We start from the raw sequence: 57,010 nt of genomic DNA on the forward strand, positions 1-57,010 counted from the left end.
AAGTAGCAGAAGAAGCTGTTGTAGGTTCATGCCTTTTTACCTCTGTTGATTTTTGTAGTGATTTTCTGGACGTGTTTTTGTCCCGCGATGATTTTCATTCCACACTGACAGTTGTACTCAACCCCAAGCCCTAACTTCTCAGCTTGTTTGATGGTCATGCGTTTTCCGTAATGTAGAGCGTGTGTGGCGCGTTCTTCCTCAGCTGAGGATGGTTGCCACTCGATGATGATTTCGTCGGCATTTGGTGAGCTAGCAAGGGTTTGAAGAATCTCGCTGCTTAATGTGCCAGTCATGGTGTTTTTGATGTTTTTAGCGAAGTCGATATTGGCTTTGTTTTTCGACCTTTCTAACCGCTTGATCGTCATGTAAGCATTAGTCTTTGCTTGCATGAGAACGGAGTATTTGTTTATGAGCTTCAATTGCTCACGCTGCATCCCTCCTCGTTCGTTGTAAATCCTCTCAAAATCTACCCCTAACCAATCAATGAGCTTTGTAGCCATTGAATAAGGAAACAGGTACATGCCGCCTCCTTACCCTTTTCTATTGATTCCGAAGTCAGCAATTGGCAAAACGGATTCCACCATTTTTCTCTTTTCGGTTTCGTCAAATAGAGAGCTCATTTCGATAGAATTTAGGAAGTTAGAGATTTCTGTTAATTGACCTATATCGGGTTTGATAATGAAGTCAGCGCCAAACACCGATTCAAAGATGCCCCTTAATACCTCGTTAAAGTCCCGAATTGACGCAAGCCTATTTTGCTTCTGGTCGCCTTCTCCGGTTGAGTTGAGGCTTCCGACCATCTGACCATTGATGAACGACATTGGACGCCCTGTGGCGTTGCAGATTAACGAATAAGCGTACTCAAGTTGTTCCTTGGGCGGTTTCATATCAACTTTGGGCATTTCCACTTCGGATTGAGAATCCAAGTAAGCCACACCGCTTTTGTTCAATGCCGTGTTTATCTGATTGATTTGTGTTTCTACTGCTAGCAGTACTTCACGATCTGAAATCAACTCACCTAAATTGTGAATCTTGAGAACTAACGCCCCGCCAACACGAATCAACTTAGCTGCACCCATAATGGCATCGAACACCATGCCGAAATACGCTTCTAAAAGTTCCGTTCTGTAGAACTCTTCAAAATCCAAAATGACCAAATCAAGTTTGTTCTCTTTGCTTTTGAAAACAGAGTCATTACGTTCTTCAAAGTAAAAAGCGTTTTCTCTACCCGTTACCGGTCTTTTCCGCAGAGTTATCGCGTTTTCCTCAGCCATTGCCTCAATGATGTAGTGCATTAGCCCACGAGTTAACTTTGGCGAATGTGAATCGAAAATCGTTTTGGAGAAATCCGAATTCCCTATTTCATCTGGTACATCGACAATATCTAACGTCACAAACATGATGCGCGAATACAGTTCCCTAATCGCTATTTCTACATATCGTGCTTTCGCTATTGAAAACGGGTCTAGCTCAGTAAGTACGGGGAGTAATCGCGGGTCTTTTGATCTTATGAACTTATAGTAAGCCTCGAAATTATCCTTCTTGTTCGGAGGTGATTCGGAAGCGCCTTTCTCGGGTTCGTCATACAAGCCCATATTAGTGTCTACCTCTTATTTTGATTTTGTCTGAAACAATCCCACCTCTAACGGCAGCGTTAGTTAGTGAATCGGGCGCATCATCATATTCAGCATCCTTGTTGAATTTGACGCAGTGAGTTAGCCATGTTTGATTCGACCAGTTTTCAATGAATCTAAGCCGCATCATTGCTAGAAATGCTCCGACCCTAAAGATCCGATCATGCTTGTCACCTAGCGTTGTTCTTGGTGTTGCATCAATGCCACGAACAGCGAAATAGTCTTGAGGTGCTGTACCTACCCCGTTGTCCTCGTAATAAAACTCAATAACCGGAAATTGGTTTATCCGTTCTGCGAGTTGGTCAATAGCGGCATTCCATGATTGATGGAAACAGAAACCCCATGCGAACACATAACCACGCAATTGGGCGATGAACGTTAAAGCAGTAAAATCCCCGCCTTTGAAAGACGGGTCTAAGAACGCGATACAAGGTGGTGGTTCATCACTACTTTCTGCAGTAATTACAGGAGTATCCATAAACGGATAACCAGAGATTTTTGGTGATGGTTTACCTAGCCAAACATGCTCGTAGTAAACCTCACCGGATTCAGCTTCGGCTTGAGTTAATAGCTGCGGGTCTTGGTAACGTTTAGGCAAATCGAAAATATTGATGTGTTTGATTCTAGCCGCATCGCCAAAAGTGCGAACTTTAGTGATCACCGGATCTTCCGCAAAATTGGGGTTCATTGCGAAGAAGAACCTAGCCTCAGTTACATCAACTTCTTCCTCACCAAATGCTAGCCGTAATAAACGCTCATACTCAGGTGTAAAGGTAACCTGCCCTGAACGGTTAACCGTTGGGAACAACACATTCAATGAATCTTCTGAGGCATCCTGCGCCTCATCCATGAAGACCATTCTTACTTTGTGTTTACCTTTGATTTTGTTTACTTGGCTAAATGCAGTTTTACCGCCTGTAGAGCGTAACCCCGTAAACGCGAACTCAACGTTGGTTAGTTTGTTAGTGATCTTGTTGTGCGTGATTTTGAAATAGTGCTCAAGTCCCGCCTGTTTGATTAGGTCACTAACTACCGAGTGAACCGAATCTTCAATGGAAGTTTGTATCTCACGTAAAATTAGGAAAAGTGAATCTCGATACTTTTCTTCAAAAGACTGCTCAAGCATGTAACAGATAATCGCAAAGGTTTTGCCAGAACCGCGACCACCTTTTAAAACGATATACTTTGCAGATTCATCGCCAAATAACTTCCGGTAAATTGGCGGGATACTGAATTTGTCCTTAGTGGCTAAAAGCATTTTTTTGGAAAACGCCTTAATCATTTTCCTTAGGTGTAATGCTTCTCTCTTGTTGTCTCTCCGTTCTAACTTTTCGATAAGTCCGTCAACGTCTACCCGCGCCAACATCTCTACAACTTCATTCGGAGTTATCTTCAGCTGGCTCATGGCTAATCTCTACATTCAAGAACGCTTTCAACATGCCTCCCAAGTCTTGGGTAATGTCTTCAAGTTCTAAATCGTCAAAATCATCGGGAAGATCATCTTCCTTGTAATTCTCTCGATAGTTTTTGGGGTCTAGCCTACGTAGGCGAAATTGGAGTAATGAATCGGAGTAACGGCGAATAGGCACTATCTTGCTAATCGTCTTTCCGTCTTGTGTGACTTTTAGCGATTTGTAATCGACTACGCCCTCAATAGCCCTTCGATCAGCTTCCCGTTCTAGTTTTTCAACTAAGTCCATTCGGGCATCGTCTAGCTGTTGTGAGAAAGTAGGGTCTTCGGCTGAATAGTCGTAAATAGAGCGACGAGAATATCCGGCAATTTTTGCTGCTTCACCAATAGTCGCTCCCTTTTCTAGTGATTCGAAAAATCGCTTATCTCGTGCCCTTGTTCTTTTGCTCTTTCTGGACACTTGGAATATCTCCAAAATCAAAAATGTTCGTTTTCATCAAAAGCCTGTTTTCTGCTCTCTCTTGTTTGAAATGCGCGAAATGAAAATAAAAAAAACCGCAGCCAACCCCATCTACAGGGGAATGGCTAAACGGTTTCGATGTATTTAACTAGGTTGGTTTTGGTAACTTTTAAACGCTATTGTTCATAGTCGGTATGGCTACCAATTTAAAAACGCACAGAAAGAAACTGATAGGTACTACTTTCAAAAGTGTTTTTGATTATTCTTCCTGTTCGGTGTCTTCTGGATCTTCTAAATGAACCTCAATATCACCACAAGCTAAAGCAGCTTTTTTAGGGTCGCCCTTAACAAATACCAAAACGTTTTGGTGTGTTTTGCCTAGCTTCCTACTTTGTGAAAATTGCTTACCAACGCGAATCGGTAGTGAGCCAACAACGTTTACCAAAATTGCTTCGTTGTAATATGAAAAGCCCGCATCAATGAAAGCCGTTATCGTGTCTCCTACAAAGTTCAGGTATACCCCGTTCTTGTCCCTAACCTCACCAACTACCCAAGCAGCGAACCGGTCATTCTTCAAAAGGTTGAAACTAGCCTGTATTACTTTTCGGTAGCCCGCTAAGAAATCCTCATAACTCATGTTTGATAAGTCTTTCGGGTTATCGCTGTATTTCTCTAAATCGGCATAAGGAGGACAGGAGAAAATCATATCCGCTTTTTCATGGATTAAGGTTTCAAGCTCAACACTATCGCCAATTGTCCAATGAGGTTTAGGCTCAACACAAATCGAATCTGCTTGTTCTCGGTTAGCCAGTACTTGTTCTTCCCGTAAATCGTTACCCGTATATTTACGATTTGTTCTTGAGGCCACTACGCCCCGTACAGAACCTCCCGCGAATGGGTCTACGATATGCCCGTTGTTAGGACAAAACCATTCATAGCAAAGCTCAGTAAGTACCGGATCGAAAATACTAGTCGTAGACATCTTAGTGAGAGAACAATACTTCTCTTTGTATTCCTCGGTAGATAGCTTCCGTCCTAGCTTTTTCTCGATTTCGTTTTTCTCAGTATATTGGCTAGTGCTTAACGCGCTTATCGTTAAACCTTCATCACGACCTACTTCACTTTGAATGCCGAGTTCTAGCCAAGCTCGCTTACGTTCTTGCCACCATCCCGTTCTGGAATTGAATATTGAAAACGGTGGAAGTATGAACTTGTCAGCTAATGACCCGACTTTGCCGCTTGAACCTTGACTCTCTTGTTCTTCGTTTTCAGATAACAAATCTAAGAAGTCATCATCAAAAGCGATTAGGTCAATATCGAAATCGCCTTCCTGCAGAAACTCTAATTCCAGTTTCAAGAGTTCTTCATCCCAACCCGCATTCAGTGCCAATTGGTTATCCGCTAGTATGTAAGCCTTTTTCTGATATTCAGTCAGCCCATTTAGAACAAAAACAGGTACGTTCTGTAGTTTCAACAAGTTTGCAGCTAACAGTCGTCCATGACCCGCGATTAGCCCGTTGTGTTCATCAATTAAAATGGGGTTTGTAAAACCGAACTCCGTAATTGATGCAGCGATTTGCTTTACCTGTTCAGGGCTGTGAGTCCTAGCGTTGTTTGCATAAGGGATTAATTCTGAAACCTGTCGCTCACCAAATTGGTATCCAGTATTCACGTCTTCACCATAATTAAAAAATCACCTTCAAAGCGGATAGCTCTGATAGGCAAATAAAACAAAACCCGCTATTTAGCAGGCTTGGGTTCTACTTTGATTGAGCACTCTCGTTTTAATACGAGATTTCCCGTTGTTCCTTTTTCTGAACATGACGTCATTCCATTGCGGCTGTTTTGTTCAACGTGGTAGTTAGTGCAACCACCAAGAACTAAAAGGACTAACAAAAATTGTTTTTTCATTCTTCTGAGCTGCCCCCTGAACACATGCTTACTGCCTGTAATCCGGTGTCATCAATTCGGACAGTGTTTTTGCACTGCGAACCGTTAACCGCCCCGTTTTCTACATACGCAACGGAAGTACATCCGCTGAGTAGTACCAGAATGAATGTTGCCGCTATTGCTTTCATGTCATGCTTAACTCCAGTAGTAGGTTGATTCGATTTTGTCCCACGTGTTTTTGCCAACAACGCCATCGGGAGAAAGACTATGTTGTTTTTGAAACTCGATAATTTTTGACTGAGTGACATTTCCGAAAATGCCATCGGGTTTTAGGCTGAGGTTTAATTGCAGTTCGATAACATCAACTCCTCGAGAACCTACTTTCAAAGTAGAACGGTTAATAGGAGCACCTAAAGCTAGCTTCAAAGCTCGCTCAAAGTCATGCGCATAACCCGCGATGGTTTCGGCTCTATCAGTACCGTTAATAATTCGTCTAGCGCTTATATAGTCGGGTTGTTCTTGATCGAGGTAATCTGCTAATCGCTTTCCGGTAAACAGGCCAGTCCCCATTCCTAGAATCGTTGCTTGGGCTGAATACATCGGACGGAGTAACCATTCGGGCTTTTTCACCAAATCCACCCCGCGCTTCAAAGTAACTGGGTTAATGACCATTTCACTTAGCTTTTGATAATTTGCTTTCCAAGTAACCTGGACATCACCTCGCCCGTAGTAAGCTTTTCCTGTTTCAGAGTCAGGAATACCATATTGATAGCCGACACCTTTCCCGTACTCTTCAACAGGCTGCATTGCAAAAGCGGTTTCGTGATAGACAGTAGCTAACACATAAGCAACGTAGGATAAGGGTATTCGGTGACCACAACTTCTTAGTAGTAACCAAGCAACTAAGTAGCGAGCACACCCGTTCACCTGTAAATTAGTTATGTTTCCGCAATAAAAAACGGCATTCACTCGATGAGCAAATGCCGCGTTAGAAATTGTAAAGTGCATTTTATTTCTTCCTCCACACACTTTTTGTGGTCTTTGTGGAATGGACTCCATTTTTTAGTATTTATGCCAAACCCATTTTGAGACGATGTTAATATTATGCGAATTTATGAATAAACATGTGAAAATTAAGGATTTCAATGACTAAATCTGAAGGGAAAGTAACTAAAATAGAACAAATAAAAACAGCTTTAATTCAGATTGAAGGCTCTAATTTAGACTATTGCGTAAAAACATTGGCTATCAATGCGATCATTGATACTCAACCTGCATCGATTTCAAATCAAATCTTGCTTGAACATCAGTTCAACCTTGAATCGTAGGTATAAAAAAGCCACTCCGGTAAGGGAATGGCTAGTTTGGTGATTATAAGCTAAAAAGTGTTACCCGCAAGACCTACGAACTAGCACCTACATTTTTTGCGAAAAGTCAGACATTTCCTAACCAAGTCGATGTCCATTAGAGCGGATCTGCTCTTCCCACATAGAAACAATCCTTCTAATCATTTCACATGACGACTCAATAGATTCTCTATGTGCATAATAGGTTTTTCGTGCGATACCCATAGCAATTGATTTTGCCGCTACAGTACATCCCTTTCTCGTTGTTTCGTCAGGCGCATACATTAAACACTCTCGCAATGTGATTTTGACTAAACCTACAATTGACCGTGTGGGAATCTTTGGGTTACTACGCAAAACGATTTTCGAAAGCCTTGAGGCTAAGTAATTAAGCGACTTTTCATCCTCAGTATTTGAGTATGCAAACATAGCCCAAGCAGTAGCTTCCTTACTCAATCCAGCTAACCCAAAACCCGTTGCTTCTATTGCCTGTACTGACGGAGCACCGCCACCTGAACCAGTATCAAACTTCACTGTTTTTAGTCCAGAACGACCTATTCTTTCTAGCCAGTTGTTATGCTGATTCATAGAAGTACTCCATGTTCGTGCTCATAACATCAGCTTTGGCTTTGTAAGCTTTCTCAATATCGTGCAGATCGTAGATAGACCAGTTCTTCGGAGGATGATAAGACTCAAGTGACTCAACGCGAGAAAGTCCAATTTTATGAATCAACCCTTCTCGATACTCCTTAATATTTCCTGATTTATTACCGTTACACTCATAACATTGACCATGCACATTATCTTCACTGAACCGAAGTTCAGGCGCAGCCCCTACTGAACGATAATGACCCGCACATAAAGGCAAGTAACGAGCGCAGCTAGTACAGGGTTTGCCGGTATCACGTAGAACGATGAATCGGTTAAATTGCTCTTGGGCTTTTTGCGCTCGATACCCGTACTTTTTGACCTTCATTTATAAAAACTCCATGTGCTGATAAATCGCGTTTTGCATAGCTTGTTCATCGTTGAAAACTTGGGATAGGGATTTGTTCCAAATCACTTTTGAGCAGCCGTTATAGATTTTTTCGAAATCCTCTTGGCTCATGTTGTCGAACGCAATTGACCAAGGTCTCTTTACCGTTCCTCCATTTGGTAAAATCTCTAAATCGAAAAATCCCGCTTCAATCATCACTTGATAACGGTAGTTATCGGGACATTTATAGGCTTCAGGATCACAGTGGCTTTGCCTTTGTTGCTTAATTCTGGCTAACACCATCTCAGCGATTTCAATACCGTGTGACTGATACATATCCACGCGCCCTGCCAACTCACAAAACTGCTTTGCTGTTTCATGCGCTATGTAATGTTCAGGTTCACTAATCAAACTTACATCTGGCGACCAGTAACTAAAACCGAGGTTAAGTAGGGCGAAAAACTTTCTGTGGTACACGAGAACGCGTGTTTTCGCTTTTGATAGAGGCTTTATTGCAACAACCCGCCCACGCATCGCAGCGGCTTTCTCACGCATTTCTGGCGTTGCATATTGGATGTATCCACCCGTACCGATTGCTCCGACGATCTCTTCCTTGTCTTTTTTCTTCTTGGTTGTTGAGCTACTGCGCACCTTCACACCCCTTAACCGATTTTTTGAAAACTTGGATTTTTCCCAGAATGCGTAAACGCTGTGCTTCCCGTTCTTCTTGAGATAACTCAGGCTCTTTCGGTTTTGGTAGGCGCTCAATGACAAACTCATCAATCGCTTCACCGTTATTGAGTTTCGAACAAATAAACTTGTAGTTACGTTTGAAGGGACGATAAATCTCCGTAACCGTACCGTTCTTGATGGTCTGCGGATTTATCATGTCGAACATTGCTCGCACCTCTTTAGGAATTGCTGAAAATGCTCTCCGTATATACTTATCAAGCATTTCAAAAGCTGAATCTATATCGGGAACTTGCGGGTTAGTACCGCACCATGAAATGAACTTGCCGACTGACGGGAAGAAGTCTGATTCAGATTTCCTTGCCATTCTTAGCCCTTGAGCTATTTGGTTTTTATTAGTGACCTTCGATTCAACTAACGCCCGCATCCAAGTGATCTTGGCGGCAGCTAAACAGTCATTGTTTGGAAACGCTTGTCTCCATGCAGGGAAAGCAGCTTGAAGCTCTATAAATATCTGATTTACGAACTGGCGCGTATCTTCGCTTACAGCTTGGCGGCTAGCACAATCTTTACTTTGTGGGCTTGGCATTACCATTTGGTGGACAGGCTTCATAGAGCACCACCTAAATCAAAATTGTCAGCCCATCTTGTATCGTGCCAATCAACATCATTCGAAGCGGGTTTGATCGTGTTTTTCTGAGCTTTAAGCTTGTCCCACTGACGACGCAACGTTTTAGGACATTGAACATTCTCAGCCCAGAAATGATGCTTATTTGCAAACTCAAACATTTCGCAAATTTCGCGGTGCGTTACTTTAAATGCACCTCTCATTAATCGAATGTCGTTAGACCAAACAACTAGGTTTGGTTTTGGAGCTGTTGAATTGATCTGAACAACTTTTTGATAAATCCAAGTTGCTGCGGTTACGTCCTCACGAGTACCCCATAGTTTTCCCTCTGGAGATTGAATCGCTGCATCGTTTCGGACTTTAATTTTGTCGTGAGAAGAATTCTCCGACGAAGAATATGTAATCTCTGTTGTAGTCTCTGTTGTAGTCTCTGTAGAGAACTGATCAATCTGATCACTTGTTAAGAACTGATCAGATTGATCAGTTGCATGTGATCGATTTGATAACTTGGAACTGCTCAAATTGATAACTTCGATATCATCATTCTGATCAGATGCATTTTCAGATTTCGTTACTTCGATTTGCTCATTTTGATCACATGGCATCTTATCTAGGTTTAAAGCATACCAAAGCGTTTGATTCGAGCTTTGTTTAAAGAAATGACCATGTAATTTTTGAGTTAGGATGAGTCCTTTTTCTTCAAGAGATTTAAGCACTCTTCGAATGGTGGGTTTTGACCAAAATGGGAATTCTTCTTCCCAATCTTCGGTTGTTTTGAATACCCATGTTGAGGCGTCTTTTTTGAACTCTGAGCGTTCAGTCCAGTACTTAATCTGCTGTAAAACTATCGCTTCATTTAGTCCGATTTTTACAGCTAATCTTGGATTGACAACTAACGGGCGTTCAACAAAGAGCATTTGAAAGATGTTACTCATTACGTTTGACTTCCCGCGCAGCATTGCGCAATATTCGTACGTCCACGGCAATGGACGTAAAGCTTACAAGCCCCTTACCAATCGTGAGGGGTTTCCTTTTTCTGGCGTTCAAACTCGCGCTGCTTTTCTAAAAGAACATTCGCAAATCCCCGAAATGCAGGGACACTCTGGTTAGCTATACGAAGCTCAATAACATCAAACTCACCTTTCCTAATTACCAACTGAACAGGAACTGTGATGTTTACTATTTCTGATACCGGGACTTTTTCCGGATTAATTTCACCTCGTTTCATTCTTTGGCTAAGTCCTTAACTAATTCATTCAACGTGATACCCAAGATTTCAGCTAGCTTTGGGGCTTTCCTTAAACTTGGTTTGTGTCTACCACTAAGCCAACAGCTAACAACTGCTTGAGAAACACCGACTTGTGATGCAACGAACCCTTGCGTTTTAAGGTTTGTGAGTTCTTTGAGTTTAAGTTTCCACATGTTTCAAAGTTTTCTTCTGTTATCGTCTTTTCGATTAAATATAGGAATTGCGATTTATACCAAAACCTATAGGCGATGTAAACTAATGAAAATTTGAGGGCAGTTTTATGTTGAATGAGAAAGAAATGTCTGTTGGAGAACGATTAAAGCAGGCTAGAGTTACCCACAAGCCAGCTTTAACTCAGAAGGATGTATCCGACCGTTCTGGTATTAGTCAGTCAGTTATCAGTGACTTAGAACGAGGCAAAATACAAGGCACAACAAAGATGATAGAGCTTGCGGCATCAGTGAATGTCAATGCTTTATGGCTTTCTAGCGGTCATGGCGAAATGAGAAGTCCAGAGACTGAAAGACTTACTGAGATTCAAAGGTTATCTCACGCTATTCAAAAACTAGATTTAACGAAAGAACAAGTTGAAAGGCTTGTTAACATGGCTATTGCCGAAGCCTCAAAAATGGCATTCGAACAACAAAGATAAGCTTTTGCAGCTAATTTGATTATATTTTATACGCTTAACGCCCCTCCGATATTGCAATTGACATGTAAATTGTCATTAGAAACTTAACGTTCTTAGTGTAGAACGTTATTTTTTGCATTTAAATATAGGTATTCCTATTTACTCAATATCGTAATACCTATATATTCCATTCCAACGCTAAGACGTATGCTCTTTAACAAGTTGGAATTTACGCAATAATTTATGCGCCTCACTACCGTGGCGCTTACCTCTCTAGCAGTAGGCTTTGGGGGTAATAACGGCAGTAAATCTACAGTTGCCCGAATGGTGTGGTAACGAGCTCTTTCCCCGAAGTGCTTTAGTAGTTAAGGGGCGGCTTTCTTAGGAGAGCCATTTTGAAACCTCTTTATCTGTAGGAACAGCCGAGCTAGTGATAACCTACTTAGCCTAGCAAAGCTGAGATAGAGAGGTTTCAAAATAGAACTGGGTTCGCTATCGAACCTCTCTTCCTTCTATCTGTATTGCACAGCCAAATCTGGCAACACGTGCACTCCGCAATAAATCCCTATTTTGCAGTATGACCATGTTTTCAATAACCCTTTGAAAAATTTCAAACAGCCGTGGTCATTCTGCACCCCTTTTCCAATTGGAGTTCGTTATGAAAACTTTGACTCAAGAGAGCTTTGAGCAACTGCGAAAGCATCTCGAATCTTTACCTAAAGAACGCATTACCGACTACTGCCGTGAGCATGGCTTCCATAACGTTTCTCCCGCACTACTTACTGAATTTGAAATATCTTCATCTATCAAAGCCCAAGGCAGTTTAGCTGTATAAGGATCAGAAAATGGCAATTAAATTCTTTATCGCAACTTGCGAGAAAAAGGTATCAAAACACCCTGTTAAAGATGGCAAGACTTACACGATTCCCATTAAGGCGGAAACCCAAGCCGACGCTAAGGAGGCAGCTAAAGCTAAGATTGAGCAAATTGACGCAGCCTTTGAGGGTGAATCTGAAACCTATAGCGATTGGTATAAGAACCCTAACCTTGAGAAAGTCAGCGAAGAAGATTACAACGCTGCCGAACTAGCTTTGATAGCTGAATCTGTGAAGGATTCAGATATTGATGATCAACTTGTTCTTGAAGATCAGCACCCAAACGAGGATTTTCCGGAAATCCAATCTGACGGTTTTTACAACTCAAATGACCCTAAAGCTGAAACCTCCTCTTTCATTTTCCAAAACGATGGCGAAATGATGCAAGCCGCGAAAGTATTCATACTGAAGGTAGCTCCAAATCAATGGTCATTTGGCTTTAAATACCGAAGTGGAAGCTTTGAAAAACATGACCAAATGAACTTAGACCGCGTTGGTCTTAGCCGAGAAGAAGCGATCGATTCCGGTATACTACGCTTAGAGAACTTCCTTGATTACCAAGACGAGTTTGGTAATGACGAAAGTCAATCAGGCTTTATCTCAGCCGCTATGAATTACAATTTTTATGACGGCTTTAAAACCAACATTGAGCAGATTATTGATGCTCTAAAATCCCACCCTGACATTGAAAACGCAGAGAATGAAAACGAAGATTTCATTCACGTAGTTCAGGCTCACTTTGAAGGATTCTGGTCTAACGCCGAATCACCCGCGCCCGCAATTGAACACATTCATATGATGCGAACAATTGGCGTTCTGTATAACGAAGAGGCTTGCCTTGAAAGCTTCAAACAATACCTTCCTATTCAAGTTTCACCAAAAACACAACAAACGATGAGCCGCATTGAAGATGCGCTAAACAAGCCCGCAGTAAATGATCCTGACATCTCAAATAGAATCTGGAAGGCTGCAATTCCAATCAACGAGAATATTCATGTAGTCATTGCAATCATGGATTGTACCGATCAAGGTTGGCGATTCGCCTATGAGGGCAACTCGCAACAAGAATGCATTTTCGGTGATGCTGAAATCTTTAGTGCAGAGTTCACTATTGACCGTAAGGAATCTATCAAAAAAGCGGCACAGCACATCACCGACGCACTTTATCAATACGACACTTCACTAGCTCTTGCGAAAGTATTCATGAAATCGCCTTACATTCAGGTTTTCGAAGAGAATTGTATAGAAGTATCGAACGATGCTGATCCCGACAATATACATGATGATCGTATTCGCCTTGCTATTCAAAAACGCTTTGACGCTAGACCTAACGCGACAACCAAAGAAGGCGAAATCAGCATAGCTTACGAAGCAATTTCAAGCTTAATCACAGATGAAACTGACATTGATTTGCTTGTTGTTGAAATCGAGAACACCGAGCATTGTAACCACATTTTCATGTCTCCCTACGTAGATGATCTAGTAAAGAAATGCACACCTGATCCGGTGAAGCTACATCCTCAGATTTTCAGTGCCATTCAGGCAAGATTGAAAAAAGCTGATTTAACCGAATCGGACATGATGAAAGCGCATGACCTGATCATCCCAAACGTGACCGAAAAGACAGACATAAACCTACTTTGTAACCAGATCGCAAATATCAAGAACCACAATAATCTCTTAGTTGGAACAAATGCTTGCCAATTAGTTATACAGTGCGAAAAACAAGATACCGAACGCCAAAATTCAGAGCACAACCAAAGCAATAAATACGAAGTTTTTGTTTCAGAGTGCCTAGCGTGCATCGATGATTCCCACTTAGATTACTCAAGTGAACAGTACAAGGTCATGGGCTGTAACTTAGAACGTACGATTAATGATTACGTTGGATATGAAAATGGTCAGCTCGATGTTGAATCTACATTAAAAAATATCCGTGAAGTTGATTGGGATAGCGGCAACGAATGTGCAAAACACTTCTTAAATGGGCGACTTCTACGTGCTTTAGTTAGCGAGAACATGGAGGTAACCACACCAAGCGAAACCAACCATAAGCCTCAAGAAGTACAAAGTTCAAAGGAAGTAATCGATGCCGAACCTGAACAAGAAGATCTACGAGAAGAACAAAATTCACAAGAAAATCGACCTGCTTCTGATGAGTCTATTACCCCTGTTACTCGTCCTGCTGTATCGCTTACCGTTGTAGATAATGAACCCGCAGAGCCAATCGAAGTTGTAACTATCGCTGACCTACCAGATAGCTATAACACTAACCCCAATATGTCGTTATGGATGAAAGGCTTCAAGACTGATTTACAGCATGTTAAGCCCGACCAGAACGGACGGTTATCTATTAAGACACAATACCGTTTGATGAAAGCAACTGAAATTTGGGGAGCGGTCGGTGTTGGTTGGGGTTACAAGGTTCTTCGTGAATGGGTAGATAACGGAGCTCCAATCATTATGAACGGAGCTATCACAGAGTACTTTGAGCAAATTCATAAGGTAGAAATCGAATTCTGGTACATGCACGAAGGAACGAAGGTTTCATTTACCCAGTATGGCGACACCAGAAAGCTTTATATGGCTCGTGGCGGTTACTTTGTACATGACGATGAAGTTGAGAAGAAGTCGCTATCTGACGCATTAGGTAAAGCAATGTCGATGGTTGGTATCTGTGCCGATGTTTACCTTGGTACGTATGATGGTGACGCTTTACTTAACAAAACCGAGCAGATGCATTTAGCAAACCGCCAACTTAAACAGCTTGAGTTTGATGGACAAGCTTCCGATGCTGCAATTGCGAAAGCTAAGAGCTATACAGACAAATTCAAATCAGCGCCTAGCCTAGCTGAAATTAAGCGCCTAGAAAAACTAGCCATAACCGCATTAGAAGCTTATCCAACACCGGATGAAGATAGCCAACGTAAGAAACAAAAAGCCGTATCCGCTATCTCTGCACAAGCTACCGCTGCAATCGAGGATTTCAACAAAGATCTTCAATCCGTAGACAAACCGCAGAAGGAACAAGCTAATGGCTAAACAGACCGAAAGTATGAACGACATTAACCAACAGGTTTTTGATCTGTTGGAGCTTGCTAAAAAGGAAGATTGGGACGAGCAAACCATTGCCGATAATCTAGCGGGTATCGAATGCAGCATAGACGACAAGCTTATGGCTTATCGTCGCTACATGGATAAGCTTGAAACAGAAGCTAAGATTGCTGACGCTGAGAAGAAAGTTTACTCAGACCAAGCCAAGCCTTACGGTGACCGCGCGAAAAGCCTCAAAGATGAGCGTAGCCGCTTAACTTACCCACTGCTCAATCTATTCAACATACTAAAAGTTGAGAAAATGAAAGGTGCGTACGGCACGTTCTTCATCAAGAACAATCCATCAAAACTGCGCTACAAAGAAGGTGAACTTCCAGAGCGTTTTCTACAACGTGAAGTCCGATTCGTACCCGATGAAGATGCTATCAAAGCTGCTCTCGACTCAGGCGAAGAATTAGATTTCGCTTGGTACGAATCGCAGCCGCAACAAGTAGTTCTGAGAAAATAACCTTATGAAAGTTAGCGAACTCAAAATTGAGGCTCATTTAATTGAGCCTTTTCTTGGCTATCTCAGGTCTAACAATTATGTGGTGGTGAAATCTATCAACGCAAATCAGCGCTATTGGATAAACCATGCAAACACACCCGATACGAGCCACATATCTGAAACAGATTATTGGGGAAGTTTAATCGTCCCTTTAGAACTCCATCCCTCTGCTTTGGGGTTCTTATGCTCTGGCAATACAAACTAAGTCTACTCACTTGTTTTGTTGCTTGGCTATGGCTCGTTATTAATCAGAAAAATTGATAGCAATTTGGGCGTTGCCGGTCGCTGCAGCAATAACGTTTTGATACCAAAACTCGCAAATAATCACGACCAGGAAGCGCCTATTTGATACCACCGGAATACTCATGACCCAAACCTACGAACAAGACATACATAACCGTTTAATGGAAATAGTCGTAAACACTTGCAACAAGATCGGCTGTGATAAGTGCTCACTAAAATGGGACGGCGGCTGTAGTGCTACCGAATTAGAAAGCAAAATCTACGAAATTGAACGTCAAAAAGAACATGCTTGAGGTTAGTAATGGCTTTTACTGTTAGACCTACCGAAGAAGATGAGAAAGCAATTGAAGTGGCAAAACGCCACGTTAAAGCGAATAAAAAGGGCGAGATACTACTAGAGTGCGCCCGCCTAGTCCCCGAACTCAAACATCAAATCTCTGAACTAAAGAGCGAAATTTACCGCTTAGAAAAAATCGAACGTGGCGCTCAAAGCTTCAAACAATCCATTCGACAATTCATTAAATCATAGGGAGGTGAATTATGAACACAGGTAACCAGATGATCACAAACACAGGCACTACAATTGAACCCTTAACTATAACAACCAGAGAAGTCCTAGAAACAACTGGGTTCAGTCGCTCAACACTTACTCGCCAAGAAGCCAATAACGGCTTCCCTAAAGCTACTGTGGCGCGTGGTATGTATTCGAGGAAAGCTGTTTATGATTGGCTTAGAGAGAATGGGTTAATGTAATTGAACAATAACCACAGAAGGTAGTGTACTAAGTATTGAGATTAACCTCTTAGTACACTTCATCTATTTTTTTGCCAAACTACGTTTGTTGTAAATTACACGCGTCCTAAATCAGTATTAAACTGTTTGTTATGTAAATTAAACCCCTGAAACCTGTTTTATGAAACTAGCTACAACTTCTTGCAGTTTTTTCTGGGCAGCCCATTGCTCATCATATGCTACAAATGTTGATAGCTCATTCTCTTCCCAAGCTTCTTCAATTTTCTTTTGAGTCGTTTGATAATCTTCAATAGCCGAAATCAACTCTGGACTTAAAAGTGGCTTGTAAACATACAAAGAGTCGGACAGTACTTCTTTGAAGTGAGCATGAATTTCACCAGAACCATCAGTATTCACATAGTTGGGGATACCCTGCTCTTGATTGAAATGACTATCAGCAAGTTTGCCCGTCATTTCAACTGAATCGGAAATGGCTTTTGATAGTTTAAGCAAACTATCTTTATTAATTTCCCAAAGTCGATCTTTTCGTTGCTTTCTTACTGAGTCAAAGTGAATAGCGGTAGCCATTAGAGTTGCTGCTGCAATGACCACGTTAACACTAAACCCATGGTCAAAATCAAACGAGAAATCAAACACTAAATACCAAATCGTTGCCATAAACCCGCAAAGCAAGCCTAAAACAAAATTAACCATTAACACTCCAAACTTCAATTATTGCACATGACTCCGGTTTAAGTGGTTAGCAACGCCACCACAAAATTCAACTATTACACCGTAAACACACAAGTCAAATCAGTCCAAAACAGCCAAGCGATGCGAATCCGTCTTAAAGCGTTTGTTAGGCTAATTATTCACCGCATTTTCTTTCTGTAATTCTAAAACCTTACTCCTTCCCTTGCTACTCAACTTAACAAGTGTTTCATGAAAGCTATTGATTTTCAGTAAACCTTTCTCTTCCAATGCACGGCATACCTCTAAGATTTCCAACTTAGTAAATGGTGCTGAACTGTAGTCTATGTTACGAATATCAGCCCATTCATCAGCAACTTCACCTAACTTATAGATTAGGCACAACTCTAACTCTGAAAGGTTTTTGCTGCGTACCTTTTGAGCTTTATCAGAAACAAAGCTTAATATTGCGTTTTTGAAGTAGCTCAAACCCCAAAATATTTGTAAGCAACCGCAAAACACAGTCACGCCAAGAACAACAGTTGCCCATACCTTTGGTAACGGCTCTAAAATATTCGGAAATATCGTTGGGAGCATTAGTAGAGCTAAACCAGTTATACAGCACGCCCCTGTAAGTGTTTTAGAAACCGTCACATTCTTGAATATTTCAGAAATCCAGTTCACTCGATACCTCTTATTTGCACCATTAGTCTAATGCCAAGCGTTGGGAATCACTCTTAAATGCTTTGTTAGCATCACATTTGTGCACAATAGCTATTGAAAGTTAACCCATTATTTCTTCTATTCTGCGGATAGTCGTAACCTAGATCACTAATACCGTCATGGTCTCGAGCTGTTGGTATGATGTTTTCGTATACCAATCTTAAGTAGGTTGGGTCTTTGTGCAGCCAAAAGTATTGTCCAGAAAAAACTCGGTTTTCATAAATTTTAAGAGCGTCGAGGTATAGAGGGAACAATACTTCCATTGGTTTTCTCGCAATAAAATTAACCACCTCATCACCATAACCACTATTTACAGTTTGGTTGCACCAATATTGGTAGCTATACCTATTTTTTTTCTCTTCATCAGAAAACTTCGAGTTATCAAAATTTTCATGGAATAGTAGAACTCTGCAAACTTCTAAAAATGTAGCGAAATCATCTTGATTTTCAACTTCAGATCCAATGTCATAGTGGAATACGTCAGCATATAACCGAGCGAATCTCTTCAGATTTTTTAGCCCCAGTTTATGGTTGTATATCTCATCAAGTAATGAAGGGAATACTGAGTAAGCTTTTGTCAACACCTTAGCAACAGGAACCTGTGACTTAAGACCATTTTGATGTGGTAAAAATTCGATTGTTTTTGTTGAATCATTTCGGTCAATCTTTGAAATAACATCCCAAAACAAAGGTTTTGAAATATAGATATTTTCAGTTTTCAGATCAACTGCGTACGCAACAACATGACTCTTAAAACTAAGTTGCGCCCAATAGTTTAGTGTACTTTGTTTAATGCCAGATATTGTTGGCGCTGAGTCGCGCTTACGGATTAGAAGTTTTTCAGAAGCTTTAACTTGTGCCTTGATATAATTCCCGACTACTTTTCCATCCTCTACAAATTCGATTTCAAAGTCGATACCGTAATCATTTTCAGTAACATTACGGAAAATGCCAATATCTCGAAGATTATAAAGAAGAATAGCATATGAATCTGATTCAGCTTTATGTTGCTTTATTTGATTTGGTAAATCCATAGTATCCTCATATAGTGCTAACGCTGCATTAAGGTGTGAGCAACGCAATACCGACTCCTCCACATGCCATCTTAATCACTTAAACCAACGCACAGTAAAAAACGTCAGGTATTGCGAATCCGTCTTATCGTGTTTGTTAGGCATTTGGTACCAAAATGTAAGATTTGGGACTTTGTGTCATGTTAACTAGAGCAATACCATGTTTTAAAAACATATCTTTGTCTTCTTGCGTAAGCTCGCAACGTACCCCACTATAAGCCCTTATCAATTTTAGCTCGTTCGAAAAAGGCATAAAGAGCAAGTCATTGTCTTTTTCTATTTTATTAGACCGAAGATCTAGAGACACTCGATATTCACGCTCATAACGCCAACTTTTGTATTTACACAATGTTACATTAGGAATCTGTTCTTTCCACCGAGCACTATTCCGAGAAATATAGATTGGTGAATCAACATATTTTACTTTTTGTAAGTACTTTCTCGGAATTTCGAACTCAAAGCAAAGACCACTATGATTTTCAGCGTAATGTGCCCACTGAACTGGGTCTCCTAACTTTTTACTGAAGCACAAGAAGCCGAGAATGCCGTGAAAATGACGTCGAAATGCTTCAATATCACTGTTAGAAGTGTCGGCTACATTTGGGAAAAATTCATATGGGTCATTAAGATTCTCCAATGTCGCTATTTTGAGCCTCGATTTTTGCAAGTTTTCTAATGCATATCGCTTTGCCATAAAATGATACACTTTCATGCTATCTCCATTTGAAGCATAACGCTAAATTAGGTGGCTACAACCGCTCCCTAAAACTCAAACTAACCACCATAAACACATAGAACTGAAGCCGCCACACATTTGCAGGCCGTCTTAAGCGCCTTATTATCTTAATGATTTTCGACCAAACCTTTCATAATCATGAACTATAGCTTCAAACAACTTTGACTTAACCACTTTATCTTGATTATCAATAACATATTTATCTATTTTAGCTAATTGTTCCTCTGGTATTTTCTCATATACATCTAAAACTTTATTGGCTGCATCCAAGATATAACCATCAAAGCCATCAGGAAATACATATTGTCTTGGATATATAGTTCCACCACTAATAGCCACTCGACTAGATCTCATCTCTTTAGATTGCTTAGACTTTATTACACCGATGACGATGAAAGAAGGTAGTTTTGTGTATATATACGTGCCTTGAGAATTACCTACAATATCCATAGCTATGGTGCGTAGAAAATAGCGGTTTATGTTGGTTGGAAGATTTTCAAACGATGTAGACTCAATAACATCAAGAGGATAAATATGCTGCTCAAACTCATTAAGATTAGATACTTTACCTAGTAGAAAATCAGCAAGCCCTCTCTCCACTTTAACTAAAGAATCCAAATACTCTTTAGAGTGCGCCACGTCATTATTCTTGCTACAAATATATGTCAAAGTTCGCCATGATAACGATGCTGTAAACTTAGACAGCCAACTTCCATAAGAAGAGACTAAGCTAGTATCTTTGATGTAGGGGTAAAATATTTTAAGGGAGAATAAGCGCTCCCATGTCGAAAACAAATCTTCGCAAGAGCCACATAACCAGTATTCTTTAGCTATATCTTGCTGTCGTTTACTTACCTGATTTCCTTCTCTGAAATACCCTGTAATAGATGTTTTCTTTGCCCATTTCCCTATAAATTTAGGAATAAAGTGACTCAACTCGAGCTGTGTTTCTTTTTGGCACAATTTACAAACACCATGCATGCTCTTCCTCCATTAAATAACACCATATTAAGGCGTGAGCAACGCAATACCAAAACCTCGGCATACCACCTTAAACAATAAAACAAACGCATAGAGAAAATTCCACGCGTTACGAATCAATCTTAAACAGTTTGCTATGTTAATTTTTTAAGTATGTCTAGATGTTTAGACTCTATATCACATTCGTCGTATAACTCGTCAAACATTCCAGAAAATCTACAATTTAAGTCTAAATACTTATCCGTTAGTAAAAAGCGATCTTTTATACGATAGAAGTACTCCTCGAGGTAGGTTCGAGATAAAATCTTTCTATACATTTTTTCCTTAAACTCTAGAAAACTATAAGCAGTACCTATGCAAGTATAAAAATGCTCTCGATAATTATTTATTGCCCTTCTATTTAAATCGTCTTCGTCTGAAGAAGAAATTAGGTATTTCTTAAAGCCGCTATAGAACACATCGCCTGCATCTAATACTGTCATTTTGGTGTTCGTCATCGGGAGAAGTAGATTTACTTCTTCCTCAATTTGTTTAGGGCTACATCCTAAAGTGGCAAAATCAATTATCTTTTTATTGCACTCAATTAGTTTTCTTTCTGTAATTTTGTTATCAAAGCCTAGCATTAGATAGTACGGACATTTCTTTAGGAGAGTTGTTTGCTTATAAAAATTAACCCCAAAGCAACAAGAAAACACAACGACTAATCCCATACAGGTCTTATCGTTTAACCTACTTAAATATTCGTTAATTTCTTCCCATGAAACTAGCTCCCCTGCCAAGTCAATGCCTTCACGACTTCCATGAGTTTCGAAGAATAAAATGACACCCTCATTTGGCGACGACTGTTCAATAACAAGCTCTAATCTGGAAAAAAGCTCATTCTTATCACTAGTCGGGAAATATCCAACACTTACTGATGACTCTATTGACTCAATATGTTGCTTCAATTCTTTACCTGTCAGGAGGTCGTCCTGACGAAGGTTTTCAATAATATAAATACTATTTATAACCAACTCATCAATTTTCATAGCCTACCTATTAACATAACGCCCTGTTAATGTGTGAGCAACGCAATACCGATGCCGCCACATACCATCTTAAACACTGAACGTAACGCATAGCATAAATACCACACGTTGCGAACCACTCTTAAACAGATTGTTAGAATTTTTTATTCGTAATGCTAAAGAGTTGCTTAAAGTAATCACCAAACGCTTCCATAAAACGCTTAAGCTCAGTCGGCGAGAGAGTCACTTTTTGACCAACAGATAAACTTTGGTCAACTTCGTTCACGTATTTTTGGTCAATCACGCCATTACGATGAATCAAAATGTGTCTTAACGATTCTATTTTTTTTAACTCAGATAACAGCAGTGACGATGGAGAAAAATCGTACAACGCAGAAAACAACTCTGTATATTGTTCTACGGAATATCCCTTATTCAAGATATGCTCGTCATAAAGCTCAGCCTCTGACAATTCATTGCCAAGCTCACTACTATCGGCATCGATACGGTTTTTTAACTTAATGGGAGGGGTTTTACCAATTTTAAGAGAACTAGATTCAAGATAATTTAGACCGGAATATAAATCCTCAAGCAAAATACTTTTAAGGATAAACTTAGAATATTTTTCAAGACACCCATAAGCATTCATAACAATTGAATTATTAAGTTTTTCAATCTGATCCGCTAGGATCTCAGCTTTATGGAGGTTCTCGAATGTTGGAACAACAGCGCTAACTACCGTTGTATATAGATGCTTTTCAAGCAGAAACATTGCCACTTCATGGCTTTTAGCGCATCCATCTTCTTTTGCTTTCAATAGTAAGCTTTCCAATAGCTTTGAATGGCTTACTCCAGCACCAAAAAAAGCAACAAAAAATGGCAAACTGCTAACTTCAAAGATGGTTCTCGCTTCCATTAAAAACTCAGAGACTAATTGTTCTCTTTCTCCACTCACAGATATCATCTCAATTTGAGAGAAAACATCGCTATCTGTTTTTGTATAGAAAAAAAACTTCTCTTTAAAATCTTCAAACGTCCAATTATCTAACACTCTACCTCCAAAATTCTAACAATTGTTATAAGGAATTACTCTGCAATTACTTTCTACATGATTCTTCCAGAACAAACCCAGACATATATAACCTTATGATTTAGCTAAAAAACACATAGTTACATGCAAAATTTAGACAGTATTCGTGTAAGTTGCCAAAAGTTTCCTATCAATACTAGGTAACAAAATGGTGTACGGCAACTTTAATTCACGATACTTCAATCCAGCTCATTTTCACAAAACCAAACGCGATCTCTCTTGACGGAATACTATATTACCACCAGAATAACTGTATAAACATACAGTTATTCTGGTATATGAAAGTTATCCCTATCCATGCAAGCGCTGGTATTACTGGCTTTGAGTCCCCTGCGGCTGAGTACGCACAGCTTGGGATGAATCTAGACGAGCTCCTGATTGAACACCCTAGTGCCACGTTTATCGGACAGGCTATTGGTGAGTCAATGCAGGGGATTGGCATCTTTGACGGTGATTTATTGATTGTTGACCGGCACGTAACCGTTCAGAACCTAGATGTAATCGTGGCAAACTACAACGGTGAGTTCGTATGTAAGATGATAGATATGACTCGAAGACAACTATTGTCAGCGAACGAGACCATGATGCCTGTTTACATACACTCTCAAGACACGTTTTCTATTGAAGGTGTGGTGATCCGTTCTATCCGATGCCACCGACCAAGCTACCTACTTTCTTCTAGGGTTAAATAATGTTTGCCTTGGTTGATGCGAATTCCTTTTACTGTAGTGCTGAACAGGTATTTCGTCCTGACTGGCGAGGTAAGCCTATTATAGTTCTATCTAACAATGACGGTTGTGTAGTTGCTGCAAACAGACAAGCAAAAGAGGCGGGTATACCTAAATTTAAGCCTTACTTTCAAGTTAAAGCATTGTGCGATTTAAAAGGCGTAATAGCCCTTTCTTCTAATTACGAGCTCTATGCAGATTTATCTGCAAAAATGATGGAAGTAATCGGTCGATTTGCACCTGACCAACATGTTTACTCAATTGATGAGTCATTTCTATCATTTCACCGATGCTTCCCCGCTATCACTGATTTGCGTGAGTATGGTGCTCTAATACGTAGGGCTGTTTGGAAAGAGTGTAGATTACCCGTCTGTATTGGTATGGGTTCTACTCTGACGCTAGCCAAAATAGCCAATCACGCAGCGAAGAAAATACAAGGCTATAACGGTGTTTGCGTTATAGACAACGAACAAGAACGAATAGAAATATTGAAACAACTTGAAGTCGGTGACGTATGGGGCATCGGTAGACGCATATCAGCTCGTTTAAAGCATATGGGGATAAATACTGCTTTCGATTTAGCGCAGTACGCACCAGAAAGAGCGCAAAGGGAATTCTCCGTTGAAGTAGAAAGAACTGTTCGTGAATTGAATGGTGTAGCCTGCAAAGATTGGGATGCAGCTAGAGCAGATAAAAAACAGATTTACTCGACTCGAAGTGTAGGTAAACGAATAACCGAACTTGAAGAACTAGAACAAGCTCTGAGTAAACATGCCGCTATCGCCGCCAGTAAAGCGCGTAAACAGAAGTCATTGTGTAAGGTGATGCTCTGCTTCGCTTCTAACTCACCATTTGACGACAAGCCACAGAGTTTTCGCGTGGTTCATCATTTCCCTTACCCCACTTCTGATTCAATTCAATTGATCAAGGTAGCCACTGAAGCAGCCAAGCAGTTGTTTAAGTCAGGTGTTCGCTATTACAAGATTGGTGTGGGATTAATTGAATTGGTTGATGGACGTCACGAGCAATTTGACTTACTAAACCCATCACCAAGCAACGATAAACTTATGAAAGTATTTGATGGGCTTAATAGCAGATATGGTTCTGATACTCTGTTTATAGGTTCTCAAGGGATAGAGCAAAAGTGGAATATGCGAAGAGAAATGCTTACCCCACAGTACACTACCAAATGGCAAGATATCCCTAAAGTAAGATGTTAATATTGAAGGGTTACTTGAGCTGCTAAATCTTAGCGAGATAACTATCACCTCGAATTAAGAAATATAAGCTGACAACCACACAACACTTATCTCATACATCTATCAAGTTTTTGTCACTTGTATTCATGAAAAGCTAATCTTTTTCTACTTCCTTCATCAGAAATAAACCTTAAACTGAACAACTCAAATCAATGAATCTATCATATTGTTTTTATTGAGTTAATTACCTAACCCTTGTGACTCAAGGTTTATCGAGAAGCCTACAACACATAGTTTATAGACAATTACTCCCTATTATGTGGAAGCCACAGAAACACCAAGAAACACTAAAATAGATATATAATTAAATACACAACCAACTTTATGTGTTTTTTTATCTAACTTCTATTGACACAAACAAACATAAGGAGTTTAATAAATTTATAAATTGTCAAATGAGAGTAGTTGTATGTCTTTTTCGTTAGATAGCCTAGTACTTATGGCAGAAGAGAAAAGAAAAGAGTTAGAAGATATTGAAGCAGCGATAAGATTGATGAAACGCTTAACCAACCCATCGATCGCTGTAGAGACCACCATAGATCATTCTATAGATGGTTCAGGGCTTATTGATATAACTGAACTTGAAGAACCAAACGCCGCTGGGGCAAAAAGGACTTTGCTAGACGATACTAGAGAGTTGGTAGAACGTTTCGGAGATCAAGAGTTTACTGTAAGCCATGTCGAAGCAGCGTTAAAAAAATTGGGTAAGGCTTCCGATGCAAAAAACTTCAAGAACAGACTTTCAATGTTGGTGCGAACTCTTTCTGATGAAGGTGTAATTGAACGAACATTTGAAGGCTCAGGTAAAATACCGCACAAATATCGTTGTGTGATGAAAAAATAAAATTACCATTTGGAGAGCACTTTGAAGAAATATCATATTCAAGCAAGGCAGCATTGGGAGGAGTTCCATTATGATAATGGAATCTACTCTCTGAAGCACTTAAGTGCTCACGAAGTGATTTATAAAGGTAACAAAAATAGCTATAAATTTGTTGTGACCTACGGATTACATTGTTTCGCTAAAGATGGACAAGAACATAGTATTGATCTTGCGTATAGTGATGGCTTTGAAACGAGAAGTATAAATTTAGAGCGTTACGAGGCATCCAAACAACTTAGATATTGTATTGAGAACCTTGATAAGCAAAAGTTGATTTATGAAACAACTCAAGAGAAGTATTTTACTTTTGACTCAATAACCAGCGTTCAAGGTTATCCAGAGAATTATAAAGTTTGTTTATGTATTTTTAAGGAAAACCGACTTTTGAGAATTCATGTGACAAGTGCATTTTTTGATCGGGAAAACAAACCAATAATGAATAGACAATACAGTATTTTCAAACTGGCTATGGATGTCCAAAAAGCCAATAATAACAAGACAATCCCAAAACAAGCTTCTAGAAAGTAGCGACCCCACGTCAAAGCGTGGGGTCTCAGCCGCTAAATGCGGGGCAGGACGTTATTACTTAGTCATGGACTAACCATTTCTGGCAACGGGGTGCGACTAATAGTCCCTGTAATCACCCTGAGATCAATTTAGCGCTCAATCAGATAAAAGTCAATCATAGTATTGTTAGAAAAACAGCCTAACTCAAACCATAGCAACAACAGCGCACGATAAACTATAACCTTTTTTTGCAATATATTCACACCACTTCGAATAGCACTCTCTTTGCTCAACAAGATAGTCATAATCTAGATAGTGCTTCTTAGTACCAGTATGAACTTTATGCCCCAACATTACATCGCTAACCTTTGGATTAAAGCCTGCTGATTCCCACCAGTTTCGAGCCGTTCTTCGCATATCGTGATTAAGCGAAGGCGGTAATCCATGACGTTCTACAAAACATGAGAAACGTTTGCCAACATCGACGAGAGTATTCCCCGAGATTGGAGTATCAGATTTTTTGTTTACTTGAGGGAAAACGACTTCGCAGTTAGGAAACATAGCGAATTGTTCTCTCAAAATACCTACAGCAAGTTCTGGTATAGCGCGCCTAATTTCGCCCCCACCCTTATGTCGTATTTTGTTGTGTTCTTCTGGAACCGTCCAAATCAACTTTTCTAAATCAAAGTCGGTTTTCTTTGCTAGTCTTAGCTCTACGCCTCGGCAACCGAAAATCATTAGAAGCTTCAGTATATTTCTATTGCTAGGATGCGCAGGAAAGTCCGAGAGGAGCTGCCAAAGCCTTCTGACATTGTTACCTTCCTGTTTGGTGCTTCGGACGCTTGTAGGCTTTCCTACGTCGTTTTTCTTCAACTCTGAAATTACGTTGTATTTTAAAAGACCGTGTCTGACCGAAAACGATAGAACACCTTTAAAACGTGCCATTAGATTTGCCGAATGCTTAGGGCTTACACGTTCACTAGCTATTTTGAAAACCTTAACGTAGTCAAACAACTCTAGGTCTTTAGCATCATAGTCGCCAACGTAAGGAACAATATCCTTGTAGAACATAGTCAGTAGCGGCTCTGGACGTTCTAGATTTGGCTCTGCGTGGTTTGCATACCAATAGTCGATCAATTCTTTAACTGTGGTAGGTTTAGGATTTTCGCGGTTAATGATTAGTTTATTTCGAGGATCTATGCCTTGTGAGACTAAAGCTTCTTTTTCCTTTTTCACTTTCTCTGCATCGGTAATTCGCAATTCGGGATAAGTCCCTAATTTCATTCTTATGGCTTTACCGCCTAAAGAAAACCGATAAACCCATGAGATCTTTCCTTTTGGGGATATTCGCAATCCGAGTCCATCGCGGTATGTAATTTCCGGAGCGCCCTCGTATGTTTTGCCATTTACAGCACGTAACCAAGAATCGGTTATTCGTTTTGTCATGGTGAATTCTCTGTACCAAAAAAATTTGGTACGAGTTTGGTACAAGCGTTTCAGAAAATCAAAGGAACATTTTGAGCAAATTAGATTATGAGAGGTGACTAGAGAAAACTCTAAATACTTGATTTACAGTACGTTGTGAGCAAGTTAGATGATGAGAGAAAAATTGAGGAGATGAGGCATGTGATACACACCAAGCAACACATGTTTTAAATATTGTGCTTAAAAATCAGAATGATAAAAAACAAGCACTCGATAAATCATTTTTAGCTGCATTAATTCAAGGCGCAAATACGGATGCGCTATCCTTAAGACAGGGTGAGCATTCTAACGGATATGGGTGAAATCTCAAGCAATCATTACGATCAAGCCTTATTCTCGCTTGTTTTCGCTGTTGAGATAATTAGCTATTCAGATAAATAGAAAAACCCGCGGCGAATACCACGGGTTTCTTCAATTAGATTGCAGACTCTAATTAAGCTTCTTGACTGCGACGGTTGTGACCACGTTCACCACGGTAGTTACCACGGTTGTCACCACCACGGTTACGGTCGAAACGACGCTCACCACCTTCGCGATGACCACCTTCACGATTACCGCCTTCGCGGTTACCACGGAAGCCACCTTCGCGACGGTTACCGCCTTCACGACCACCTTCACGATTACCACGGAAGCCACCATCACGGTTACCACCGTCACGACGTCCACCTTCACGACGACCACCACGAGACTCGCGGAAATCATCAAAATCACAGACTACTGCACCCACTTCTTTTTGACGGATACGTAGTTTACGTAGTTTGCCTGTCACTTCTGCAGTCATTGTCTTTGGAAGCTGAACAAACGTATGACCTTGAGCCAGTTTGATCGCACCGATAGAACCTTTCGTTAGGCCTAGTTCATTTGCAAGTGCGCCAACGATGTCTTTAACTTGTACGCCTTGGTCACGGCCAACTTGAAGTTGGTAAGTTTCCCAATCAGCGTTGTCACGACCACCGAACTCACGACGACCACCTTCACTACGCTCGCTGCGCTCACCACGATCATCACGACGCTCGCGACGGCGTAGCTTATCACGCTCTACTGCTGCGATCATTGGATCTTCACCAGTGTAGAATAGTGGACGCTTACCTTGTTGACGTTTCAACAAGATTGCACAAAGTGTTTCAGTGTCCATTTCTAGAGACGCTTGTAGCTTCTCTACTAGTTCTGCAAACTTATCAAGAACTGTGTTGTTTTCTTTCTCAGCCGCTAGCTCAGCAGCAAGTAGAGAAAGACGAGCTTCAGCTACTTGATCACGGTGTGGAAGTTGAATTTCTTCCATTGATGAACGAGTAACACGCTCAATAGTGCGAAGCATGCGAAGTTGGTTAGTACGTACTAACAGGATCGCTTTACCTTTACGGCCAGCACGACCTGTACGACCGATACGGTGGATGTACGACTCAACATCGAATGGAATATCGTAGTTAAATACGTGAGTGATTCGTGGCACATCAAGACCACGAGCAACAACGTCAGTCGCAACAAGGATATCAATGACACCTTGTTTGATATGGTCTACTGTACGCTCACGTAGAGACTGTGGGATATCACCGTGTAGTGCAGCAGCTTTAAAGCCACGAGAGCTTAACCAGTCAGCTAGACGCTCAGTATCTTGACGAGTACGAACGAACACGATTGATGCATCAGTTTCTTCAGTTTCTAGAAGACGAGTCATTGCTTCGTCTTTCTCTACGCCTTTCACAACCCAGAATTGTTGTTCAACTTTCTCAACAGTTTGGTTTGAACCGGCAACGTCTACACGTGCAGGGTTACGTAGGAAGCGGTCAACAATCGTTTTTACCATTGGTGGCATTGTTGCCGAGAACAGTACGCGTTGCGCTGACTCAGGAGCTTGCTCCATGATCCAAGTAACGTCGTCAACGAAGCCCATCTTCAACATTTCGTCAGCTTCATCCAGAACGAATGTATGACACTCGTCCAGGTGTAGACGCTCACGAGTGATCAAATCTTTCACACGACCAGGAGTACCAACAACAATGTGAGCACCTGAACGTAGAGAACGCATTTGATCAACGATAGATGCACCACCGTAGATTTCTAGAACTTTAAGACCAGAAATGTTTTGACCTAAGTTTTTGATCTCAGCAGCTACCTGAATCGCTAGCTCACGAGTTGGAGCCATGATGATTGCTTGAGGTTTGTGCTGAGATAGATCGATCTTGTTTAAAAGCGGCAAAGAGAATGCAGCTGTTTTACCTGTACCTGTTTGTGCTTTACCTAATGCGTCGCGACCTTCTAATAAAAGAGGAATAGCAGCAGCTTGGATAGGAGTTGGAGACACGAAGCCCATTGAATCAAGGGCTGAAAGAACAGCACTGTTAAGTGCTAAGTCACTGAATTGAATTACAGTATCAGACATGGGGATCCCACTAAAATAATTATTAACCAAGGTCCCATGTGCTCCACCATTTCCAACCAATCCTGCGATTGTCTGATTCCGTTCAGATACGGATAAGTTTTGTAACGCATCAAGCCACTAGGGACATATAAGGGAGGCGGATTATTCCCTAAAAGCATAAAAAAAGCTAGAAAAAATTGAAATTCATCACAATTTATTCTCATAGAGGATAAAAAACCATCAGAGCCTTGTTCCAACCCTCTTATTACTAAGCCTTTTGTGCCACCAAACAGTTAAATAACGCCTTTCAAAATGCAGGAGAAAGGTTATCGCTGGGTAGTAATAATCGCCTGTAATGATTATAGTGTGCGCAATTCACTAAGCTAGAAATAGAAGACATGTTCCAAGACAACCCGTTACTTGCCCAACTAAAGCAACAAATTCAAGAAAACCTGCCAAAAAAAGAAGGCGTCATTAAAGCTACAGATAAAGGCTTTGGTTTCTTAGAAGTCGATAGTAAAACCAGTTTCTTCATTCCGCCTCCGTACATGAAAAAGTGTATTCACGGAGACAAAGTGGTTGCCATTATCCGTACAGAGAAAGAACGTGAAGTCGCAGAGCCACAAGAGCTTCTTGAGCAATCACTGACTCGCTTTATTGGCCGCGTAAAATTATTCAAAGGCAAACTTAACGTTGCGCCTGATCACCCACAACTTAAAAAGATGCCTTTAAAGGCAAAAGTTAAGAAAGGTTTGAATCAGGAAGAGTTCCAAGAAGGTGACTGGGTTGTTGCACATCTTGTTCGTCACCCTCTAAAAGGCGATGATAATTTCTTCGTAGAAATTTCTGAAAAAATCACCGATTCTGAAGACAAGATCGCACCATGGTGGGTAACGTTGGCAGAAAATGATCTGCCAAACAGTGAACCAGCGGGAATCGAAAATTGGGTACTTAAAGATGACGCTGAACTGGAGCGCTCAGATCTAACTCACGTACCTTTTGTTACGATTGATGGCGCATCCACTAAAGACATGGACGATGCTCTCTACGCGAAAAAACTTGAGAACGGTAGCTTTGAGCTGACGATCGCGATTGCCGACCCTACTGCATATATCACTCCGGATGATGAGATGGATAAAGTAGCCCGTCAACGCGGTTTTACCATTTATCTGCCAGGTCGTAACATACCGATGTTGCCACGAGATTTGGCTGATGACTTATGCTCATTGATCGAAAACCAAGTCCGTCCAGCGCTTTGTTGTACGGTAACTGTTGGTGCGGACGGTGTTATCGCAGACGACATTCGTTTCTTCGCTGCAAATATTCAATCTCACGCTCGCCTTGTTTACGACCACGTTTCTGATTGGTTGGAAAGCGGTTCGTCTACAGAATGGCAACCAACAGAAACGATTGCAGAAGTCGTACGTACTTTGTATGAGTTTTCTCAAGCACGTGCAAACTGGCGCGAAAACAATGCTGTGGTTTTCCCTGACCGCCCTGATTACCGATTTGAACTGAGCGAAGATAACGACGTTATCGCGATTCACGCAGATATGCGTCGCACTGCAAACCGTTTGGTTGAAGAATCAATGATCACAGCCAACATCTGTGCAGGCAAAGTGCTGCAATCAACGTTCAACGCTGGGGTATTCAATACACACGCTGGCTTCAAAGCTGACAAGATGGCAGATGTAGTAGAGTTGATGACATCAAATGGCGCTCAGTGTGATGCTGAAAGTCTGGCAACATTAGAAGGTTTTGCTTCACTACGTCGTTGGTTGTGTGGTCAAGATACGTCGTACTTGGATAACCGTATTCGTAAATGTCAAAGTTACAGTGAAATTGGTAACCAACCACTCCCTCATTATGCAATGGGCTTAGAGGTTTACGCGACTTGGACTTCTCCAATTCGTAAATACGGTGACATGATTAACCACCGCATGCTTAAAGCGCATATCTTGAATAAAGAGCCTGTGCAGCAGCCAGATGAAACCATAGGTGAAGAGCTGGCACTGCATCGCAAGCATCACAAGATTGCAGAGCGCAACGTCGCTGACTGGTTGTACGCACGTACTTTGGCAGAAGAACCTACAAAACAAACGCTATTTAATGCAGAGATCTTTGACATTAACCGCGCAGGAGTTCGTGTACGTTTACTTGAAAATGGTGCAGCGGCATTTATCCCTGCATCATTGATCCTAGCCAATAAAGAGCGCTTAGACTGTAACGGTGAACAAGGCATCATCACTATTGATAAAGAAGCGGTATACCGCCTAGGTGACACATTTGAAGTGGTGTTGACTGATGTTAGCCAAGAAAACCGTAGTATCGTAGCGAAACCAACTCAAGTGTTCGCAGACGAACCTCAGACGGACGCTGAAGCACAAGTACAATCTACAGAAAATGCACAGCAGGCTGAAATGAGTCGAGAAGAGAAAGCAGAATAACGTTTTTCCAGTCTCAAACGTAAAAGGCATTCCATTGGAATGCCTTTTTATTTGCTTACCTTTTTACCCAACATGCCAACATGAGTTTCCTCATTCACGACCAGAAATAAGATTTAGGATCTTTTTCTATCTCACGTATAACAGCGGTTAAGTCTGAACTTTTGGAAAGAAATGGGTAAGGAACCCATAACTCACTGTCATCTTCACGAGATGGGATATAAAGCTCCCAGTGACGCTTATCCGAATTCCAAATAATGCGCGCAACCGGACTAGAATACTCACTGTGTACAGAGTCCAATTTATAATGTTGCTGTATGAACTCAACACCGTTATCTATCGATTCAAAACTCGATTTTCCTAAATCCACAGGAAGACTTCGATTGCGACTATGGCACACAAGTTCTGCCCTACGTTCAATTTGACGCTGTAGCAAATTAACGACCGTCATGACTTTGGATACCCCATTATCTTGTGACCGAATTCAACATCAAGATCCGTTATATTCAAAGGTCTTAAAGTTAACACAGTATAACCCATCAAGCTCAAACTAGAGAGTTTTCAACTATATTTCAATGCGTCCAATCAAACACTTTCATAAAACTGTCATTTATTCGCAATATGATATGTCGCTGATCTGTACTTATTTTTGCTTGGAGTTCCATTATGTTTCGAGTTGCGCTAGCCACTCTATGCTCGCTTTGTCTAGTAACACCTTTCGCGCACGCTAGCGAAATCAACGTTTCTGGCTCTACTTCAGTTGCACGCATCATGGATGTGATTGCAGAAGAATATAACGCTACCCACAAAGATACCTACATTGCGGTTCAAGGTGTCGGCTCTACAGCTGGTATTACATTGCTAAAGAAAGGTGTTGCTGATGTAGCAATGAGTTCACGCTATCTTACTGATAATGAAGTCGAAGAGTCTCTACAAACATTCATCATTGCCTTTGACGGCTTAGCTGTTGTGGTAAACCAATCAAATCCAGTTGCAGATTTAAGTCGCGAACAACTTTATGACATCTACAAAGGTAAGATAACTAATTGGAAACAAGTCGGTGGTAACGATCAAAAAATTGCAGTAGTCACACGTGAAGCATCTTCTGGTTCACGCTTCAGTTTTGAGAGTTTGCTTGGACTGACCAGAATCGTCAAAGACAGGCTGGTTTCAGATATCAGCCCAAATAACCTCGTGGTGAATAGCAACAGTATGGTGAAAACACTGGTAAACCATAACTCACAAGCGATTGGTTTTATTTCTACTGGTTCTGTTGACCGTTCGGTTAAAGCAATAAAGTTTGAAGGCGTAGAAGCTACTCCTGAGACTATAGCAAGCCACGAATATCAACTTTCTCGCCCATTCTTACTTCTTCACTACCCAGAAAAAGACAAGAAAGAGACGAAAGAACTATTCCGTTTTATTCAGTCAGATAAAGTTAAAAAGCTTATTGAAGAGTACGGTTATATACCAACAGCAAAATACAAATAAGACATACAAAAAAGGAGAGCGAATGCTCTCCTTCTTCATACTAATCAAGGCATTAGAAATGCAATTGAATAACGGAAGTCACTACGCAACCAGGGCGGCGAACACCTTCAATTTCAACTTTAATTTCTCGTTCAATTTCCAAACCTTTCTTAATTGGCGTCACTTTTGATAGTGTGCTTACCGCTCTCACGCGGCTATCCACTTTGATTGGATAAGGGAAACGCACTGAGTTTAGGCCAATGTTCACCATCATTTTCGCTGTTGGAAATAGCAATTTGTCTTCATCAACGCTGTCCGTCAATTTCGGTAATAGTGCTAATGTAAGAAAACCATGAGCGATAGTAGTTTTAAATGGTGATTCCGCTTGAGCTCTTTCAGGATTCGTATGAATCCACTGCATATCTTCCGTAATTGCGCCAAATTGGTTGATTCTGTTTTGATCAACTAACAACCAATCTCCTGTATGGATCACTTCGCCCAATTTCAACTCAAGTTCGTTATACACAGCCTGAGCTTCTGGTTTTAATACGATAGGTTCAGCAACAGGAGTATCTTCATTTGCTGGCTGGTGAAAATCCTTCACCCATGAAAAAAGCTGGCGGCTATTGGTTTTATCCAATAACTCCCCCCAGTACTCGCGCACTGTCGGAGACATCAATTGTTTAAACTCGTTATGCTTAACTAAGTTTTCAGCATGATGTTTAAAAATATCCGCAACTTTCATCAAAACCTCATTCATTCTTAACTAAGAAGAAATACGAATATGTTAATTTTGAAGGACTTCACATTAATCCGCAAACACTTTCGAGCGCACACGCGTATACCGAACAACGTAAATACATTTAAAAACAATGCGTTATGCAATAAAACATTATTTTATTGCAAATCTTGTCATTAGAACAAATACTCAAGTAAGTAAAGTCGAAGCTCTTTCAATTTCTTTATTTTTCAATCATTAATATAACTCTAGTCAAATGTGCAGATATTAACCAAATTCGATAAGAATTTTGTACAGAGGCTCACACATTGCGTGCCACTTTAAAAACGTCGCCTTTCAACTCTATATAAACCCCCCAGCACCATAAATTCCTGCTCTCCTTGTAGGCTATGTGGTAGAAGAGATTCAAAACAGGCGATCTTATACAGGGGAACATTCACTGCGAAAACTTTTGATCCGAAACGAAGCGCACTTTCAGGGTCTGCCGTAAACGAACTTAGATTATTAAACAGTTTCACCCTTTCCCCATGTATTCGGTGTTCAGAATGTTCTGTACATCCTCTGAACAATGTTAAGTGTTCAACGTCTTGAAAACGTAAACGCAATTCATGCTGACAAAACAAATAGAGCAAATCCAACTGTGCGTACAGTTCGTTGGTATTGTAGGTTGCCCGAGTACATACTTGCCTAAACCGCAAATATTCTGGGGTGTCAGGCCCATGCAATGATCCTTGATGAAAACAGGTAAGCAGACCAAATCTGGACTCAACCCAACTGCGCCATGCCGCGCCTTGTTCATTATCAGAATCAAACAACCACCCTAGAAGCAATCGACGATAATTCACTTTCGGTCTTGGTGGTGGATCTGCATCATCATTTGAACTAGCATCGCATTTTGATAAATGAAAGTGTTGCGACATAAATTTTTTAAAATGTTCTGCCCTTTCTTGATAACTGCCAGTCCTGTTCAAAACATCAAATAAGGCGGGATACCATACGTGTAAACCATCAAGTTCCAAAGGGATCGGATTTTGTTGATAGCTTAAGCTCGCCAACAACTTAGAAGGGACATTACAATGATTCAGAGGCAGGCAAATTTGTTGAAGGATCTCTCCTTCCTCTTCACAAAAGGAATACTGACGGGGCTCTAGAAGAGGTAACTCAGTCATAAATCACCGCCTGGCTGCTTAACATTTAAGTTTTCTCGAGATGCAAAAGTGTAAAGGTTGTCTGCAAGATCTAGTATCTCATCATGTTTATACAAAACGTTTAGCCAGTCACGACGAATTGCCTGGTGTCCATAATAGGCCCCAGCAAGTTGACCCGCGATCGCCGCCGTTGTATCAGCGTCATTTCCAAGATTAGCAGCGGCTAAAACACAAGATTCGAAGCAATCGGTGTTGATAAAGCACCATAATGCGGACTCTAAGCTTTCGATAACATAGCCACTGCCGGTTACATCGCTATAGGCTTTGTCTAAAAATGAACCTGACTTTATTGCCATAACTTCTTCAGTTTCAGGGATGTATGCCACTTCGGTGAAAATGTCTTTCCTATCACCATTAATCAAATGAACCAAAATGGAAGACAGATAGCGGCAGGCGTCAATACACAACGTTGAACCATGGGTGGTTCGCGAGCTTTCTCCCCCATAAAGCACCGCATCTGAAAGTGAGCGTTGAAAGAAAATAGGAACGGGAGCAAGGCGCATTATTGAACCATTTCCAGAGCTCCATCTTGCTTTAGAGCCCGCAAAAGGTTCGCCCGTCTTTTGATAGCGACGTAGAGCCGAAGAAACACCGACACCTACGTCAAAACACACACCAATACTGCTCATATAGCCGTTATTCATCCAAAGACAGTATTTATCCATTTGGTCTCGAGGGTTGAACTTCCCACATTGCAGCAGACTATGAGCGAGACATAGCGCCATAGACGTATCGTCCGTCCAATAACCTTTTTTGAGGCAAAAGTGCCCGCCTCCCATCATATCAGTGATAGGTTTAAAGGTTCCGGGAGGTTTAAATTCTAACGTAGTGCCTAATGCATCCCCCACAGCCAAGCCGATCAAACATCCTCTTGACCGATCTTGATTGAGAGAAACAAAGGGTAATCGAGTGATAGACCCAGACATAACAGCTCCATTGCTACTAAATCCTCACTCCTGATAGAGACTTAAACGTCAGTCAGAAGTGTTCACTGATTTAGATTGCCATAGATTGTCTGTTCAAAAAGCCACCAAACTCTCAGCTTTAGAGGTTTATCGGGCGAAACAATGATTAGTTATGAGGCAAATTGTGCTCTAACCTGAAAAGCCGACATCAAAGTACGTAAAGCGTTTGCCTGAACAGCCAAACCTTCACTAGCCATAGCTGTCTCTTCTGTGCTTTGTAAAACGCGGTCGCCTGAGTCTTTAATACCAATCAAATTCTGACTGATTTGATCGGCCGTCACCGCTTGCTCTTCGCTTGCTGCTGCTACTTGCGTATTGGACTCTGACAACTCTGCCAAAGCAATAGCGATATGGTTAAGCTGATTTCGCGCCTGCTGTATATATTCAGAAGTTTGACTCACTTTTTCATTGCTCTGGTTCATCGCATGATGCGCATGTTCAGAACTCTTCATCAGCACTTCAATCAAGTTACCAATTTCATTCGTGGCTTGTTGGCTACGAGAAGCCAACGCTCGCACTTCATCAGCAACTACAGCGAATCCGCGGCCTTGCTCTCCTGCTCGAGCTGACTCTATTGCAGCGTTCAAAGCCAATAAATTGGTTTGCTCTGCAATTCCATCCACCACCTTCACGAAGTCTTGAATTTTTTGGGTACTGTTTTTTAAATCGAGGATCATGCTTTGCGACTGACTGGCTTGTTCCACCAGAACAACCGCAAGTTCTTGAGTCATGTCGATCGTTGAGCAACCTTCTTTCACATTGCTTTCTGCTCTGGATGTGGCAAATGCTGCGCTGTCCGCGTTACTCGCCACTTCTGTGATTGTTGCCGCCATTTCCGTCATAGCCGAAGCCACTTGCTCTGTGTTTTCTTGCTGAACTTGCATCGCTTGACGATTACTGTCTGCAACCGCTGATAATTGTGTCACTGTAGCGGCAATAGCATCTGTTCTACTCATCACCTCGCCAATCATTTTGCTTAAAGAATTGGCCATCACGTTCATACTCGACATCAATTGACCAATTTCATCATTTGATTGCACATCTATATGCTGATCAAAATTGCCTTGCGCCATGTTCGCTGCAACAATTTTTGCCCGAGTCATGGACTTTACAATCCTGCGGCTAAATAATATACCGACGGTTAAGCCGAATATAATCGAGACAATCGATATGGTTGCCATACCAATTATAGCTTCATGCTCTTGTTCTTCAGTTATTGAAATAGCGCTCTCCGTTGCACTTTCTAATCCAACTAAAAACTCCGCTAACTCTGAATCCAGCATTTGCTGTGTTTGTTCAAATTGATGCACTTTAGAAGACATCGCAGCGTTATTTTGCTTAGCTTCTAGCCCATCCAAAATGGAAAAGAGTGTTGATTCATAACTTTTATGATGTTCTTCAAGCAGAGACAAATTGTTGGCTAATTGGGTGAGGTGTTTGAGCTGTTCCGAAGTGATGGCATGTTTCTTCGCTTCTGAAAGGAGTGACTTTGCTTCTAGTATTTCATCATCAAAGAACTTAGATGATTGTCGAACTTGCGAGGCAAACTTGCTCATAGCTTGCTTATCTTCTCCGGAAGGAATCTCCGCCAAACGAAAGGCTTTTTCTAACAATACGGCACCTTCGAGCTGCTTGATAGTGATGTTACTCGCCAGCTTTACCAATGGCATATTTTCGTGAGCAATACCGTCAATTTCTTTTGAGACACGTTCCATCTTTAGTACCGCATAAAAAGAAACAATTAGGGTCAACGTGAGTAACGTGACAATTAATCCGATCAGTTTTTTTGTGATCGTTAGGTTTCTCAACCAGTTCATACACACCTCAGCATAGTCAGCAAACAAATTAAGAATAGTCGATACAAAAGTTTAGGTTGATATTTGTGCAAAATGTCGACCCAGTTCCACCCTTAGAGAATGACTTAAACTTACTGAGTGATTCTTAAGTGTTCCTTAAGAAACGGTTGCCAAACTTAACCACGATCGTTAACCGATATTCTCAAGGAGAGAACATGACTACTCACGTAATGCTTCATACTGGTTTATTCGTAACGTTAATGGCTGCGTCATCATTAGCAATGGCTGACCCTGTTTGTACCAAAGAACCTGAATCTAAATGGATGTCGTTTGACCAAGCTAAACAGCAAGTTCAGGATATGGGATACAAAATTAAGAAATTCAAAAAGACCAGCACTGGCTGTTATGAGTTGTATGGCTATAACACCAAAGGGAAGAAAACTGAAATCTATTTCAACCCAGTGGATATGAGCAAAATAAAAGAGGAAGAAGATGACTAAACCTTACGTTTGGGACACGGTTGTTCGCCTTACTCACTGGACAGTAGCCGCAATGTTTGCTGCGAATTACTTTGTCACTGAAGAAGGTAGTGAGACACACGAATGGGTGGGATACATCGTTCTGGCAGCGCTAGCCATTCGGCTTGTGTGGGGGTTAATAACTCAGTCACCTGCCCGTTTATCCGCATTCAAACCGTCAGTGTCTCAGGCTGGTCGACTCAGTTAGATATGTTCTGGGGTGAAGAGTGGGTAGAAGAAGTTCATGAACTGTTTGCGAACCTTACTATGTTCGCAGTTGCGATTCACATCAGTGCCGTCATCTTTATGACCCACTGGACCAAACGTTCTTATGTGAAGAGCATGCTATTCTCTCGCTATACTCGCTAATCCCATCATTTTAATAATTATTTTAAACAGCCTGTTAGTTGAACTATCAGGCTGTTTTTCTTTATTTTTCGCACACAACACGCCGCTCAATGTAATTTAATTACACCATCTGATATTAAAATCTTAAATACTGAGAAAATGATTAAAAATAACTACATGTTTTATTGATCTATGTCATTTAACGGAGTAAAGTGTGACCAACATCTCGTTAAACTGTTAATAAAAAAGGTGACATCATGTTTGATAAAAAGAAATCGTTACTAAGCAACGTTCGTGAACTTGGCAGCATTTTAGCGCTATTCTCAGTTTCATCACTGACTGTACTATTACTAAGCCAAACTTGGGTTAACTTCTAATTCTGAGTTAATCACAGAGACACTGAGAAATATCGAGAAAACGAATCTTTGATAATTACTGCTCTACGATTGCATGCAATGTTTCCCTAAGCTTTCTAACTCGAAGCTGGAAACAAAAAAGCACATCACAGATGCAGTTAAGATTAAGGCTCTATTGGAGAGTTTTGATGGTTTGCTTGAGTTCAGATAACCTAAACAAGGTGTCATTTCACCGCTAGTATTTCACATGAGTGAAATGACACACTTGCAAAAACAGACAATCATTGAATTACTGTCTGTTCCCTTTCTTAAGATTTAGCGTTCTTTTCCACGCTGTCCCAAACACCAAGAATATACATAATTCCTAGTGCACGGTCGTAAAGCCCGTAGCCTGGACGCGCCCACTTTTCTTCACCCCAGATATGACGACCATGGTCAGGACGCACATACCCTTCATAGCCATGTTTATGCAGAGTCTGCACTACTTTCACCGTATCTACTGAACCATCACATGCACGGTGTGACGCTTCAATGAAATCACCGTTGTCATAACGTTTTACGTTACGGATGTGCATGAAATGAATACGGTCATGGTACGCATCGATAATATCTGGAATATCGTTATTTGCTGAACCTAAAGAACCAGTACACAAGCTCAAGCCGTTGTATGGGCTGTCAACTAGGTTAAGGAAACGGCCAATATTCTCTTTATTGATGATCAAACGTGGTAAACCAAAAATCGGGAATGCAGGATCATCAGGGTGAATACCCATCTTAATACCTACTTCTTCACACACTGGGATCACTTGCTCTAGGAAGTATTCTAGGTTCTTCCACAAATCTTCCGCAGTAAAGTTTTCGTATAGCTTAAAGGTTTCTTTCAGACGAGATAAACGCTCTGGTTCCCAACCCGGCATGGTCACGTCAACGTTAGTTGATAGCTTTTCAATCAGCTCGATTGGATCGATATTTTCGATTTTGCTCTTTTCAAAGAAAAGTGCATTCGAGCCGTCTTCCATCTCTTTGTAAAGTTCGGTACGAGTCCAGTCAAACACTGGCATAAAGTTGTAACACACAACTTTTACGCCCACTTTCGCTAGACGGCGCAGTGTCTCTTTATAGTTCTCGATGTATTTTTCACGGCTTGGCAGACCAAGCTTGATGTCTTCGTGAACGTTAACGCTCTCAACAACATCGATGTGGAAACCCGCAGCTTCGATGATCGCTTTTTCTTTTGCGATACGCTCTTCGCTCCAAAGTTCACCAGCAGCCATATCATGTAGCGACCACACAATACCTTCTACGCCTGGAATTTGTTTAATGTTACCGAGCGTAACTTTGTCGTTACCTTCTCCGTACCAACGAAATGTCATTTTCATGGATTATTTCCTCTGTGCCACGAAGCTTGCTACTGATGCTTTAGCACCATTTGCAAACAGCTTTTCTAGCGCTGATTGCAGCTCTGCTTTGAATGTTTGATTACCCGCTAGCTCTTGGTCAAAGACGCTGCGAAGTGCTAAAAAGCCGTCAACGACTTTTACTAAATCTGTACCTGCTTGCTGCCAAACTTGTGCAAGCTGTTGTTTTAACGGGTCTTGAACGTCGATCTCTTGTCCTTGCTCGTTAACACCACTGACGTAACGCATCCACGCCGCCAGTGCTAGGCATAAGCCTTCAATCGAAACACCATTTTTTAAAGAGTAGCGAATGGTTTGTAAGAAGCGTTGTGGGATCTTCTGAGTTCCGTCCATTGCGATCTGCCAAGTACGGTGTTGCAACGCTTTATTCTCATAGCGTTCGATCAACTGGTCTTTGTATTGGTCGAGATCGATACCTTCAATATTCAGTGACGGTGTGATTTCCTCATCCATCAAATAACGAACAAAGGTTTTAAAATCTGGGTCTTGAATCGTTGTCGCTACTGTTTCGTAGCCCGAGAGATACCCTAAGTATGCCATTGTTGAGTGCGTTCCGTTCAGTAGACGTAGCTTCATCTCTTCAAACGGCACAACGTTGTCTGTCACCTGAACGTTGGCGATAGAGGTTTTCTCCCACTGAGGACGATCGTTAACAAACTTGTCTTCAATCACCCATTGCAAGAACGGTTCTGTGATAACGCACACTTTGTCTTCAAGGCCGAGTGCTTTCTCAACACGTGCAATGTCATTATCTGTGGTACGAGGAACAATGCGGTCAACCATAGTGCATGGGAACTGGATTTCTTTTTTAATCCATTGATACAGCTCTTCGTCCAATTGTTTTGCAAATTGCAGAACGACTTTCTCCAACACTCGTCCATTCTCAGGCAAGTTGTCACAGGTCATTGGTGTAAATGGCTGGATGCCATTCTGATGGCGATAACGCATAGCAGACACCAAGAAACCGATCGCAGATTTCGGTGCTTCAATATTTTGTAAATCATGCTGGATAAGAGGATGTGAGAAATCCAAATCACCCGTTGCAGGGTTGTGGCAGTAACCTTTTTCAGTAACCGTCAGTGAGACAATTTTCACTGCTGGGTCACGCATGTAACCAAGAACTTGCTCAGTTTGTGCTGCCATCAGTACCGTTTCGATTGAGCCAACGATATTGATATCTAATTGATCGTTGTATCCGACACCTACCGAATACAAACTGTCTTGCGCGATTAAATCTTTCTGTAAATCAACAGAGCTCCAAGTGACGCCGACAATTTTCCAATCGCCGCCGATTTCTTTGATCACAGCATCGGTAATCAGCGCCTGATGAGCGCGGTGAAAAGCACCAAAGCCCAAATGAACAATCCCAACTTTTGCTTTTTTGTTGTTGTCGTTAGGTTTTATTAGGGCATTAGCCGCAGATAAGTGAGCTTGACTTAATCTCATAATCATTCGAACCAAATTATGTTAATACGCGCAAAATGAGTTCTTTCTAAATAAAACCATGTGTAGAAAAAGAAACAATTTGCGAAGAAAGTATTGCTAAAGAAAGGGTCAAATAGCGCAGGAAAAACTCCCCGCGCTATAAAGAGACATCTCAAATTACATAGCTTGAACTTTGTCTAGAAGTGGTACTAGGTCTGGGTTTTCCTTACGGAATTTTTCATACACAGGCTTAACCGCTTCTTGGAACTTAGGAATGTCACTTTCAACAAAAGTAACGTTTTGATTTACAAGTTCCGCTTTCGCTTTTTCTACGTAGTTTGCCCAGTTAACATCTTGTTGCTTAACGGTCTCTTTCGCGATTGCACGAATTTTCGCTTGGTCTTCTGCAGATAGGCTATCCCATACACCTGTTGACACTACAAGCACGTCTGGAACCATAGTGTGTTGGTCATAAGAGAATGTTTTCTTCACTTCATAGTGACGAGAAGAGAAGTAAGATGGAATGTTGTTTTCCGCACCATCTACAACACCTTGTTGCAGCGCTGAGTATAGCTCACCGTATGGTAGCGGAACTGGTGTACCACCTAGAGCTTTGATGGTATCGATTGAAAGTGCTGAGTTTTGAACACGGATTTTCAGACCTTTCAAATCATCTGGAGTACGAATTGGTTTGTCAGTATAGAAGCTACGTGCACCCGCATCTAAGAATGCTAGACCAATAAAGCCAGACTCTTTAGAAGACGCTAGGATTTGCTCACCAATTGGACCTTGTAGAACTGCATCATATTGTGCGCGGTCACGGTAAAGGTATGGTAGAGAAAGTAGTTTGTAATCTGACGCGAATGCTGTCAGTGGCGCCGCACTTACTTTAGTAAAACCGATAGTACCACCTTGTACCATCTGTAGTAGTTCAGTTTCATTACCTAGAGTACCGTTTGGATACACTTTTACGCGCATTTTTGTTTCTTTAGACACTTTGGCTGCGAACCAATCCAAAGATGCGTGAACTGGGTGCTCTGTTGGTAACGCATGAGCTAGCTTAACAGTAGCTGCATAAACGTTGCCTGCCATTAGTGTAGAGAGGGTACAAGCAAGTAAAAGTTTATTTGTTGTTTTCATTTTATAGTCCTATCAATTATTGAGGTTTATAACCAGCTAGTTCCGGTAGCCATAATGAAAGTGAAGGGAACAAGGTCACTATCGTCAACGTTATCACCATGAGGACGAATAGCGGTGCCAATTTAGGAACAACAGCGCCCAACTTGGTGCCTGTAACACTACAACCAACAAACAAGGCAGTGCCCACTGGTGGTGTACAGATACCGATACATAAGTTGAACACTAGGATGATCCCAAAGTGAATCGGGTCGATACCAAGCGTGATAGCAATAGGTAAGAAAATTGGAGTAAAGATCAGTACCGCTGGCGTCATATCCATAAACGTACCTACTACCAAGAGAATCACGTTCATCAATAGAATAACCATGATTGGGTTAGTAGAAGTTTCAAGTACAAACTCAGCGATGTAAGTAGGGATATCCGCATTCGCCATTGCCCATGACATTGCAGAAGATGTAGCAACCATCAACAACACGATAGACGTTGTGATCACACTATCAACCAATACTGGGAACATATCGCTCATTTTCAGTTCGCGATAAGCGAAACCTAGGATTAGAGCGTAAACAACCGCGATAGCAGACGCTTCTGTTGCAGTGAAGATACCGCCTAAGATACCACCCATGATAATAATAACTAAGGTCAAACTTGGAATAGCATCCCAAATTACTTTGCGTTTCTTCTCTGTTGAAATAATTTTCTCACGAGGAATGTTGTAACGTTTACCCAGTAAGAATATACCCACCATGACACTTAGGCCCATTAGAATGCCTGGGATATAACCTGCAATGAAAAGGTATTGAACAGAAGTACTACTTACCAATGCAAACAAGATAAGAATGTTCGATGGTGGAATGAGAAGACCAGATGGACAAGACGCTACGTTAACAGCCGTCGAGAAGTCCATTGGGTACTTATGCTTCTCTTGTAGTGGTTTCATGATGCCACCTACCGCAGCAGCAGAAGCCGCAGCAGAGCCAGACAAAGAACCGAACAACATGTTTGCCATAACGTTTACATGAGAAAGTGAGCCAGGTAAACGGCCACCAAAGATCATTGCAAAGTTAATCAAACGTGAAGCAAGACCACCACGGTTCATCAAGTTGCCTGCCACTATGAAGAATGGCAGAGCAAGCAAGCCGAAGTTGTCTAATCCATTCGCCAGTTTCTGAGAAACCAGAATGGTCACTTGTTCAACTGGGAAATCGATAAATACAGTAAGTAGTGCAGCAATACCGATTGCAAACGCGATTGGCACACCAATAATCAGCAACACACCTAATACGCCAAACAGTACAACTGCTGGAAAGAAGTCGTAAAATGCGTCAGGAGCGTTCGCCAAAAAGTCTTGTGAAAACAATAAATCCATCAAAGTCATTTTGAATATCCTTCTGCTGCAACTCGGTCTTCTTTATTCACTAACGAAAGAACTGAAGAGATAATGTCGACTGTACCGAAGTAAGAAATAATGTAACCAGTCAGTGGTACAACAACGTAAACATAACCAATCAATAGGTGGTGACCACCAATCACGATCCCTGGTGAGATCTGTCCATGTTTCAGTGTGTTTGTTACCAGAGCAGTACCACCATAAATAAAGGCGACCGCAGCGAAAGCAATAATGATTAGGTTAATAATAATACCTAACACCAACTGCCCTTTATGGCTTAGCCTTGGAGCTAAAAGTTCTAGCGCTAAATGGCGTTTAATTGCGTAAGTGTAAGCACCACCTAGCACACCAATCCAAATAAGTAAGTAACGTGAAAGCTCATCTGTAAATGCAGACGGGTCTTGCAGAACAAAACGAGTAAAAACTTGCCAGACAACCGCAACGATCATTACGGTCATAAAGATGCTTAATACAATACGTAGAAAGCTATTAATAAAATCGTTGATAGACTTAATTATCATAGTAATTAATCTCTAATTAGTTTTTGTGCGACCAGACTGAACAAATAATCCGTTATATTTTTATCCAACTAGTAGCATTTCCCAGAACAACGTGTGTCGCTTGCAATCATCACAGTTCGCTATTCGTAAACTTAATTATCGGAAATTTCGATAATGAAGTGATCCTACATTTGGTATAACAATAAAAAATTGGTCTAGGTCATAAAACGAAACAGGCTTTTACTTTTTTACTTAAAGTATGATCACCTTTAAACTTTTGACAAAAAACACTCAATGATTGTTTATTAATTAATCAAAACTCTACTTAAATCGTGTTTATTTGGCTTTTTTGAGTTTAATATCGCACACAAATGGTAGAACAAATAAGGGTTACATGTATGACATCTTTTCTTTCGGAGGATTTTTTACTCCACAACGAATTTGCTAAACGTCTTTATCATGAAGTAGCAGCCGATTTACCTATCATCGACTACCACTGTCATCTGCCACCACACCAAGTATCTGAAGACTATCGATTCAAAAACCTCACAGATATCTGGCTTCGAGGTGACCACTACAAATGGCGAGCGATGCGAATTAATGGCGTAGACGAGCGTTTCTGTACTGGCGATGCAACAGATAAAGAAAAGTTCATGGCATTCGCACGTACGGTTCCATATACAATTGGTAACCCAATTTATCACTGGGCTCACTTAGAGTTACGTCGCCCATTTGGTATCTCTGGCATGGTGTTAAATGAAGACACAGCAGAGCGCGTATGGAATGAAACCAACGAAATGCTCGCAACGCCTGAGTTCTCTGCTCGTTCAATCATGCAGAAAATGAACGTAGAAATGGTTGGTACGACAGATGATCCAATCGATGACCTAGCAGCACATAAATTGGTGGCGGAAGATAAAGACTTCCCAGTACAAATGCTGCCAAGCTGGCGCCCAGACAAAGCGTTCAACATTCATCTAGAAACCTTCCCTGCTTATATGGAAGCACTGTCTAAAGCTGCGGATGTTGAAATTACTCGCTTTGCTGACCTTTGTTCTGCGCTAGATAAACGTCTGCAACACTTTGCTGACCATGGTTGCTGCGTCACAGACCATGCTCTGGATACGGTTTGCTATGAAGATTCAACTGAGCAAGAGCTTGATGCGATTCTTGCTAAGCGTCTAAGTGGCGGCCAAGTGACTGAATTTGAAACAGCACAATTCAAGACTGCGGTATTGGTATATTTAGGTAGAGAATACGCAAAACGTGGTTGGGTGCAGCAGTACCACATTGGCGCACTGCGCAATAACAACCAACGTATGTTCAAACTTCTTGGTGCAGATACAGGTTTCGACTCAATCAATGATGGTTTAGTAGCAATGCCTTTAGCCCGTCTACTTGATGCACTTGACCGTGATAACGCTCTACCAAAAACCATCCTTTACGGTTTGAATCCGCGTGATAACGAAGTTCTAGCAACTATGTGCGGTAACTTCCAAGACGGCAGCATCGAAGGCAAGATCCAATTCGGTTCTGGTTGGTGGTTCAACGACCAAAAAGACGGCATGGAACGTCAAATGACTCAGCTAGCTCAGCTTGGTCTACTAAGTCGTTTCGTAGGTATGTTAACGGACAGTCGTAGCTTTATGTCTTATACCAGACACGAATACTTCCGCCGTATTCTTTGCCAAATGATTGGCAAATGGGTAGAAGACGGAGAAGTACCCGCTGACTTCGAACTACTAAGCCGCATGGTTCGCGATATCTGTTATTACAACGCGAAAAACTATTTCGGAATTACCGCTAAATAACCCTTTTTTGCTGTTGGTGCCTGTTACTCGTCCTCAGGCATCAACGGCAATATTTTATAGGTGCAGACTATGAAACAGCTAAACCGAGATACCTTTCCCGGCCCATCTTACCCAACCAAAATCATTCAATTTGGTGAAGGTAATTTTTTACGCGCATTCTTAGACTGGCAAATTGACCAGCTTAACGAACACACTGATTTCAATTCAGGTGTCAGCGTTGTTCGTCCAATCGATACTGATTTCCCGCCAAGTTTGAATACCCAGCAAGGTGTTTACACCACGCTAATCCGTGGTCTGGATGAAACAGGTCAAGCAGTATCACAATCACGTGTCATCTATTCTGTTAATGAAGAGCTCTCTGCGTACTATGATTTCCAAGCACTACTAGGGCTTGCTCGTAATCCAGATACTAAGTTTGTGTTCTCAAACACAACAGAAGCGGGTATTGCATTTGTGGAGAGCGATCTTCTTGAAGATTTACCACCGAGCAGTTACCCAGCAAAGCTGACACGCATGCTTTGGGAACGCTACAACCACTTCGAAGCGGATGAAGACAAAGGTTGGATCATCGTTCCTTGCGAGCTTATTGATTACAACGGCGAGTGCTTGAAAGAAATTATCTGGCGCTACATCGAAACGTGGAATCTACCGATTGAGTTCAAAGAGTGGGTAGAAGCGGCGAACACATTCTGTTCAACACTAGTTGACCGTATTGTTACTGGCTATCCAAAAGATGAAGTCACTGAGCTAGAAGCAAAACTGGGCTATAAAGATACCTTTATGGTGAGCGCCGAAAACTTCTATCTGTTTGTGATCCAAGGACCTCAATGGCTAAACCAAGCACTGTGTCTGGATCAACTGAGTGCGGAGCAATCGCTCAACATTAAGATTGTTGATGACATCAAGCCTTACAAAGAACGCAAAGTCGCGATTCTTAACGGCGCACATACTGCCCTTGTACCTGTGGCATTCCAAGCTGGTATTGATACCGTTGGTGAAAGCATGGCAGATGAGCAAATGGCGGCATACCTGAAAGAAGTGATGTTCTCTGAGATCATCCCAACGCTTTCGCTGCCAAAAGATGAACTGCAAGCGTTCGCTCAAGATGTGGAATATCGCTTCAAAAACCCATACATCAAGCATCTGCTATTGTCTATTTCATTAAATGGTATGACAAAATTCAAAACCCGAATTTTGCCTCAGTTGCTGACTTATCAAAAAACCACCAACCAGCTTCCTCGTTATTTAAGTTTTGCGCTAGCGGCTTTGATCACTTTCTATCGTGGTGAGCGTGAAGACGGAAACTACCCTCTAAATGACGACCAGCCATGGCTTGATCTGTTCGCAAGCGAGTGGCCAAAAGTCACATCTGGCGAGCAAAGTTACTCTGCATTGGTTGAAACTGTGCTAGGTGATGCGGCTCATTGGGGGGAAGACCTAAATAAAGTTCCTGGTTTGACAGAATGCGTCACTGCACATGTTGAACGTATCTGCCAACTTGGTATGCGACAAGCACTCGCTGGCTGTTAAGGAGACACGATGAACTCTCTGATCAAAATACATCCAGCGGATAACGTAGCAGTTGCATTGAAAGACTTGAGTGCAGGCACAACAGTTGTTGTGGATGGACAGGAAGTGACTTTGCATGAGGACATTCCTCAGGCTCATAAAGTCGCGCTGCAAACCTTTGCTCAAAATGATCTGATCATCAAATACGGCTGCCCTATCGGTCATGCGTTGCAAACGATTGAACTTGGCAATCGTGTCTATCAGGACAACATTCGTACTAACTTGAGCGATCTCAACGAATACCAATACCAACCTGATTTCCAAAATGTGATTAGCACATTGGAGAACAAGCCAGTAAACATCTACCGTCGCGCGAATGGTGATGTCGGTATTCGTAACGAGCTTTGGATCATTCCAACTGTTGGCTGTGTTAATGCCATGGCTAACATGATGAAGAAGCAGTTTGAGTCTGAAGTCGACATGTCTGCTATCGACGGCGTGCAAGTGTTTACTCACCAATACGGCTGTTCACAGCTTGGTGATGACCACAACAACACTAAAATTCTGCTGCAGAACTTGGTGAAGCATCCGAACTCTGGCGGTGTTTTGGTCGTGGGTTTAGGTTGTGAAAACAACCAAGTCAATGCTTTTAAAGACACACTAGGCGAATACGATGAAGAACGTGTCCAATTCATGATCTGTCAAAAGCAGGACGATGAAGTGGAATACGGTGTTGAGATGATGAAAAAGCTGTATGAGGTAATGTCGAAAGACCAACGTGTTGCGGGGCATCTCAACGAAGTTCGATTTGGCTTGGAATGTGGCGGCTCTGATGGCTTCTCAGGCATCACAGCCAACCCTCTACTTGGTCGCTTCTCTGATTACCTTGTTACTCATGGCGGTACAACCGTACTGACTGAAGTGCCTGAGATGTTCGGAGCAGAACACATTCTGATGAGTCGCTGCGCAGACGAGAGCGTGTTCGACAATACCGTATCAATGATCAATAACTTCAAGCAATACTTTATTGATCACAAGCAGCCGATTTACGAAAACCCGTCGCCAGGTAACAAAGCGGGCGGTATTTCGACACTGGAAGAGAAATCTTTGGGTTGTACGCAAAAGGCTGGCTCAAGTCAGGTAATGGATGTTTTGAAATACGGTGAGCGCTTGACCAAACCAGGTCTAAACCTACTGAGCGCTCCGGGTAACGATGCTATCGCGACCTCAGCTCTTGCGATGGCTGGCTGTCACATGGTGCTGTTCAGTACTGGTCGCGGTACTCCTTATGGTGGCCCTGTACCGACGTTGAAACTGGCAACCAACAGTGACCTGGCCCGTCGTAAACCACACTGGATCGACTTTAACGCTGGCACTCTGGTAGAAGGAACGCCTATGGATACACTACTTGAGCAGTTTGTTGATAAGGTGGCGGACTTTGTCAATGGCGAGCCAACACGCAACGAAATCAATGAGTTCCGTGAAATCGCTGTATTCAAGAGCGGTGTAACGCTTTAATAAGCTGTTAGTTCAATCGATATAAACAATAAAGGCTACCTACTGGTAGCCTTTAGTTTTAGAACTCTTTGTGTTTTTTCTTGGGAAAGACCCGCAGGTCACCACATCTTCTTATGCTGTGATGATTGGACTTTCTGAGAACAAGAAACGGTCATAATCGTCATTAGAAGCATCGAACAGCATCGTTTTGGTGTTCTCAATATGCTGCCATGTTGCTTGACGCGCAGCCACTGGGTCACGTTTAATTAATGCTTTAACAATCTCATCGTGATCACTACACCAGCTACGAATCTTGTTGTCTTCGATATGCTCGTGAAGCTTCTTCCAATACGGGTTGTTTTCACGGTGTTTCGACAGCATTTCCGCAATATGCACCACTACCGAGTTTTGTGTGCAGCGAGCCATTTGAATGTGAAATTCAATGTCCCAGTAAGAATCACGTGAGTAATCGTCTTGCTTTGCTTGCTCTTGGATTTTCATCAAAGCGACCAAGTCTTGTTTGGTCGCTTGAGTCGCAGCAAATTCAGCAATATTACTTTCAAATAGCTGACGAGCCTGCAATAACTCAAATGGGCCACAAGTGAGCATGAAACCAAGGTCACCAGTTGCTTGCGCAATATCTGGTACTACGTTGTCTACCTGCGTGCTAATGACTCGGATACCCGACCCCTTACGCACTTCAACATAGCCTTCTACTTCAAGCATTATCATTGCTTCACGAATCACTGTTCGACTGACTTCCATCTGCTCAGCAATCACTCGCTCTGCGGGAAGCATATCCCCAACTTTATAAACGCCATTGAAGATTTCTGTTTTGAAGTGATTGGCGATTTTCTGATAAAGCTTAATATTCGGTTCCATATTAATCTCTTAAACCACTTGTTATACCAATTGGCATTCAGCTTAACATAGATAACATTCCAATCCATAGCTAAAACTTTGGTCTAATTTCAAAGTTTTTAAAATGACTTGTACTATGTCTCATTACTGTTTCACGTGCCTCGTTCTACCCTCTTTGCTAGTATTTTGTTTTCTAAGCCAAACAAGAGTCTTCGAATATGACTATCGAAAAATTTGCGTCTATTTATCAACGCGCTGCCGAACGTAAAGGTGGTGAAGACCAATTAGAGAACCTACTTAAAATACCATTAAGTAAAGCAGAGCTAGCTACAGTTCCTGAAGATCGCTGGTTATCTGCATTCAGCATGAAGGTGTTTCAATCGGGAATATCTTGGGATGTGGTCAGAAAGAAATGGCCAAACTTCGAAGAACTATTCTTTAATTTTAAAGTTGAACCGCTACTGATGCTGTCTGACGAAATGTGGGAGGAGAAAGCGCAGGACCCACGCATTATCCGTCATTTAGCCAAAGTGATGTCTATTCCACGTAATGCTCGTATGATTTATGAAACGAGGGCAGAACACGGCTCATTTAGCCAGATGGTTGCTCAATGGCCTTTGGAGAACATTACGGGGCTGTGGGAATACATGAAAAAGCACGGTGACCGTCTAGGTGGTAATACGGGGCCATATACGCTTCGTCAAATGGGTGCGGATACGTTTATTTTCTCAACGGATGTGGAAGCCTACCTTCGTAATACTGGCGTGATTGATAGCGCCAAGACAACCAAACGAGCAATGACATCGGCTAATCAAGCGTTCAGTCAGTGGCAGCAAGAGTCAAACCGCACCATGAGCGAAATCAGCCAGATCATCGCCTTCAGTACCGGAGAAAATAGAATCTAATCATCATTGGTCTTTCTAATGCTGTACGATGAAAGCGAAAAGAGAGAGCATAGCCCTCTCTTTTAAATAATCCGAAGCAATCGAGCTTTATCTATTTGGGCTGCTTGCTCAGTACTGCATCAATATCTGCGGCACTGTGTCGTTCGTCGACACGCTCCCACTCTTCACCCATGGTTCGGTTTACAATACGTCCGCGTTGCACCGCTGGGCGCTCTGCCATCATCTTCGCCCAACGTTGAACGTGAGTGTATGACTCAACATCAAGAAACTCACCTGCGTTGTACGCTTTACCTAACGCTAGATTGCCATACCAAGGCCAAATCGCGATATCCGCAATGCTGTATTCTTCACCAGCAATAAAGGTGTTTTTTGCTAGCTGTTTATCCAGTACATCCAGTTGACGTTTTGCTTCCATCGCAAAACGGTTAATCGGATATTCGAATTTCTCTGGCGCGTACGCATAGAAGTGACCAAAGCCACCGCCTAGATATGGCGCAGAACCTTGTAACCAGAATAGCCAGTTCATCACTTGAGCACGTGCTGCACCTTCTTTTGGTAGAAGATGACCAAACTTCTCAGCAAGATAAAACAGAATGTTGCCTGACTCAAATACGTTTACAGGCTCTGCACCTGAACGGTCAACCATCGCTGGAATTTTAGAGTTTGGGTTTACCGCTACAAATCCAGAACTGAACTGGTCGCTGTCGCCAATGCGAATCAGGAACGCATCGTACTCAGCTTCCGTTACCCCAAGAGCAAGCAGCTCTTCAAGCATAATGGTTACTTTCTGCCCATTTGGCGTACCCATTGAGTAAAGCTGAATTGGGTGAGAGCCCACTGGAAGTTCTCTTTCAAAACGAGCACCTGAATCAGGTCGGTTAATGCTCGCCCATTGACCACCGTTTTCGCTATCCATTGTCCAGACTCTTGGTGGGATATATTCACTTGCCATGGTTTATCCTTCTCTAAATTTACGTATTCGCTTTTGGTTCACGTATCCGGTCTAAGTTTGCGTCATGGAAATAAGACGACTTACTTTATGACTACCTAAGATATAGGGGCAAATTATTGCAGATAAAGTCTTTTACGAATTTTTAGTTATAATAATAAATTATTGAAAGGGAGAAGAAATTATATACGCGGGTGAACAAAGCAGAGGTAAGTGTTCCCGCAACAACAAAGGTTACTGCGGGAATTTTAGGTATTAGAATGCAGGCTCGATCGTGCCATTAAAAGTTTGTTGCATGAAGTCACGAATCGCTTGTGATTGATAGATCTCCACGAACTTCTTGTATGCCTCTTTATCCTTGTCTTTTTCACGACTTGCAATCACCATAACTGCAAGTGGTGCTTGCTTAGATTCTAGGTAGATACCTTGTTTCTTTGGATCAAGACCTGCCGACATAACGTAGTTCATCGTAATAGCCGCTGCATCAACATCGTCAAGTGTACGCGGCAGTTGAGCTGCATCTACTTCAAGAAACTCAAAATTTTTCGGGTTTTCAACGATGTCATTTAGAGAAGCTTTAAAGCCCACATCCGCTCTTAGCGTGATCAAACCTGCATCAGCAAACAGTAGTAAACCACGGCCACCGTTTGTTGGGTCATTTGGAATTGCAACACGAGCGTTCTCTGGTAACTCTTCTAATGATTTGTATTTATTAGAGTAAATACCCATACGCATTAGAATAGATTCACCAATAGAAACAAGGTGAGAACCTTGACTCTTGTTGTAGTTGTTTAGGAAAGGTAGGTGTTGGTAGCTATTCAAATCGATGCTGCCATCTTCCAATGCTGCGTTTGGCGTAATGTAATCCGAAAACTCAACAACTTTCACTTTAAGACCTTGCTTGGCTGCTTCTTTCGCTACTGCTTCAACAACCTGTGCGTGTGGACCTACAGTTGCACCAACCGAGATTTCATCACTCTCTTTCTGGCCGCATGCCGCTAGACCGAAAACCAAAGAAGCCACTAAACCCAACTGAGTGAGTTTTTTATATCCGTTCATAAAATTATCCTTACCTAAACAAAAGACGTATAGCCGTCTAAATAGCTATATTATCGATGGTTAGATAAGATGCAACTAAAAGTTTGCTATAAGATATTCACTTCTCCTCTACCCTAGTTTGCTAAACCTTTTAAGCAGCACTTCAAATAGCGATTGAACTCATTTTTTCTTTTAACTAAATTAGCCAAATTATCAGGAAGGTAGGAAAGGGATTTATGAAAACGTTATTGATCATTAATGTTGGTCAGGCACCAGAACAACAACTAGAAAAATACGGCGATTTTGAATTTTGGGCACAAAGAGCCATCAGTGAAGTCGATATAAATGTCACGTTTTTAGACGGAATTAACAACGAGCTGCCTGCTTACGATACCCTGTTGGGTGTGATCATTATGGGTTCACTGTCCATGGTAACAGAGAAAACTGACTGGATGTTAAGGCTCTCAAACAACATCATTGAACTTACAGAGACAAAAATTCCTCTGCTTGGTATTTGCTTCGGGCATCAATTGATTGCCCAAGCTCTAGGGGGAATAGTGAGTTATAACCCGAAAGGCTTGGAGATTGGAACCGTTGAGCTAGAACGTCTATCTGACGCAAACAGTGATCCTTTGTTTGAACAAGTACCTGAGAGTTTTACCGCTCAGACAGTCCATTTCCAATCTGTACAACAGCTTCCACCGAACGCTGTTTGCCTCGCTAAAAGTGAGCTTGATAATCATCATGCCTTCCGTGCAGGAACCTGTACTTGGGGTGTTCAATTCCACCCAGAGTTCACCAGCGACATTATGCGAGATTCCGTTAATGGTTTGAAAGAAGCCATTGCTGACCAATATGAACACAAACTTGATCAGATAGCAGAAACAGAACAAGCAAAACAAATTCTGGTTCGATTCGCTCAAATGTGTAAATCAAGTATTGATCACCATTAAGCCGGCAGAATATGAGCTAAAATAGCAACAGTTAAACTAGTGCTGTTCCATATAAAAGCCGTGGTGTTAACGAATATCGTAGTCAGATAAAGGTAGAGCCTATGGATAAACAGTATGATGAGTGTGAAGAATATGCTGCTGTCATTTCGGCTTTACCGGATATGGTTTTCGTTCTTACTGAGTCAGGCCGATATGCCGCCATTTTTGGTGGCGAAAACTCTGATCTTTACCACGACGGTTCATCACTTAAAGGGCTAACCCTTTCTAACGTACTTCCTGAAGAAAAAGCTAACTGGTTTAAAGACCGCATCAAGGAGACGCTTGATGCGAACTGCATTAAGATTTTTGAGTATTCTCTCTCTGCTAATGATGTTGAAACTGTAGAAGCAAAATCTGGTCCCCCTGGCGAACTGCGGTTTGAGGGGCGAGTCAGCCCTTTAAAATCGCTACGTTATGGCGAGCGAGCTGTGGTCTGGGTTGCTCGTAACATTACCCTCCGTCATCAAATTGAGCAGCAGCTTATCTACCAGTCTGAAGTGGATGATCTCTCTAAAACGCTAAATCGACGAAAGTTTTTCGAACACCTCTACGATGCTTTTTATACTTTCAAGCGATATCATGAGAACTACTGCTTCCTTATGCTTGATATCGATAACTTCAAACGAATTAACGACTCTTATGGGCACAGCTTAGGTGACGAAGCGATACGAAAAGTCGCAGAAATATGCAAACTCAAGATACGTAAAACTGACGTCATAGGTAGATTGGGGGGCGACGAATTCGGTATTATTCTTAAACATACCGCTGAGATATCTCCTGTTGCTTTTGCAGAAAGGTTGATAGAAGCGGTTTCGTGTACATTGCTGCACAAAGAGTTGTCAGATACACACGTATCCATCAGTATCGGATTAAGTCATTTCAAAGAGTCAGATGAAGGTATGGAAGAGATTTACCACCGAGCCGACCTTGCTCTTTATGATGCGAAACGACGTGGCAAAAATCGAGTTTCCGCGAAGCTCAATTAATTGCGCCAAAAACGAATCCAGTAGTTAGTCCAATTAAACAAAAAAGGCACTCCGTTGATATTGGAGTGCCTTTCTACGTTATAGGTGGTCGATAACCGCTGGAATCGCCGCAAGAACATCCTGACCAAACGCCACACTACGTTCAGGAGACCAGCCATATAGTTCATCAGGGTGACAATTGTGGTCTTTAAATGGCATCTCAAGGGTATAAGACAAACATTTGAACTGTTCTGCAACCCAATTAGAACCAACCGTTAAGTTCGCTTTACCCGGTTCATCTTTATCGTAACCAAATTCATCCTGAAATTCAGGAGTAATAAAGGTTAACGCCTGCTTAAACAGAGATTCTAAGTTCGCCATTTTTTCGTTGTAACTTGGAACACCCTCAGCACCAGCCACAAAGTTATATGGAATCGCTTCATCGCCATGAATATCAAGGAACATATCAACACCCGTTTCGATCATACGCTCGCGCACATAATACACTTCAGGGCTTTTCTCTAGCGAAGGCGTTTGCCATTCACGGTTGAGGTTGATGCCAATCGCATTGGTTCTCAAATGACCACGGACGCTGCCATCAGGGTTCATATTCGGCACAATATAGAACACAGCTTTGTCGAGCAATGCATTAGCAACCGTGTCGGTGTTATCCAACAAGCGTTGTAGCAAACCTTCAACAAACCATTCAGCCATAGTCTCCCCCGGATGCTGACGAGCGGTGATCCAGATGTTTTTCTTCTCGTTACTTGGCTCACCAATGGTTAACAGGCTGATGTCACGGTTATCCAGTGTTTGCCCTAGCGTTTGCAGTTTGGTTTGTGGGTGCATTTGAGCCTGATGCAACAAGTCCAAATG

General features: G+C 41.6%; 61 protein-coding genes and 1 pseudogene (2 of these 62 cut by a window edge). 23 read left to right on the plus strand and 39 right to left on the minus strand.

Going from position 1 to position 57,010, the window contains the following annotated elements:
• From G5S32_RS15790 to G5S32_RS15825, 8 genes are all read right to left on the minus strand, one after another.
• Positions 1 to 30, minus strand: partial view of a hypothetical protein gene (locus tag G5S32_RS15790; RefSeq protein WP_165312992.1) — the start only. It extends 873 nt beyond the left edge of the window; the window shows 30 of its 903 coding nt (coding positions 1-30); its start codon is at positions 28 to 30; its stop codon lies off the left edge, out of view.
• Complete coding sequence (locus tag G5S32_RS15795; protein ID WP_165312993.1) at positions 27 to 521, minus strand: hypothetical protein; 495 nt, start codon at positions 519 to 521, stop codon at positions 27 to 29. The genes G5S32_RS15790 and G5S32_RS15795 overlap by 4 nt, the downstream gene beginning before the upstream one ends.
• 9 nt (positions 522 to 530) lie before the next feature.
• A complete protein-coding gene (locus G5S32_RS15800) occupies positions 531 to 1,400 on the minus strand; it encodes a DUF1073 domain-containing protein (protein ID WP_165312994.1) in 870 nt (289 codons plus the stop codon).
• A 196-nt stretch (positions 1,401 to 1,596) separates the two neighbouring features.
• Positions 1,597 to 3,039 carry a phage terminase large subunit gene (locus tag G5S32_RS15805; RefSeq protein ID WP_165312995.1) on the minus strand — a complete coding sequence of 481 codons (1,443 nt, stop codon included), beginning with the start codon at positions 3,037 to 3,039 and terminating at the stop codon, positions 1,597 to 1,599.
• Positions 3,011 to 3,505, minus strand: a complete 495-nt coding sequence (locus tag G5S32_RS15810) for a hypothetical protein (protein WP_165312996.1) — start codon at positions 3,503 to 3,505, stop codon at positions 3,011 to 3,013. Before G5S32_RS15810 ends, G5S32_RS15805 begins: the two co-directional genes overlap by 29 nt.
• A 259-nt stretch (positions 3,506 to 3,764) precedes the next feature.
• The gene (locus tag G5S32_RS15815) at positions 3,765 to 5,177 is read right to left on the minus strand and encodes a ParB/Srx family N-terminal domain-containing protein (protein WP_165312997.1); all 1,413 of its coding nucleotides are present in this window, start codon (positions 5,175 to 5,177) and stop codon (positions 3,765 to 3,767) included.
• Positions 5,178 to 5,245: 68 nt separating this feature from the next.
• Positions 5,246 to 5,416, minus strand: a complete 171-nt coding sequence (locus tag G5S32_RS15820) for a hypothetical protein (protein WP_165312998.1) — start codon at positions 5,414 to 5,416, stop codon at positions 5,246 to 5,248.
• A gap of 174 nt (positions 5,417 to 5,590) precedes the next feature.
• Positions 5,591 to 6,403 (minus strand): peptidoglycan-binding protein, encoded by an 813-nt coding sequence (locus G5S32_RS15825; RefSeq protein WP_165312999.1) that lies wholly within the window; start codon positions 6,401 to 6,403, stop codon positions 5,591 to 5,593.
• A gap of 137 nt (positions 6,404 to 6,540) precedes the next feature.
• Here G5S32_RS15825 and G5S32_RS15830 point away from each other — a divergent pair, with 137 nt between their 5' ends.
• Positions 6,541 to 6,723: a hypothetical protein gene (locus G5S32_RS15830; RefSeq protein ID WP_165313000.1), complete on the plus strand. Its 183-nt coding sequence runs from the start codon at positions 6,541 to 6,543 to the stop codon at positions 6,721 to 6,723.
• A gap of 117 nt (positions 6,724 to 6,840) precedes the next feature.
• On the opposite strand, the gene G5S32_RS15835 is transcribed toward G5S32_RS15830, so the two are convergent.
• From G5S32_RS15835 to G5S32_RS21725, 7 genes are all read right to left on the minus strand, one after another.
• Positions 6,841 to 7,329, minus strand: coding sequence for a hypothetical protein (locus G5S32_RS15835; RefSeq protein WP_165313001.1), 489 nt, complete (start codon positions 7,327 to 7,329; stop codon positions 6,841 to 6,843).
• Complete coding sequence (locus tag G5S32_RS15840; protein ID WP_165313002.1) at positions 7,316 to 7,717, minus strand: recombination protein NinG; 402 nt, start codon at positions 7,715 to 7,717, stop codon at positions 7,316 to 7,318. Before G5S32_RS15840 ends, G5S32_RS15835 begins: the two co-directional genes overlap by 14 nt.
• Positions 7,718 to 8,368, minus strand: coding sequence for a DUF1367 family protein (locus G5S32_RS15845; protein ID WP_165313003.1), 651 nt, complete (start codon positions 8,366 to 8,368; stop codon positions 7,718 to 7,720). It lies immediately after the preceding gene.
• Positions 8,358 to 9,020 (minus strand): replication protein P, encoded by a 663-nt coding sequence (locus G5S32_RS15850; RefSeq protein WP_165313004.1) that lies wholly within the window; start codon positions 9,018 to 9,020, stop codon positions 8,358 to 8,360. The genes G5S32_RS15845 and G5S32_RS15850 overlap by 11 nt, the downstream gene beginning before the upstream one ends.
• The gene (locus tag G5S32_RS15855; protein WP_165313005.1) at positions 9,017 to 9,970 is read right to left on the minus strand and encodes a hypothetical protein; all 954 of its coding nucleotides are present in this window, start codon (positions 9,968 to 9,970) and stop codon (positions 9,017 to 9,019) included. Before G5S32_RS15855 ends, G5S32_RS15850 begins: the two co-directional genes overlap by 4 nt.
• A 74-nt stretch (positions 9,971 to 10,044) precedes the next feature.
• On the minus strand, positions 10,045 to 10,263 hold the full coding sequence (locus G5S32_RS15860) for a hypothetical protein (protein WP_165313006.1): 219 nt from the start codon (positions 10,261 to 10,263) through the stop codon (positions 10,045 to 10,047).
• Positions 10,260 to 10,457: a helix-turn-helix transcriptional regulator gene (locus G5S32_RS21725; protein WP_165313007.1), complete on the minus strand. Its 198-nt coding sequence runs from the start codon at positions 10,455 to 10,457 to the stop codon at positions 10,260 to 10,262. The genes G5S32_RS15860 and G5S32_RS21725 overlap by 4 nt, the downstream gene beginning before the upstream one ends.
• 107 nt (positions 10,458 to 10,564) lie before the next feature.
• On the opposite strand from G5S32_RS21725, the gene G5S32_RS15870 reads away from it, so the two are divergent.
• The 5 genes from G5S32_RS15870 (at position 10,565) to G5S32_RS15890 (ending at position 15,596) form a co-directional block, all read left to right on the plus strand.
• Entirely contained in the window at positions 10,565 to 10,936 is a 372-nt protein-coding gene (locus tag G5S32_RS15870; RefSeq protein WP_165313008.1) for a helix-turn-helix domain-containing protein, read from the plus strand.
• A 637-nt stretch (positions 10,937 to 11,573) separates the two neighbouring features.
• Entirely contained in the window at positions 11,574 to 11,750 is a 177-nt protein-coding gene (locus tag G5S32_RS15875; protein ID WP_165313009.1) for a hypothetical protein, read from the plus strand.
• A gap of 10 nt (positions 11,751 to 11,760) precedes the next feature.
• A complete protein-coding gene (locus G5S32_RS15880) occupies positions 11,761 to 14,832 on the plus strand; it encodes a hypothetical protein (RefSeq protein WP_165313010.1) in 3,072 nt (1,023 codons plus the stop codon).
• Complete coding sequence (locus tag G5S32_RS15885) at positions 14,825 to 15,352, plus strand: siphovirus Gp157 family protein (protein ID WP_165313011.1); 528 nt, start codon at positions 14,825 to 14,827, stop codon at positions 15,350 to 15,352. Before G5S32_RS15880 ends, G5S32_RS15885 begins: the two co-directional genes overlap by 8 nt.
• Before the next feature lie 4 nt (positions 15,353 to 15,356).
• Positions 15,357 to 15,596: a hypothetical protein gene (locus G5S32_RS15890; RefSeq protein ID WP_165313012.1), complete on the plus strand. Its 240-nt coding sequence runs from the start codon at positions 15,357 to 15,359 to the stop codon at positions 15,594 to 15,596.
• A 39-nt stretch (positions 15,597 to 15,635) separates the two neighbouring features.
• Here the strand turns inward: G5S32_RS15890 and G5S32_RS21645 are convergent, their stop codons facing one another.
• Positions 15,636 to 15,758 carry a hypothetical protein gene (locus tag G5S32_RS21645; protein ID WP_281347262.1) on the minus strand — a complete coding sequence of 41 codons (123 nt, stop codon included), beginning with the start codon at positions 15,756 to 15,758 and terminating at the stop codon, positions 15,636 to 15,638.
• Between G5S32_RS21645 and G5S32_RS15895 the strand changes: the two genes are divergently transcribed.
• From G5S32_RS15895 to G5S32_RS15905, 3 genes are read left to right on the plus strand one after another with little or no spacing between them, the layout of a single operon-like run.
• Positions 15,757 to 15,927, plus strand: a complete 171-nt coding sequence (locus G5S32_RS15895) for a hypothetical protein (RefSeq protein WP_165313013.1) — start codon at positions 15,757 to 15,759, stop codon at positions 15,925 to 15,927. The two genes, G5S32_RS21645 and G5S32_RS15895, sit on opposite strands and share 2 nt — an antisense overlap.
• Before the next feature lie 8 nt (positions 15,928 to 15,935).
• Entirely contained in the window at positions 15,936 to 16,163 is a 228-nt protein-coding gene (locus tag G5S32_RS15900) for a hypothetical protein (RefSeq protein WP_165313014.1), read from the plus strand.
• An 11-nt stretch (positions 16,164 to 16,174) separates the two neighbouring features.
• Positions 16,175 to 16,387, plus strand: a complete 213-nt coding sequence (locus G5S32_RS15905) for a helix-turn-helix transcriptional regulator (RefSeq protein WP_165313015.1) — start codon at positions 16,175 to 16,177, stop codon at positions 16,385 to 16,387.
• Between the two features lie 138 nt (positions 16,388 to 16,525).
• On the opposite strand, the gene G5S32_RS15910 is transcribed toward G5S32_RS15905, so the two are convergent.
• From G5S32_RS15910 to G5S32_RS15945, 7 genes are all read right to left on the minus strand, one after another.
• On the minus strand, positions 16,526 to 17,080 hold the full coding sequence (locus G5S32_RS15910) for a hypothetical protein (protein WP_165313016.1): 555 nt from the start codon (positions 17,078 to 17,080) through the stop codon (positions 16,526 to 16,528).
• A gap of 150 nt (positions 17,081 to 17,230) precedes the next feature.
• Positions 17,231 to 17,740 (minus strand): hypothetical protein, encoded by a 510-nt coding sequence (locus G5S32_RS15915; protein ID WP_165313017.1) that lies wholly within the window; start codon positions 17,738 to 17,740, stop codon positions 17,231 to 17,233.
• Between the two features lie 71 nt (positions 17,741 to 17,811).
• Positions 17,812 to 18,813 carry a DUF4365 domain-containing protein gene (locus tag G5S32_RS15920; protein WP_165313018.1) on the minus strand — a complete coding sequence of 334 codons (1,002 nt, stop codon included), beginning with the start codon at positions 18,811 to 18,813 and terminating at the stop codon, positions 17,812 to 17,814.
• Positions 18,814 to 18,949: 136 nt separating this feature from the next.
• Positions 18,950 to 19,564: a DUF2971 domain-containing protein gene (locus G5S32_RS15925; RefSeq protein WP_165313019.1), complete on the minus strand. Its 615-nt coding sequence runs from the start codon at positions 19,562 to 19,564 to the stop codon at positions 18,950 to 18,952.
• Positions 19,565 to 19,690: 126 nt separating this feature from the next.
• Positions 19,691 to 20,569 carry a hypothetical protein gene (locus G5S32_RS15930; RefSeq protein ID WP_165313020.1) on the minus strand — a complete coding sequence of 293 codons (879 nt, stop codon included), beginning with the start codon at positions 20,567 to 20,569 and terminating at the stop codon, positions 19,691 to 19,693.
• Positions 20,570 to 20,703: 134 nt separating this feature from the next.
• Positions 20,704 to 21,597 carry a hypothetical protein gene (locus G5S32_RS15940; protein ID WP_165313021.1) on the minus strand — a complete coding sequence of 298 codons (894 nt, stop codon included), beginning with the start codon at positions 21,595 to 21,597 and terminating at the stop codon, positions 20,704 to 20,706.
• A gap of 133 nt (positions 21,598 to 21,730) precedes the next feature.
• Positions 21,731 to 22,627 (minus strand): hypothetical protein, encoded by an 897-nt coding sequence (locus tag G5S32_RS15945; protein ID WP_165313022.1) that lies wholly within the window; start codon positions 22,625 to 22,627, stop codon positions 21,731 to 21,733.
• A gap of 317 nt (positions 22,628 to 22,944) precedes the next feature.
• Between G5S32_RS15945 and G5S32_RS15950 the strand changes: the two genes are divergently transcribed.
• From G5S32_RS15950 to G5S32_RS15965, 4 genes are all read left to right on the plus strand, one after another.
• Positions 22,945 to 23,358: a LexA family protein gene (locus tag G5S32_RS15950; RefSeq protein WP_165313023.1), complete on the plus strand. Its 414-nt coding sequence runs from the start codon at positions 22,945 to 22,947 to the stop codon at positions 23,356 to 23,358.
• On the plus strand, positions 23,358 to 24,614 hold the full coding sequence (locus G5S32_RS15955) for a Y-family DNA polymerase (protein ID WP_165313024.1): 1,257 nt from the start codon (positions 23,358 to 23,360) through the stop codon (positions 24,612 to 24,614). The genes G5S32_RS15950 and G5S32_RS15955 overlap by 1 nt, the downstream gene beginning before the upstream one ends.
• 448 nt (positions 24,615 to 25,062) lie before the next feature.
• Entirely contained in the window at positions 25,063 to 25,497 is a 435-nt protein-coding gene (locus tag G5S32_RS15960) for a hypothetical protein (protein WP_165313025.1), read from the plus strand.
• Between the two features lie 21 nt (positions 25,498 to 25,518).
• Positions 25,519 to 26,064 carry a hypothetical protein gene (locus tag G5S32_RS15965; protein ID WP_165313026.1) on the plus strand — a complete coding sequence of 182 codons (546 nt, stop codon included), beginning with the start codon at positions 25,519 to 25,521 and terminating at the stop codon, positions 26,062 to 26,064.
• Positions 26,065 to 26,247: 183 nt separating this feature from the next.
• Here G5S32_RS15965 and G5S32_RS15970 read toward each other — a convergent pair whose 3' ends face one another.
• Together G5S32_RS15970 and G5S32_RS15975 are read right to left on the minus strand one after the other, a co-directional pair.
• Positions 26,248 to 27,489, minus strand: a complete 1,242-nt coding sequence (locus G5S32_RS15970) for a tyrosine-type recombinase/integrase (RefSeq protein WP_165313027.1) — start codon at positions 27,487 to 27,489, stop codon at positions 26,248 to 26,250.
• Positions 27,490 to 27,961: 472 nt separating this feature from the next.
• On the minus strand, positions 27,962 to 29,911 hold the full coding sequence (locus G5S32_RS15975; protein ID WP_165313028.1) for a DEAD/DEAH box helicase: 1,950 nt from the start codon (positions 29,909 to 29,911) through the stop codon (positions 27,962 to 27,964).
• A gap of 377 nt (positions 29,912 to 30,288) precedes the next feature.
• Between G5S32_RS15975 and rnb the strand changes: the two genes are divergently transcribed.
• Positions 30,289 to 32,337 carry an exoribonuclease II gene (gene rnb / locus G5S32_RS15980; protein WP_165313029.1) on the plus strand — a complete coding sequence of 683 codons (2,049 nt, stop codon included), beginning with the start codon at positions 30,289 to 30,291 and terminating at the stop codon, positions 32,335 to 32,337.
• Between the two features lie 94 nt (positions 32,338 to 32,431).
• Here rnb and G5S32_RS15985 read toward each other — a convergent pair whose 3' ends face one another.
• Positions 32,432 to 32,785 carry a DUF3024 domain-containing protein gene (locus G5S32_RS15985; protein WP_165313030.1) on the minus strand — a complete coding sequence of 118 codons (354 nt, stop codon included), beginning with the start codon at positions 32,783 to 32,785 and terminating at the stop codon, positions 32,432 to 32,434.
• A gap of 215 nt (positions 32,786 to 33,000) precedes the next feature.
• Between G5S32_RS15985 and G5S32_RS15990 the strand changes: the two genes are divergently transcribed.
• On the plus strand, positions 33,001 to 33,825 hold the full coding sequence (locus G5S32_RS15990) for a phosphate ABC transporter substrate-binding protein (protein WP_165313031.1): 825 nt from the start codon (positions 33,001 to 33,003) through the stop codon (positions 33,823 to 33,825).
• A gap of 52 nt (positions 33,826 to 33,877) precedes the next feature.
• Here the strand turns inward: G5S32_RS15990 and G5S32_RS15995 are convergent, their stop codons facing one another.
• From G5S32_RS15995 to G5S32_RS16010, 4 genes are all read right to left on the minus strand, one after another.
• Positions 33,878 to 34,549 (minus strand): MaoC family dehydratase, encoded by a 672-nt coding sequence (locus G5S32_RS15995; protein WP_165313032.1) that lies wholly within the window; start codon positions 34,547 to 34,549, stop codon positions 33,878 to 33,880.
• A gap of 314 nt (positions 34,550 to 34,863) precedes the next feature.
• Positions 34,864 to 35,712 carry an NAD(+)--dinitrogen-reductase ADP-D-ribosyltransferase gene (locus G5S32_RS16000; protein WP_165313033.1) on the minus strand — a complete coding sequence of 283 codons (849 nt, stop codon included), beginning with the start codon at positions 35,710 to 35,712 and terminating at the stop codon, positions 34,864 to 34,866.
• On the minus strand, positions 35,709 to 36,677 hold the full coding sequence (locus G5S32_RS16005; protein ID WP_165313034.1) for an ADP-ribosylglycohydrolase family protein: 969 nt from the start codon (positions 36,675 to 36,677) through the stop codon (positions 35,709 to 35,711). The genes G5S32_RS16000 and G5S32_RS16005 overlap by 4 nt, the downstream gene beginning before the upstream one ends.
• A 149-nt stretch (positions 36,678 to 36,826) precedes the next feature.
• Positions 36,827 to 38,431: a methyl-accepting chemotaxis protein gene (locus G5S32_RS16010; protein ID WP_246201158.1), complete on the minus strand. Its 1,605-nt coding sequence runs from the start codon at positions 38,429 to 38,431 to the stop codon at positions 36,827 to 36,829.
• 296 nt (positions 38,432 to 38,727) lie between these two features.
• Here G5S32_RS16010 and G5S32_RS16015 point away from each other — a divergent pair, with 296 nt between their 5' ends.
• Complete coding sequence (locus G5S32_RS16015; protein WP_165313036.1) at positions 38,728 to 39,012, plus strand: PepSY domain-containing protein; 285 nt, start codon at positions 38,728 to 38,730, stop codon at positions 39,010 to 39,012.
• Positions 39,005 to 39,399: pseudogene (locus G5S32_RS16020) on the plus strand (cytochrome b/b6 domain-containing protein). Before G5S32_RS16015 ends, G5S32_RS16020 begins: the two are co-directional and overlap by 8 nt.
• A gap of 643 nt (positions 39,400 to 40,042) precedes the next feature.
• Here G5S32_RS16020 and uxuA read toward each other — a convergent pair.
• From uxuA to G5S32_RS16045, 5 genes are all read right to left on the minus strand, one after another.
• A complete protein-coding gene (gene uxuA / locus G5S32_RS16025) occupies positions 40,043 to 41,113 on the minus strand; it encodes a mannonate dehydratase (protein WP_165313037.1) in 1,071 nt (356 codons plus the stop codon).
• Between the two features lie 3 nt (positions 41,114 to 41,116).
• Complete coding sequence (locus G5S32_RS16030; protein WP_165313038.1) at positions 41,117 to 42,598, minus strand: mannitol dehydrogenase family protein; 1,482 nt, start codon at positions 42,596 to 42,598, stop codon at positions 41,117 to 41,119.
• A 156-nt stretch (positions 42,599 to 42,754) separates the two neighbouring features.
• Positions 42,755 to 43,717, minus strand: a complete 963-nt coding sequence (locus G5S32_RS16035; protein ID WP_165313039.1) for a TRAP transporter substrate-binding protein — start codon at positions 43,715 to 43,717, stop codon at positions 42,755 to 42,757.
• Between the two features lie 16 nt (positions 43,718 to 43,733).
• Positions 43,734 to 45,095, minus strand: a complete 1,362-nt coding sequence (locus tag G5S32_RS16040) for a TRAP transporter large permease (RefSeq protein WP_165313040.1) — start codon at positions 45,093 to 45,095, stop codon at positions 43,734 to 43,736.
• The gene (locus tag G5S32_RS16045; RefSeq protein WP_246201159.1) at positions 45,092 to 45,628 is read right to left on the minus strand and encodes a TRAP transporter small permease; all 537 of its coding nucleotides are present in this window, start codon (positions 45,626 to 45,628) and stop codon (positions 45,092 to 45,094) included. Before G5S32_RS16045 ends, G5S32_RS16040 begins: the two co-directional genes overlap by 4 nt.
• Positions 45,629 to 46,005: 377 nt before the next feature.
• On the opposite strand from G5S32_RS16045, the gene uxaC reads away from it, so the two are divergent.
• The 3 genes from uxaC (at position 46,006) to G5S32_RS16060 (ending at position 50,445) form a co-directional block, all read left to right on the plus strand.
• Positions 46,006 to 47,418: a glucuronate isomerase gene (gene uxaC, locus G5S32_RS16050; RefSeq protein WP_165313041.1), complete on the plus strand. Its 1,413-nt coding sequence runs from the start codon at positions 46,006 to 46,008 to the stop codon at positions 47,416 to 47,418.
• A gap of 69 nt (positions 47,419 to 47,487) precedes the next feature.
• Positions 47,488 to 48,948, plus strand: coding sequence for a tagaturonate reductase (locus G5S32_RS16055; RefSeq protein ID WP_165313042.1), 1,461 nt, complete (start codon positions 47,488 to 47,490; stop codon positions 48,946 to 48,948).
• Positions 48,949 to 48,957: 9 nt separating this feature from the next.
• The gene (locus tag G5S32_RS16060) at positions 48,958 to 50,445 is read left to right on the plus strand and encodes a UxaA family hydrolase (RefSeq protein ID WP_165313044.1); all 1,488 of its coding nucleotides are present in this window, start codon (positions 48,958 to 48,960) and stop codon (positions 50,443 to 50,445) included.
• Between the two features lie 111 nt (positions 50,446 to 50,556).
• Here the strand turns inward: G5S32_RS16060 and G5S32_RS16065 are convergent, their stop codons facing one another.
• On the minus strand, positions 50,557 to 51,306 hold the full coding sequence (locus tag G5S32_RS16065) for a GntR family transcriptional regulator (protein WP_165313046.1): 750 nt from the start codon (positions 51,304 to 51,306) through the stop codon (positions 50,557 to 50,559).
• Positions 51,307 to 51,503: 197 nt separating this feature from the next.
• Between G5S32_RS16065 and G5S32_RS16070 the strand changes: the two genes are divergently transcribed.
• Positions 51,504 to 52,190 carry a DNA-3-methyladenine glycosylase I gene (locus tag G5S32_RS16070; RefSeq protein ID WP_165313048.1) on the plus strand — a complete coding sequence of 229 codons (687 nt, stop codon included), beginning with the start codon at positions 51,504 to 51,506 and terminating at the stop codon, positions 52,188 to 52,190.
• A gap of 91 nt (positions 52,191 to 52,281) precedes the next feature.
• On the opposite strand, the gene yghU is transcribed toward G5S32_RS16070, so the two are convergent.
• A complete protein-coding gene (gene yghU / locus G5S32_RS16075) occupies positions 52,282 to 53,142 on the minus strand; it encodes a glutathione-dependent disulfide-bond oxidoreductase (protein ID WP_165313050.1) in 861 nt (286 codons plus the stop codon).
• Positions 53,143 to 53,394: 252 nt separating this feature from the next.
• Positions 53,395 to 54,198 (minus strand): MetQ/NlpA family ABC transporter substrate-binding protein, encoded by an 804-nt coding sequence (locus G5S32_RS16080; RefSeq protein WP_165313052.1) that lies wholly within the window; start codon positions 54,196 to 54,198, stop codon positions 53,395 to 53,397.
• A gap of 215 nt (positions 54,199 to 54,413) precedes the next feature.
• Between G5S32_RS16080 and G5S32_RS16085 the strand changes: the two genes are divergently transcribed.
• Both G5S32_RS16085 and G5S32_RS16090 read left to right on the plus strand, forming a co-directional pair.
• The gene (locus G5S32_RS16085; protein ID WP_165313054.1) at positions 54,414 to 55,130 is read left to right on the plus strand and encodes a glutamine amidotransferase; all 717 of its coding nucleotides are present in this window, start codon (positions 54,414 to 54,416) and stop codon (positions 55,128 to 55,130) included.
• Between the two features lie 101 nt (positions 55,131 to 55,231).
• Positions 55,232 to 56,155: a sensor domain-containing diguanylate cyclase gene (locus G5S32_RS16090; protein WP_165313056.1), complete on the plus strand. Its 924-nt coding sequence runs from the start codon at positions 55,232 to 55,234 to the stop codon at positions 56,153 to 56,155.
• Positions 56,156 to 56,233: 78 nt separating this feature from the next.
• On the opposite strand, the gene G5S32_RS16095 is transcribed toward G5S32_RS16090, so the two are convergent.
• A protein-coding gene (locus G5S32_RS16095) for a M14 family metallopeptidase (protein ID WP_165313058.1) crosses the window boundary here: on the minus strand, positions 56,234 to 57,010 show its 3' portion. The gene runs 348 nt beyond the window's last position; the window shows 777 of its 1,125 coding nt (coding positions 349-1,125); the start codon falls outside the window, past its right edge — the gene reads right to left on this strand; its stop codon occupies positions 56,234 to 56,236.

The organism is Vibrio ziniensis (genome assembly GCF_011064285.1).
In the GTDB taxonomy this organism is placed as follows: domain Bacteria; phylum Pseudomonadota; class Gammaproteobacteria; order Enterobacterales; family Vibrionaceae; genus Vibrio; species Vibrio ziniensis.

Bases quoted from the DNA above. Each gene is read 5' to 3' on its own strand.
- G5S32_RS15850 (WP_165313004.1), bottom strand. From the start codon at position 9,020: ATGAAGCCTGTCCACCAAATGGTAATGCCAAGCCCACAAAGTAAAGAT.
- G5S32_RS15860 (WP_165313006.1), bottom strand. From the start codon at position 10,263: ATGAAACGAGGTGAAATTAATCCGGAAAAAGTCCCGGTATCAGAAATA.
- G5S32_RS16080 (WP_165313052.1), bottom strand. From the start codon at position 54,198: ATGAACGGATATAAAAAACTCACTCAGTTGGGTTTAGTGGCTTCTTTG.
- G5S32_RS15960 (WP_165313025.1), top strand. From the start codon at position 25,063: ATGTCTTTTTCGTTAGATAGCCTAGTACTTATGGCAGAAGAGAAAAGA.
- G5S32_RS15875 (WP_165313009.1), top strand. From the start codon at position 11,574: ATGAAAACTTTGACTCAAGAGAGCTTTGAGCAACTGCGAAAGCATCTC.
- G5S32_RS16070 (WP_165313048.1), top strand. From the start codon at position 51,504: ATGACTATCGAAAAATTTGCGTCTATTTATCAACGCGCTGCCGAACGT.
- G5S32_RS15870 (WP_165313008.1), top strand. From the start codon at position 10,565: ATGTTGAATGAGAAAGAAATGTCTGTTGGAGAACGATTAAAGCAGGCT.
- G5S32_RS15825 (WP_165312999.1), bottom strand. From the start codon at position 6,403: ATGCACTTTACAATTTCTAACGCGGCATTTGCTCATCGAGTGAATGCC.
- G5S32_RS16030 (WP_165313038.1), bottom strand. From the start codon at position 42,598: ATGAGATTAAGTCAAGCTCACTTATCTGCGGCTAATGCCCTAATAAAA.
- G5S32_RS15990 (WP_165313031.1), top strand. From the start codon at position 33,001: ATGTTTCGAGTTGCGCTAGCCACTCTATGCTCGCTTTGTCTAGTAACA.
- G5S32_RS16090 (WP_165313056.1), top strand. From the start codon at position 55,232: ATGGATAAACAGTATGATGAGTGTGAAGAATATGCTGCTGTCATTTCG.
- G5S32_RS21725 (WP_165313007.1), bottom strand. From the start codon at position 10,457: ATGTGGAAACTTAAACTCAAAGAACTCACAAACCTTAAAACGCAAGGG.
- G5S32_RS16045 (WP_246201159.1), bottom strand. From the start codon at position 45,628: ATGATAATTAAGTCTATCAACGATTTTATTAATAGCTTTCTACGTATT.
- G5S32_RS15970 (WP_165313027.1), bottom strand. From the start codon at position 27,489: ATGACAAAACGAATAACCGATTCTTGGTTACGTGCTGTAAATGGCAAA.
- rnb (WP_165313029.1), top strand. From the start codon at position 30,289: ATGTTCCAAGACAACCCGTTACTTGCCCAACTAAAGCAACAAATTCAA.
- G5S32_RS15830 (WP_165313000.1), top strand. From the start codon at position 6,541: ATGACTAAATCTGAAGGGAAAGTAACTAAAATAGAACAAATAAAAACA.
- G5S32_RS15840 (WP_165313002.1), bottom strand. From the start codon at position 7,717: ATGAAGGTCAAAAAGTACGGGTATCGAGCGCAAAAAGCCCAAGAGCAA.
- G5S32_RS15880 (WP_165313010.1), top strand. From the start codon at position 11,761: ATGGCAATTAAATTCTTTATCGCAACTTGCGAGAAAAAGGTATCAAAA.
- yghU (WP_165313050.1), bottom strand. From the start codon at position 53,142: ATGGCAAGTGAATATATCCCACCAAGAGTCTGGACAATGGATAGCGAA.
- G5S32_RS16010 (WP_246201158.1), bottom strand. From the start codon at position 38,431: ATGGAACGTGTCTCAAAAGAAATTGACGGTATTGCTCACGAAAATATG.
- G5S32_RS16015 (WP_165313036.1), top strand. From the start codon at position 38,728: ATGACTACTCACGTAATGCTTCATACTGGTTTATTCGTAACGTTAATG.
- G5S32_RS15940 (WP_165313021.1), bottom strand. From the start codon at position 21,597: ATGAAAATTGATGAGTTGGTTATAAATAGTATTTATATTATTGAAAAC.
- G5S32_RS16065 (WP_165313046.1), bottom strand. From the start codon at position 51,306: ATGGAACCGAATATTAAGCTTTATCAGAAAATCGCCAATCACTTCAAA.
- G5S32_RS16005 (WP_165313034.1), bottom strand. From the start codon at position 36,677: ATGTCTGGGTCTATCACTCGATTACCCTTTGTTTCTCTCAATCAAGAT.
- G5S32_RS16040 (WP_165313040.1), bottom strand. From the start codon at position 45,095: ATGACTTTGATGGATTTATTGTTTTCACAAGACTTTTTGGCGAACGCT.
- G5S32_RS16055 (WP_165313042.1), top strand. From the start codon at position 47,488: ATGAAACAGCTAAACCGAGATACCTTTCCCGGCCCATCTTACCCAACC.
- G5S32_RS16000 (WP_165313033.1), bottom strand. From the start codon at position 35,712: ATGACTGAGTTACCTCTTCTAGAGCCCCGTCAGTATTCCTTTTGTGAA.
- G5S32_RS15975 (WP_165313028.1), bottom strand. From the start codon at position 29,911: ATGTCTGATACTGTAATTCAATTCAGTGACTTAGCACTTAACAGTGCT.
- G5S32_RS15805 (WP_165312995.1), bottom strand. From the start codon at position 3,039: ATGAGCCAGCTGAAGATAACTCCGAATGAAGTTGTAGAGATGTTGGCG.
- G5S32_RS15895 (WP_165313013.1), top strand. From the start codon at position 15,757: ATGACCCAAACCTACGAACAAGACATACATAACCGTTTAATGGAAATA.
- uxaC (WP_165313041.1), top strand. From the start codon at position 46,006: ATGACATCTTTTCTTTCGGAGGATTTTTTACTCCACAACGAATTTGCT.
- G5S32_RS15885 (WP_165313011.1), top strand. From the start codon at position 14,825: ATGGCTAAACAGACCGAAAGTATGAACGACATTAACCAACAGGTTTTT.
- G5S32_RS15905 (WP_165313015.1), top strand. From the start codon at position 16,175: ATGAACACAGGTAACCAGATGATCACAAACACAGGCACTACAATTGAA.
- G5S32_RS15930 (WP_165313020.1), bottom strand. From the start codon at position 20,569: ATGCATGGTGTTTGTAAATTGTGCCAAAAAGAAACACAGCTCGAGTTG.
- G5S32_RS16060 (WP_165313044.1), top strand. From the start codon at position 48,958: ATGAACTCTCTGATCAAAATACATCCAGCGGATAACGTAGCAGTTGCA.
- G5S32_RS15950 (WP_165313023.1), top strand. From the start codon at position 22,945: ATGAAAGTTATCCCTATCCATGCAAGCGCTGGTATTACTGGCTTTGAG.
- G5S32_RS15910 (WP_165313016.1), bottom strand. From the start codon at position 17,080: ATGGTTAATTTTGTTTTAGGCTTGCTTTGCGGGTTTATGGCAACGATT.
- G5S32_RS16085 (WP_165313054.1), top strand. From the start codon at position 54,414: ATGAAAACGTTATTGATCATTAATGTTGGTCAGGCACCAGAACAACAA.
- G5S32_RS15900 (WP_165313014.1), top strand. From the start codon at position 15,936: ATGGCTTTTACTGTTAGACCTACCGAAGAAGATGAGAAAGCAATTGAA.
- G5S32_RS15835 (WP_165313001.1), bottom strand. From the start codon at position 7,329: ATGAATCAGCATAACAACTGGCTAGAAAGAATAGGTCGTTCTGGACTA.
- G5S32_RS21645 (WP_281347262.1), bottom strand. From the start codon at position 15,758: ATGAGTATTCCGGTGGTATCAAATAGGCGCTTCCTGGTCGTGATTATT.
- G5S32_RS15995 (WP_165313032.1), bottom strand. From the start codon at position 34,549: ATGAAAGTTGCGGATATTTTTAAACATCATGCTGAAAACTTAGTTAAG.
- G5S32_RS16035 (WP_165313039.1), bottom strand. From the start codon at position 43,717: ATGAAAACAACAAATAAACTTTTACTTGCTTGTACCCTCTCTACACTA.
- G5S32_RS15925 (WP_165313019.1), bottom strand. From the start codon at position 19,564: ATGAAAGTGTATCATTTTATGGCAAAGCGATATGCATTAGAAAACTTG.
- G5S32_RS15795 (WP_165312993.1), bottom strand. From the start codon at position 521: ATGTACCTGTTTCCTTATTCAATGGCTACAAAGCTCATTGATTGGTTA.
- G5S32_RS15955 (WP_165313024.1), top strand. From the start codon at position 23,358: ATGTTTGCCTTGGTTGATGCGAATTCCTTTTACTGTAGTGCTGAACAG.
- G5S32_RS15890 (WP_165313012.1), top strand. From the start codon at position 15,357: ATGAAAGTTAGCGAACTCAAAATTGAGGCTCATTTAATTGAGCCTTTT.
- uxuA (WP_165313037.1), bottom strand. From the start codon at position 41,113: ATGAAAATGACATTTCGTTGGTACGGAGAAGGTAACGACAAAGTTACG.
- G5S32_RS15800 (WP_165312994.1), bottom strand. From the start codon at position 1,400: ATGTTTGTGACGTTAGATATTGTCGATGTACCAGATGAAATAGGGAAT.
- G5S32_RS15855 (WP_165313005.1), bottom strand. From the start codon at position 9,970: ATGAGTAACATCTTTCAAATGCTCTTTGTTGAACGCCCGTTAGTTGTC.
- G5S32_RS15820 (WP_165312998.1), bottom strand. From the start codon at position 5,416: ATGAAAAAACAATTTTTGTTAGTCCTTTTAGTTCTTGGTGGTTGCACT.
- G5S32_RS15920 (WP_165313018.1), bottom strand. From the start codon at position 18,813: ATGGATTTACCAAATCAAATAAAGCAACATAAAGCTGAATCAGATTCA.
- G5S32_RS15985 (WP_165313030.1), bottom strand. From the start codon at position 32,785: ATGACGGTCGTTAATTTGCTACAGCGTCAAATTGAACGTAGGGCAGAA.